Source organism: Variovorax sp. J2P1-31 (genome assembly GCF_030317215.1).
Lineage (GTDB): Bacteria > Pseudomonadota > Gammaproteobacteria > Burkholderiales > Burkholderiaceae_C > Variovorax.
In genome coordinates this window covers 1-56060 of record NZ_JASZYA010000002.1, presented here as the reverse complement: position 1 = coordinate 56060, position 56060 = coordinate 1, and the positions used below count along the sequence as shown (strand labels likewise).

General features: G+C 67.6%; 50 protein-coding genes and 2 tRNA genes (1 of these 52 running past the window's edge). 29 read left to right on the top strand and 23 right to left on the bottom strand.

What is annotated here, in order from left to right; translation table 11 throughout:
* The 3 genes in view from QTI20_RS11315 to QTI20_RS11305 are tightly spaced (at most 15 nt apart) and all read right to left on the bottom strand, a layout consistent with a single transcriptional unit that may run on beyond the window.
* On the bottom strand, positions 1-724 hold the 5' portion of the coding sequence (locus QTI20_RS11315; protein WP_286556290.1) for a hypothetical protein. It extends 2 nt beyond the left edge of the window; only the first 724 of its 726 coding nucleotides appear in the window; it begins with the start codon at positions 722-724; only part of the stop codon is in view: it crosses the left edge, with 1 base visible at position 1.
* Between the two features lie 15 nt (positions 725-739).
* The gene (locus QTI20_RS11310) at positions 740-1861 is read right to left on the bottom strand and encodes an AAA family ATPase (RefSeq protein ID WP_286556288.1); all 1122 of its coding nucleotides are present in this window, start codon (positions 1859-1861) and stop codon (positions 740-742) included.
* Positions 1858-2352 (bottom strand): hypothetical protein, encoded by a 495-nt coding sequence (locus QTI20_RS11305; protein WP_286556287.1) that lies wholly within the window; start codon positions 2350-2352, stop codon positions 1858-1860. The genes QTI20_RS11310 and QTI20_RS11305 overlap by 4 nt, the downstream gene beginning before the upstream one ends.
* Positions 2353-2448: 96 nt before the next feature.
* Here QTI20_RS11305 and QTI20_RS11300 point away from each other — a divergent pair, with 96 nt between their 5' ends.
* The 3 genes from QTI20_RS11300 (at position 2449) to QTI20_RS11290 (ending at position 8585) form a co-directional block, all read left to right on the top strand.
* Positions 2449-2688: a helix-turn-helix domain-containing protein gene (locus tag QTI20_RS11300; protein ID WP_353507304.1), complete on the top strand. Its 240-nt coding sequence runs from the start codon at positions 2449-2451 to the stop codon at positions 2686-2688.
* Positions 2689-3166: 478 nt separating this feature from the next.
* A complete protein-coding gene (locus tag QTI20_RS11295) occupies positions 3167-4936 on the top strand; it encodes a hypothetical protein (RefSeq protein ID WP_286556284.1) in 1770 nt (589 codons plus the stop codon).
* Positions 4920-8585 (top strand): AAA family ATPase, encoded by a 3666-nt coding sequence (locus QTI20_RS11290; RefSeq protein ID WP_286556282.1) that lies wholly within the window; start codon positions 4920-4922, stop codon positions 8583-8585. The genes QTI20_RS11295 and QTI20_RS11290 overlap by 17 nt, the downstream gene beginning before the upstream one ends.
* Before the next feature lie 314 nt (positions 8586-8899).
* On the opposite strand, the gene QTI20_RS11285 is transcribed toward QTI20_RS11290, so the two are convergent.
* From QTI20_RS11285 to hrcA, 5 genes are all read right to left on the bottom strand, one after another.
* On the bottom strand, positions 8900-11140 hold the full coding sequence (locus tag QTI20_RS11285) for a DEAD/DEAH box helicase (protein ID WP_286556281.1): 2241 nt from the start codon (positions 11138-11140) through the stop codon (positions 8900-8902).
* 11 nt (positions 11141-11151) lie between these two features.
* Positions 11152-12459, bottom strand: a complete 1308-nt coding sequence (locus QTI20_RS11280; protein ID WP_286556279.1) for an ATP-binding protein — start codon at positions 12457-12459, stop codon at positions 11152-11154.
* Positions 12456-15419 carry a tellurite resistance TerB family protein gene (locus tag QTI20_RS11275; RefSeq protein ID WP_286556278.1) on the bottom strand — a complete coding sequence of 988 codons (2964 nt, stop codon included), beginning with the start codon at positions 15417-15419 and terminating at the stop codon, positions 12456-12458. The genes QTI20_RS11280 and QTI20_RS11275 overlap by 4 nt, the downstream gene beginning before the upstream one ends.
* Before the next feature lie 631 nt (positions 15420-16050).
* Positions 16051-16127, bottom strand: a tRNA-Ile gene (locus tag QTI20_RS11270).
* A gap of 28 nt (positions 16128-16155) precedes the next feature.
* Positions 16156-17163 carry a heat-inducible transcriptional repressor HrcA gene (gene hrcA / locus QTI20_RS11265; RefSeq protein ID WP_183025467.1) on the bottom strand — a complete coding sequence of 336 codons (1008 nt, stop codon included), beginning with the start codon at positions 17161-17163 and terminating at the stop codon, positions 16156-16158.
* A 28-nt stretch (positions 17164-17191) separates the two neighbouring features.
* Between hrcA and QTI20_RS11260 the strand changes: the two genes are divergently transcribed.
* Genes QTI20_RS11260 through rapZ form a run of 3 tightly spaced genes read left to right on the top strand, consistent with a single transcriptional unit; the run spans position 17192 to position 20740 of the window.
* Positions 17192-18088 carry an NAD kinase gene (locus QTI20_RS11260; RefSeq protein WP_183025468.1) on the top strand — a complete coding sequence of 299 codons (897 nt, stop codon included), beginning with the start codon at positions 17192-17194 and terminating at the stop codon, positions 18086-18088.
* A 49-nt stretch (positions 18089-18137) separates the two neighbouring features.
* A complete protein-coding gene (recN, locus tag QTI20_RS11255; protein WP_286556276.1) occupies positions 18138-19817 on the top strand; it encodes a DNA repair protein RecN in 1680 nt (559 codons plus the stop codon).
* Positions 19818-19843: 26 nt separating this feature from the next.
* Entirely contained in the window at positions 19844-20740 is an 897-nt protein-coding gene (gene rapZ / locus QTI20_RS11250; RefSeq protein ID WP_286556273.1) for an RNase adapter RapZ, read from the top strand.
* Here rapZ and mutY read toward each other — a convergent pair.
* The 3 genes from mutY to mutM form a co-directional block, all read right to left on the bottom strand.
* The gene (gene mutY, locus QTI20_RS11245) at positions 20737-21804 is read right to left on the bottom strand and encodes an A/G-specific adenine glycosylase (RefSeq protein WP_286556270.1); all 1068 of its coding nucleotides are present in this window, start codon (positions 21802-21804) and stop codon (positions 20737-20739) included. The two genes, rapZ and mutY, sit on opposite strands and share 4 nt — an antisense overlap.
* Before the next feature lie 22 nt (positions 21805-21826).
* Positions 21827-23794 (bottom strand): dynamin family protein, encoded by a 1968-nt coding sequence (locus tag QTI20_RS11240; RefSeq protein ID WP_286556268.1) that lies wholly within the window; start codon positions 23792-23794, stop codon positions 21827-21829.
* 75 nt (positions 23795-23869) lie between these two features.
* A complete protein-coding gene (mutM, locus tag QTI20_RS11235; protein WP_286556266.1) occupies positions 23870-24685 on the bottom strand; it encodes a bifunctional DNA-formamidopyrimidine glycosylase/DNA-(apurinic or apyrimidinic site) lyase in 816 nt (271 codons plus the stop codon).
* An 89-nt stretch (positions 24686-24774) separates the two neighbouring features.
* On the opposite strand from mutM, the gene QTI20_RS11230 reads away from it, so the two are divergent.
* From QTI20_RS11230 to QTI20_RS11195, 8 genes are all read left to right on the top strand, one after another.
* On the top strand, positions 24775-26604 hold the full coding sequence (locus QTI20_RS11230; protein WP_286556264.1) for a tetratricopeptide repeat protein: 1830 nt from the start codon (positions 24775-24777) through the stop codon (positions 26602-26604).
* Positions 26601-27113, top strand: a complete 513-nt coding sequence (locus QTI20_RS11225) for a lipoprotein insertase outer membrane protein LolB (protein ID WP_286556262.1) — start codon at positions 26601-26603, stop codon at positions 27111-27113. The genes QTI20_RS11230 and QTI20_RS11225 overlap by 4 nt, the downstream gene beginning before the upstream one ends.
* Entirely contained in the window at positions 27110-27958 is an 849-nt protein-coding gene (gene ispE, locus QTI20_RS11220) for a 4-(cytidine 5'-diphospho)-2-C-methyl-D-erythritol kinase (protein WP_286556260.1), read from the top strand. The genes QTI20_RS11225 and ispE overlap by 4 nt, the downstream gene beginning before the upstream one ends.
* Positions 27959-28000: 42 nt before the next feature.
* A tRNA-Gln gene (locus QTI20_RS11215) sits at positions 28001-28077 on the top strand.
* 171 nt (positions 28078-28248) lie between these two features.
* Positions 28249-29223, top strand: a complete 975-nt coding sequence (locus tag QTI20_RS11210; protein ID WP_219212500.1) for a ribose-phosphate pyrophosphokinase — start codon at positions 28249-28251, stop codon at positions 29221-29223.
* A gap of 117 nt (positions 29224-29340) precedes the next feature.
* Positions 29341-30018: a 50S ribosomal protein L25/general stress protein Ctc gene (locus QTI20_RS11205; RefSeq protein ID WP_286556257.1), complete on the top strand. Its 678-nt coding sequence runs from the start codon at positions 29341-29343 to the stop codon at positions 30016-30018.
* 74 nt (positions 30019-30092) lie between these two features.
* Positions 30093-30743, top strand: coding sequence for an aminoacyl-tRNA hydrolase (gene pth, locus QTI20_RS11200; protein WP_183025478.1), 651 nt, complete (start codon positions 30093-30095; stop codon positions 30741-30743).
* 44 nt (positions 30744-30787) lie between these two features.
* Complete coding sequence (locus tag QTI20_RS11195; RefSeq protein WP_286556255.1) at positions 30788-31216, top strand: hypothetical protein; 429 nt, start codon at positions 30788-30790, stop codon at positions 31214-31216.
* 15 nt (positions 31217-31231) lie between these two features.
* On the opposite strand, the gene QTI20_RS11190 is transcribed toward QTI20_RS11195, so the two are convergent.
* A complete protein-coding gene (locus QTI20_RS11190) occupies positions 31232-31513 on the bottom strand; it encodes a YfhL family 4Fe-4S dicluster ferredoxin (RefSeq protein ID WP_286556253.1) in 282 nt (93 codons plus the stop codon).
* A gap of 62 nt (positions 31514-31575) precedes the next feature.
* Here QTI20_RS11190 and QTI20_RS11185 point away from each other — a divergent pair, with 62 nt between their 5' ends.
* From QTI20_RS11185 to QTI20_RS11130, 12 genes are all read left to right on the top strand, one after another.
* Entirely contained in the window at positions 31576-32526 is a 951-nt protein-coding gene (locus QTI20_RS11185; protein ID WP_286556252.1) for an ABC transporter permease, read from the top strand.
* A complete protein-coding gene (locus QTI20_RS11180; protein ID WP_183025482.1) occupies positions 32523-33398 on the top strand; it encodes an ABC transporter permease in 876 nt (291 codons plus the stop codon). The genes QTI20_RS11185 and QTI20_RS11180 overlap by 4 nt, the downstream gene beginning before the upstream one ends.
* 148 nt (positions 33399-33546) lie before the next feature.
* Positions 33547-34536: an ABC transporter ATP-binding protein gene (locus QTI20_RS11175; RefSeq protein WP_286556251.1), complete on the top strand. Its 990-nt coding sequence runs from the start codon at positions 33547-33549 to the stop codon at positions 34534-34536.
* Entirely contained in the window at positions 34533-35369 is an 837-nt protein-coding gene (locus QTI20_RS11170; protein ID WP_286556250.1) for an ATP-binding cassette domain-containing protein, read from the top strand. Before QTI20_RS11175 ends, QTI20_RS11170 begins: the two co-directional genes overlap by 4 nt.
* A 48-nt stretch (positions 35370-35417) precedes the next feature.
* Positions 35418-36905, top strand: a complete 1488-nt coding sequence (locus QTI20_RS11165; protein WP_286556248.1) for an ABC transporter substrate-binding protein — start codon at positions 35418-35420, stop codon at positions 36903-36905.
* Positions 36905-38311 carry an amidase gene (locus tag QTI20_RS11160; RefSeq protein ID WP_286556246.1) on the top strand — a complete coding sequence of 469 codons (1407 nt, stop codon included), beginning with the start codon at positions 36905-36907 and terminating at the stop codon, positions 38309-38311. Before QTI20_RS11165 ends, QTI20_RS11160 begins: the two co-directional genes overlap by 1 nt.
* A 16-nt stretch (positions 38312-38327) precedes the next feature.
* Positions 38328-39662, top strand: a complete 1335-nt coding sequence (locus QTI20_RS11155; protein ID WP_286574197.1) for a tetratricopeptide repeat protein — start codon at positions 38328-38330, stop codon at positions 39660-39662.
* Between the two features lie 74 nt (positions 39663-39736).
* Entirely contained in the window at positions 39737-40432 is a 696-nt protein-coding gene (locus QTI20_RS11150; protein WP_286556244.1) for a phosphoribosyltransferase, read from the top strand.
* A 137-nt stretch (positions 40433-40569) separates the two neighbouring features.
* A complete protein-coding gene (locus QTI20_RS11145; protein WP_286556242.1) occupies positions 40570-41685 on the top strand; it encodes an ABC transporter substrate-binding protein in 1116 nt (371 codons plus the stop codon).
* On the top strand, positions 41682-42449 hold the full coding sequence (locus QTI20_RS11140) for an ABC transporter permease (protein ID WP_286556241.1): 768 nt from the start codon (positions 41682-41684) through the stop codon (positions 42447-42449). The genes QTI20_RS11145 and QTI20_RS11140 overlap by 4 nt, the downstream gene beginning before the upstream one ends.
* Positions 42450-42454: 5 nt before the next feature.
* A complete protein-coding gene (locus QTI20_RS11135) occupies positions 42455-43291 on the top strand; it encodes an ABC transporter ATP-binding protein (protein WP_286556239.1) in 837 nt (278 codons plus the stop codon).
* Entirely contained in the window at positions 43263-43997 is a 735-nt protein-coding gene (locus QTI20_RS11130) for a GntR family transcriptional regulator (protein WP_286556237.1), read from the top strand. Before QTI20_RS11135 ends, QTI20_RS11130 begins: the two co-directional genes overlap by 29 nt.
* Positions 43998-44013: 16 nt before the next feature.
* On the opposite strand, the gene QTI20_RS11125 is transcribed toward QTI20_RS11130, so the two are convergent.
* Positions 44014-44709 carry a histidine phosphatase family protein gene (locus QTI20_RS11125; protein WP_286556235.1) on the bottom strand — a complete coding sequence of 232 codons (696 nt, stop codon included), beginning with the start codon at positions 44707-44709 and terminating at the stop codon, positions 44014-44016.
* A 61-nt stretch (positions 44710-44770) separates the two neighbouring features.
* Between QTI20_RS11125 and QTI20_RS11120 the strand changes: the two genes are divergently transcribed.
* Complete coding sequence (locus QTI20_RS11120; RefSeq protein WP_286556233.1) at positions 44771-45481, top strand: alpha/beta fold hydrolase; 711 nt, start codon at positions 44771-44773, stop codon at positions 45479-45481.
* A gap of 10 nt (positions 45482-45491) precedes the next feature.
* Here QTI20_RS11120 and QTI20_RS11115 read toward each other — a convergent pair whose 3' ends face one another.
* The 7 genes from QTI20_RS11115 to QTI20_RS11085 form a co-directional block, all read right to left on the bottom strand.
* Positions 45492-45722 carry a hypothetical protein gene (locus QTI20_RS11115; RefSeq protein ID WP_286556232.1) on the bottom strand — a complete coding sequence of 77 codons (231 nt, stop codon included), beginning with the start codon at positions 45720-45722 and terminating at the stop codon, positions 45492-45494.
* 113 nt (positions 45723-45835) lie between these two features.
* Positions 45836-46576, bottom strand: a complete 741-nt coding sequence (pxpA, locus tag QTI20_RS11110; protein ID WP_286556229.1) for a 5-oxoprolinase subunit PxpA — start codon at positions 46574-46576, stop codon at positions 45836-45838.
* A gap of 49 nt (positions 46577-46625) precedes the next feature.
* Positions 46626-47645, bottom strand: coding sequence for a 5-oxoprolinase subunit C family protein (locus tag QTI20_RS11105; RefSeq protein WP_286556227.1), 1020 nt, complete (start codon positions 47643-47645; stop codon positions 46626-46628).
* Positions 47642-48298, bottom strand: coding sequence for a 5-oxoprolinase subunit PxpB (gene pxpB / locus QTI20_RS11100; protein WP_286556225.1), 657 nt, complete (start codon positions 48296-48298; stop codon positions 47642-47644). Before pxpB ends, QTI20_RS11105 begins: the two co-directional genes overlap by 4 nt.
* Positions 48295-48795 (bottom strand): pantetheine-phosphate adenylyltransferase, encoded by a 501-nt coding sequence (coaD, locus tag QTI20_RS11095; protein WP_183025499.1) that lies wholly within the window; start codon positions 48793-48795, stop codon positions 48295-48297. The genes pxpB and coaD overlap by 4 nt, the downstream gene beginning before the upstream one ends.
* 43 nt (positions 48796-48838) lie before the next feature.
* Positions 48839-49489: an RsmD family RNA methyltransferase gene (locus tag QTI20_RS11090; RefSeq protein ID WP_183025500.1), complete on the bottom strand. Its 651-nt coding sequence runs from the start codon at positions 49487-49489 to the stop codon at positions 48839-48841.
* Between the two features lie 34 nt (positions 49490-49523).
* Positions 49524-50153, bottom strand: a complete 630-nt coding sequence (locus QTI20_RS11085; RefSeq protein ID WP_286556223.1) for a LysE/ArgO family amino acid transporter — start codon at positions 50151-50153, stop codon at positions 49524-49526.
* Between the two features lie 76 nt (positions 50154-50229).
* On the opposite strand from QTI20_RS11085, the gene QTI20_RS11080 reads away from it, so the two are divergent.
* On the top strand, positions 50230-51129 hold the full coding sequence (locus QTI20_RS11080) for a LysR family transcriptional regulator ArgP (RefSeq protein ID WP_286556221.1): 900 nt from the start codon (positions 50230-50232) through the stop codon (positions 51127-51129).
* A 4-nt stretch (positions 51130-51133) separates the two neighbouring features.
* Here the strand turns inward: QTI20_RS11080 and QTI20_RS11075 are convergent, their stop codons facing one another.
* Complete coding sequence (locus tag QTI20_RS11075; RefSeq protein ID WP_503011461.1) at positions 51134-52489, bottom strand: M16 family metallopeptidase; 1356 nt, start codon at positions 52487-52489, stop codon at positions 51134-51136.
* Between the two features lie 17 nt (positions 52490-52506).
* Positions 52507-53958, bottom strand: a complete 1452-nt coding sequence (locus tag QTI20_RS11070; protein ID WP_286574195.1) for a M16 family metallopeptidase — start codon at positions 53956-53958, stop codon at positions 52507-52509.
* A 29-nt stretch (positions 53959-53987) separates the two neighbouring features.
* Between QTI20_RS11070 and ftsY the strand changes: the two genes are divergently transcribed.
* Positions 53988-55184 (top strand): signal recognition particle-docking protein FtsY, encoded by a 1197-nt coding sequence (gene ftsY, locus QTI20_RS11065; RefSeq protein WP_286556218.1) that lies wholly within the window; start codon positions 53988-53990, stop codon positions 55182-55184.
* 7 nt (positions 55185-55191) lie between these two features.
* Here ftsY and QTI20_RS11060 read toward each other — a convergent pair whose 3' ends face one another.
* Entirely contained in the window at positions 55192-55581 is a 390-nt protein-coding gene (locus tag QTI20_RS11060; protein WP_286556217.1) for an FHA domain-containing protein, read from the bottom strand.
* Positions 55582-56060: the final 479 nt, after the last annotated feature.

Sequence of the window (56060 nt, the reverse complement as noted above, 5' to 3'; positions counted from 1 at the left end):
AATGGCGAACCTTCAACCCTTCGCCGATGAGCCGCCAGCCCTCAGCCCAACGCACGAACTGCGCAGGCAGCATCTGGGCCTTGCCCTCTGCATTCGCATTAGGACTTGCCACTGCCGTGTTGATGAAGCTGGCGCGTAGCAGTGGCGGGATCTGGCTTTTGACGATCGGCCTTCCCACTGCCTTCAGGAACCTCACGGACTGGCCCAGCTCCCAGATTTCGTGCTGCAGCAGCGCGGGAGCCACGCATTTCGTGCACTGGGTGACGCTTTCCTCCTCACCGATCAACCGCACCCGTGCCAGCCTGCCGCAGTCCTTGCAGATGGTGCGTGCTCTTCCCCGTGCCTTGCGCCAGATTCCAGCGAGAACGTCGTCGGCACAATGGCCATCCCTCGCCGAGAAGCACAACTCCGTGTTCGTGCTGAAGACGCGCATCGTGGCGATGCACCGCCGCCGTTCAGGGCTCCCACCAGCCACGGCAAGCATCTTGCCGATCGATCGAGCAGCAAGCTTGCGCCAGCCCGTCGAAATGCTGTCCAGGTGCATCACCATGAAGGTACCGGCTGGGTGGACAGCATCCATCCAGTCCAGGTCGACGTGTCGGTCATCGGCGCCCTCCTCGTCCGCGAAACTTTCGGCGATGCGATGTTCCGAATCGGGTTCAAAGAGCGATGCTGAAGCCTCGGTCCAGCTTGTTGAGGCCCAGGGGTGAAGTGAAGCGTGCATGGAAATCCTCGAGGGTTAGAAAAAGCCAGGGCCCCGCCGGGGCGGTTCAGCTGGCGTGAAATCGGTGACGCGCAATGTCGGGCGTTGCTCGAGGGCGGCCAGGCCGAGGGCGTTCTGCAGCACACGCGTCAGCTCTCTGGGCGTGCTGCTCGCCAGCAGGTCTGCGACGTCGTCGGGCAGCTCGGCCACGAAATGGCGGCCCCAGGCTTGCTCTCGAACCATGCCGGCGTAGACCTTGCGCGCGATTGCGCGCCCCTCGTTGGAGGTAGGCGCTGCGATGCTGAAGATCTGGCATCGGCTGGCGATCGCCGCAGGCAGCCGCCGCACGTCGTTCGTGGTGCAGATCCAGCGCACGTAGCTCAAGTTCAGCGGCAACTTGATGCCGTCGTCGATGAAGCGCTTCGCGGTCGAGGGCTCCAGCAGCGAATACAACGGGCCGATCGGATCGTGGTTTCGGTCGCTGGGCACCTTGTCGATTTCGTCAAGGAGCACGAGCGGATCCACGGCACGGCCGAGAGCCACTGTCCGAACAAGAAGCCCCGGCCCACCGCCCTGAAACTTGGGATCCATTCCACCGAGATCGAAGGGACCGGTCGCATGCCCAAGCTGGAGCGTGAGCAGTGGCACGTCGAGGGCGTGCGCCAATGCCGTGGCAAAAGCAGTCTTACCTACCCCGGGAGGCCCATCAAGGATTAGCGGCGGCAACAACAGAGGGCTGCATGGCTCCAACAAAGCCAATGCGGTGCGCCCCACCAGGAACGTGACCACCTCCCGGAAATTTGGGAACCCATCAGCCAAATGCGCCAGCGCTTCGAGGAGAGGTGGCTGCGAAAGGGCCCGCTCCACGGGTTCTTCTTGCAGGTCTGAAAGGAACGACTCCACCGCTGGGTTGTCGCTTCCCTTTCCTCTTGCTTGTGCGAGCGCGCGCTCGAGCTCTCGGCCATCGCAGATGCGCATGCTGAAGTGATCGGTCCATGGCAGGTTGAGTTGCGTCCGATCGGGCTGCAACGTCGCCAATAGTGCAGTGGCCGCTGCGCGCTCGTGCTCCTTGGAAGCCTCGCGCGCCAGCGCCAGCACGCACGCGGCGAGATCTCGCTTGTCCGGGCTGGCCCGGCCCAGTTTGCGTCGCGCACTCACTGGATCACCGCCGCGGGACCACGGGGCTTGAGAGCTCGCAGCCGCAGGTAGTAACCCTCCCGAAGCGCGATCTCTGCGTCCGAATGGCGGCGCCGGCCCTGACGTGCGAAGCTTGCCCGATGCGCGAACTCGATGCCCACCTCCGCTTCCCGGCGCTTGCGAACCAAGTACGGTTGAAGGGCTTCGAGCAGTTCTCTAGCTCGCGTGCAGCGGTATGTCAGTCCATAGACGGGGCTGCGCGCCGTCCCTGTACCGCCGAACACGTAGATGCTGCTCTTGATTCCGAGCACATTCTTGAAGTGCTCGAGGGTGACCAGGCAGTTCTGGGTGATTGTCACCTCGAGGCTGTAAACGGGATTGGCATCCCCGCCGGGGTCGCGCCTGGCGATGCGGATGCAGCCCTCACCGTCGACGAAACCCGCCGCCCATGCGAGCGCCGCTCCGTTGCACGGCACCGGCACATTCAACCCAAACACTAGCTTGCTGCCCATAATAGTCTCCTTACCGATCAACATGATCAGCTTGTTGATACTTTAGCAGATCAAAAGCATCAACTACATGACTATTTCGTTTAGCTTGTTGCATACATGCAACGCCGTCAAATGATTCGAATACACCTTTCGAGGCTCATGGGCGAAAACAAAGAGAAACTCGCCGACCTGATCCGTTCTACTGGCCTAGCTCGAAACACGGTAGCTGCCCTGTATCGCGAATCAACCACGCGCCTCGATCTCGACACTTTGAATGCGATTTGTCGCCATTACGGCTGCACTATTGCGGAGCTCTTGGAGTACATACCCGATACCCCGCCGAGCAAAGAAGTTTGATTCCACGACGACCAAGTCAGAAGTTAGGGCCGGCAAAAGTGCCGGGCGCGAGTCGTAACATACTGGCGTAGCGTTCTCCCAGGCGCTGAGCCAGACGTCAGCATTCAGCCGCGGATTCAACCGGTCGACACAACACATTCGCTGAACTTCTCAGCGGGCGTGCGGAAGCCGAGCGCCTTGCCCTTGCACATGTCCGCTTTGCAGCGGTTGCGGTCGTTTGCGGATCGCCGGCGAAGGATTGCTCTCGCTGCAGAGCGGCTCTAGCCACTCGTGGCCGCATTGTCCGGTATTGGCAGCGTCGGCAGCCGACATGTCGGGCTTGATCGCGCGTTGCGTTCTACAGAGGCGGACTCCGCGAAGATGCGTATAAGCCGACATACAGTTGGAGCTATGACCAATCAAAAAAGAAAGTCGAGGTCGGCCGGCCGCTTCGGCTGCGCCGTGCGGAGAGCCGCACGTTCGAGACGAGGGAGGCAAAGTGATCGCCGTCAATGAAATCGATCTTGAGCCGCTGGGCGTGACTTTCCCAGCGGGAGGTGTGGCGATGGTGCTCGCCCAGCCATTTCTTGATCTCCTGCCGACACCGCCGTTCGCGTGCCAAGCTGCATCGAGAGAGCGACTCTTGGCATGTGTTGACGCTACCCTGGCGATAGCGCGCCAACGTCCTCACGGCGAAGACAAGACACACTTCACGGTATTTCCCGAGTACACGATTCCGGGCCTAGAAGGCATCGCGAAGATTGACGGCGCGATGGCGGACGCGGCGTGGCCGTCTCGGACAGTTGTGCTTGGCGGCATCGAGGGGATGACGCCCGCGCAATTCCGTGAGCTAGTCGCACAAGGGGATGTTTGCTTCGACAGTCAAGCCAACCGACTAGAGCGTCTGCTGGATGAACATTGGGTGAACTGCTCGGTGACGTGGGTCAAGACCGATTCTGGCGTGAAGAAGTGGGTGCAGCCCAAGATCTCGCCTGCTTGGCCCGAACGGGCGGTTGAGTCCAATGGGATGTACGGCGGGAAGTCGATCTACCTCTTCAAGGGGAAGTTCGACAACGGTGCGACCTATCGATTTCATTCGCTGCTTTGCTTTGATTGGATTGGCGATACTGGGGGCAAACGGGTCTGGGAATGGGTGCACGCGAGCATGGATAGGGCAGCGCAGCTAGTTGGCGCCTCATTTGAACTGACATGGGTCTTCTTGATGCAGTGCAACGACGCGCCAAGCCACCCGTCGTTCATGGCCCAGGTTCAGAACTTCTTCGACCAAAACAGATACGCGTCCGCCAGCCGCGAGCGATCCTGCTTGGTGATGGCCAACGTCGCGGGCAAGGCTTCACCGGGCCGAGTGACGGACTACGGTACATCGGCCGTGATTCACGCACCGCAGCAGTTCGCTCGCTCGGGATGCGTTCCAACTTTTAGTGACGGCGGGCCCTCCTACCGCGCAGGGGACCCACTGGCGAACTTTGGCGATGCCGTCTTTCGTGAGAGTGGGGCATGCATCCACTCTTTCGTCAAAAGCGACGCTCGCCATGCGGCTCCGGGCGTCGCGGGGCGACAGGCCGCCCTTAGGCATGCGACCGTTCATCCCTTTACCGGAATAGACTGCCCCAGGACGGCAGGCATGGTGCCCGCGGTGATCAAGTGGCTTCATGACGAGCTTGACGACGACCACAGCCTGGCGACGAAGCATCCGAAGTTCGCACTGGCTGACGAATCAAAGCCGGCGAGTTCTGGGACGACTGATGCAGTGCGAAAGCTTCAGATCGCGGAGGCCGAACGATCAGTGCGTCTCGCGGCTGTGGAGAACGAGCGATCCGCGGATAAATGGAGCTCCACCGAGTCGGCCGCGGTAGACCACCTGCACCAGACCATGTCGATCGTCACTCTGGCCGGCTATGCCGGCGAGATTCACGGAAGGCTTGCTCACGCTACAGTGCGAGGCGAAGAGCCTTTCGACGTTGTGGCGGTCAGGGGACGCACCCATGAAGCAACAGACAGGCACATCGCGGATGGCAACATTCACTCGAAGGTACCGCTGCTTATCATTTCTCGCGACAGCGAGAACACCGAGTGGGATCGAGAAGAGCGAACAATCTTTGATGATCCGGAGCGCAGGCCGGAAGTGAACATCACTGACCCTGGTAGTGCAACGCGACGGGTCAGCTACCAGACTGTGCTCAAGGCGTATAGCCAGTCAAAGACTGTAGAAGACCTCCGGGAGAAACTCGATGCCGTATTCAACTGATAGCGAAACTCTCGCAAAGCTGTCCGGTAGTTTGCGAAGCGCTTTGGCGAACGCCAAGGTGTCGGAGGTTTCGGTCGACGATGACTTGGCGCCGCTGTTGATCGTCGAAGCAGGGCACTTGGTCGTGGCGTTCGCACTAGGAGAAGGTGAGGCCGAGTACGACATCCTCTACCCGGCGTTCAAGAAGCACTTCAAGACCAAGGTCATGGACTGGAACACGAAGGACGTCTCCTTCGTGTACTGCCTGCCGCCAACGCACGCACCCACTGACGAGTTCTGTTCGAAGGTGGAGGTCGACGTCTACTTCTGCCGAAAGTTCGTAGTTCAGCTTAGCGACGAGATCGGCGCCAGCCTGGTGAGGCTTCCCTTCCTTCCGCTCGCTCCTGTCACAGGCCAAACGCTTCGCCCCCCGTCTGCGCAGACGTTTCTCCAAGATCTCGGCGTCAAGGCCGATCTGGCCAAATTCGTGGTTGTTCCAGGCAGCAGAAGCGCCGCGGCCATCGTGACTGATGCGCTGGCGGGTAAGTATGGTGAGCCAACACTGAGCGCTGAGCCGAAGGCCCGGGCCGCGTCAGCAACTGGAACTCTCCCGACTGCAAGGAGGCAGTCAGTCCTAAAGTCGATCGCGATCGAGAACTTCAGAGCGTATCGAACCAAGCGTGAGTTTGAACTGGGCTCGGCCGTGACGGTGCTCTATGGCCCGAACGGGTTCGGGAAGACGTCGTTCTTTGACGCATTGGACTTTGCAGCAACTGGAGGCATCGGGCGACTGGCGCTCGGAGCAGGCGCCACTCCGTTGCTGAAGGCCGCGAGACACCTAGATAGCGTGGACGGCGACAAGACTTCCGTGACGCTGACGTTCCTAAAGGACGGGGAACCTCAGTCGATGACGCGTGACCTTAGCGATGCAGCCAAGGCGACACTGAATGGAAAGAAGGGTGTTGACCGCAAGGAGATTCTTGCCTTCTTGACGGGAGGCGAGACACCTCAAGCTGATCGCGTTGACAACATGGTCTCGCTCTTTCGTGCAACACACCTCTTCAGTCAGGAGAATCAGCAACTCACTCGAGGCTTTGCAGACAAATGCGAGGTCGATGGCGATCTCGTGTCCAAGATGCTGGCTTTTGAGGACTACGTTGCCGGCGCGAAAAAAGCATCTGATGTAGCGGAAGTCCTGCGCCAGAGCATAAATCAGGCGCGTGGCCAGATCATTGACTTGAACACAAGGACAGAAGCTGACTCTCGAGAACTGGAGCGCTTGAGTGGGTTGGCTTCGTCCGCGGCTGATGCCAGTGCGATCGAGTCGTCGCTCGCTGCGATCGTCTCAGGCGCCCGCAAAATTGGCGTCGTGGAGGCCATCGAAGGAAATCTTGAATCCCTCAAAGGCCTACGCCTTCAGCTAGAAGAGCGTTCGAAGTTGCTAGAGACGCGCCATGCGCGATTGCGATCGTCCTCCGGGCTAGCTTCGGCGCGCCGTAGCGCGACTGAGGAGCTAGTGCGAGCACAGGGGCAGGCAACCGAACTTGATCAAGCCGCTCTGGCAGCAGCTGAAGAGTATGCGAAGACAATTCCTGCCCTCGAAGAAGCTCACGCCAAAAGCCAACGCGTAGTCAGCGAGTCCGGGACGGCTGATGGGCGTCTGACTTCGATCGCTTGGGTCATTGAATCGAAGCCGAGGTTTGATCAGCTCACGGAGCAATCCCAAGTTGCACGCGGCGAACTTGAAGGCGTTCGTAAAGACAAGACGCTGTCAGACGAGGCCGCCGTCAGCGCCGTTGCTGGTGAGAAGGCTGCGATAGGGGCACTTCAGTCGGCTCGGCGCGCAGCGGAGGTGGCCACGGCAAGCATTGAGCCATTAATGCAGGCCCTGCGTCGGGCGAGCGAGGTCCGCGAACTCCGTCCCGCGCTCGCAAAGGTCCGAGAACGGATTGCTGCATGCAATGACGCCATCGCAAGACACATGCAGCAAGGACAGCAGTCGCGACAGGCCGCGAATGACTTAGAAATTCGGATTGGCCGAGCTGAACGAGCACTCTCTCAAATTCAAGGTCGAGAGTCGGCTGTAAAAGCACTAGTCGCGGAACTGCGGCGTCACGTTTCATCAGGTACATGTCTTCTTTGTGCTCATGACCACGGGTCTATGGAGGCGCTGCTGGCAGCGATCGACGCGAAAACTCCGCAGAGTGCTGGGTTGGCTGAGGTCACTGCGCAACTGGCCAACGAACGAGAAGCTCACCAGGTAGCTAAGGCGCGGGCGGCAGAGGAATCTTCGAAGTTGCAGGCGGCTCAGTCGGAGCTTTCGCAAGCAACCAAGGAGCGCGACCGCATCGTACAGATCGCAGCGACGTTTGCTCAGCACGCCTCTGGGCTAGGCGCGCCGTTTCTCGAGGATGGAAGTGATGCGAATGCTGACAACAGCGTAGAAGACCGGCTCAAGGTACTTGTGGCTGAAGCGACAGCACGGCGTGACCAGCTCGCGATAGAGGCGCGTCGCGTCGAGGAACAGCACAGAGCGGCTCAGGACGTACAGGTCGCCGCGGGCACTCGAAAGAACCAAGCTGACGCTGCCGTCGCACGTCTGGAAGGCTCGATTCAGCTATCGGAATCCACCCTCAAACAACTTGCCTCGGATCCGAGGACGGCTCAGGCAAGTCTTTCCAGTACCACGGAAGAGCTCAACGAGCTGCTGTCAAAAGAGCGAAGCAAGTCCGAAGAGTTGAAGCAGCAGATCACAGTCGCCTTGCAAGAGCTTGCCTTAGCTCAGGCCGCGGAGCGTCAGTCAGATGCGCGCGCTAAAGCTGCTCGAGAAGCTGCTAACAAGGCTGCCGCGCGCCGCGCCGAGCTCGATGCTAGGCTGAAAGAGTTCGGTCAGTCGCTGATTGCTTTGGGCCTGTCTGCGGACGCCAAGGACAGTGACATGATAGGGGCCACCACGCAGGCCTTTGAAGCGATGGGCTATGCCAAGAATCTGCGAGACAAGACTCAAGCACTGGAGGTGGCGTTGGATGCTGTGGCGACAGCTGCGGCTATGCAGAGCATCAAGGCCCGCGTGGATGACGGGAAGTCAAAGGTCGCACAGGCCAACGAGGCAATCGCAGTTCGCCAGCCATGGGAAGCCTATTTCAACCAGATGGCGAAGTTGTTGACCGAGCTGCAGAAAACTGCGACCCGGCATTTCACTAGCGATTATGGTCCTCGCACTGCGGTGATTCAACGACGCCTGCGGCCCGTCTACGGCTTCGGAGAGATTGAAGTGTCGAGCAGGGGCTCGAACATTGCAGTGCACGTCAAGAGAAACGGAGAGTCACATCGACCTAGCGACTTCTTCAGCCAATCGCAGGTTCAGACGCTTCTGCTTGGACTGTTCCTGACGGCCTGCAGCTCACAGACTTGGTCCGGGTTCTCGTCCATCATGATGGATGACCCGGTAACCCACTTCGACGATCTGAATACATACGCTCTATTGGATCTGCTTTCGGGGCTACTTCACTCGTCGGACGGGGACAGGCAGTTTGTCATTTCGACTTGCGATGAGAAGCTGTTGCAGCTCGCGCGGCAGAAGTTCCGACACCTTGGTTCAGAGGCAAAGTTCTATCGTTTCTCTGCCATCGGCTCGGACGGCCCGATGGTTTCGGAGATTCCAGCCTGAGGATCGTGACCCCAAGGTGCGCGCGAATTCGATTCTTCGCAGGAGAAGGCTGATCCGGTTCCAAACTGAAGCCAACACGCTCTGGTCCGCTTCGCAGCGTTAGCTGTCGTTCGCCGGGGTTGGATGAATGTCGTCAGTCGGCTGAACTGCGGAAATGGTAGTGGCTGCTTGAACCGACTGCAGCCGGTCACGGCCAGATGCTGGCGCCAAAACAGTGGAGCGGGGACACACCTCACCTGGCCACATGCCACAAGCATTGATTCGGTCATCGAGGTTCGCGGGGATTTCATGCAACGAATAACGCATGCTGTGGGTCATTGCCGCCGCAGCCCCGCCGCCCACTTCAGCGCCTCATCGATATCCAGATGCAAGCTCGCATACGTTTTCCGCAGCAAGCCTGCCGGCAGCGCCCAATCCCATTTTTCTCGAGCGAGGTTCTTCGCATCCGCAAGCAAGATATCGAGTGGTGGCGCCGGCTCAGAGCCGGCGTCTACTAGCGTATCGATGATGTCATGGATAACGGGTTCACCGTCGAAGACCGTAACGCCCAACTCGCCGCAGGAAACCTCGTAGCCGCGGCGAATCAAGAGGCAGGCAACAGCCTCATTGCCGGCGTCTCCAAGCCAGGTTGTGAGCAGTACGTGACGACCCGAGACGATGTAGCTCGCATCGCGGAGATTCATGTTCTCGTATCCCTTGCGCGCCTCGGCAAGAAAGCGTTTGGCAGTGGCGTCGAGGTAGGCCGGTAGGTCGGTACCTTCGAGCATCTCCCGCATACGTTGACGCACCTTGGTATTCACACGACCGCCGTTGCCTGAGAACAGTGGAGGCACCCCGCCTCCAGTGCGGGACACATAGATGGTCTTCCGCGGCTCGTCGACCTCCTCCACCCTCCACGTCTTGCCGGCAAAGAGGATGCGTTCTCCGACGCGCAGCGACTGCTCGACCGGAAGGGTCCCTAGCGCGTGACCGCCGGCTACTATTCGGAACTCCTCTTCGCTCGCGAAGGCGGCGTAGAACTGATAGTGGTTGACGAACTTCTCGCCGAGCGTGCCGGGCAGTAGGTCGCCAGACGAATCCTGGGTAAGCATCTCCTTGCTCCCTAGGTGCCGAACCAGCTCCATGAACTCGGCCTTAGTCACACCAAAGAAGGGTGCGCCGCTGGAACACAGCAGCTGATACAGCTCAGCAATCGTTGCTCCACCGCGCTGGGCGATGACGGAAAGCATCTGTTGCACCAAGGTAGACAGATGGGCACCGTGAACACGAGGTGGCTCGAACCAGCCCTCCACGAGCAACGAGACCATTGCTGCCATCTGGAGCGTATCAAGGCGCAGCTCTGTTCCGAGCTCCGCATTGGGACCAATCGCATCCTCCACACAGTAGCCCCGCAGGATGGCCGGCTCGCCCTTCCGTCGCCCGCTACGCCCGAGCCTTTGACGGAGACTGGCCACCGTTGGAGGTGAGCCAATCTGCGCCACGCTCTTCACCGCCCCGATGTCAATGCCGAGCTCCAAGGTGTTTGTGCAGACGGCCGTCGCCGGCTTCTCCTTCTGCTTGAGGGCTGCCTCCGTCTCCGAACGAATTTCCTTGCTTAAACTGCCGTGGTGCGGCCAGAACTCGTTAGGAACATGCCGCTGCTCGCACATCCTGTTGAGCAGGTGCGTATACAGCTCCACCTGGCGCCTCGAGTTGGGGAAGATGAGATTGTTCGAGCCACGCAGATGTTCGAAGAGGTGCGATGCGATGCTGCCAGCGGAGACTTCGACCTTCGCCTCGCCTTCGTCTGTCTCCGGCGCACCGTCGTAAGGATGCACGGCTGCAGGCTTCGGCGCTGCGATAACCAGCGGCTCTTCATACCCCTTGATTTGGACCATAAGGCTGCTGGACGACGAAGTCGACTGCACCAGCTCAACAGCAGCACTTCGATTTGGTCGCAAGAACTCCTTGGCCAGGTCCATGTCGCCAAGCGTGGCGGACAGTCCGATGCGCGGTACCGACCGCGCGAGCACGCTCTCGATGCGGTGCATAAGCGACTGAAGCTGCTTGCCGCGCTCTGAGCCGATGAAGGCATGGAGCTCGTCAATCACGAAGTATGAGATTTGTGCGAAGACGCCGGCGACCGAAGAGCCGCGATTGCAGAGCATCGCCTCAAGCGACTCCGGTGTAATCAAGAGCACGCCATGGCGTTTCTGCAGAAAACGCGTTTTCTGGGAACCCGAGATGTCGCCGTGCCAGGGCCAGACCGGCAGCTCCAGTTGTTCGCAGAGCCGCTCAAGCCTGCCGAACTGGTCATTGATGAGTGCCTTCAGTGGGCTGATGTAGACGATGAGCCCTACTGCCGGCTGCTGGACGACCTTCGTGAGCGCCGGAAAGAAAGCCGCTTCCGTCTTGCCCGCAGCCGTTGCGGCGGCAACGATGACGTCACGGTCACCCTTGAGAATGAAAGGAATAGCCGCTTCTTGAGCTTCCCGCAGCTCTTCCCAGCCCTCGGCCCAGATGAAGCGCTGGATGCGCTCGTCCAGCTGAAAAAAGGCCGAAGACTCAGCAGCCACGGACCGGAGCGTCAAAGCTTGAAGGTAGCGAATCCATCACCATCGCCGGCCTCAGCCTCAACAGCTCCATCTTCAGCCCCAGTGGTATCGACCTCGAGTGCGATTCCCCCAAGAAGTTCTTCCCACGCGGTCCCAGGGTTCTGCTCCAACACGGCCAGCAGGTTGACGAACGCGGTGATGGTCGTGCGCGGCGTTCGGAAGTACGTATCGCCCACTCGGCGAGAGCAGTGCTCCATGAAGCTGGCAATGCCTTGCTCTGGCAGCAGATGCTTGGAGGCGTCACCTAGTGCGTAGACCTCGACCACCTTGTGCAGCAGAAGGTACAAATCCTCCTGCGAGAGCGCCGCAAGACGGACCACGGGACCACTGAAATCAACGAGGCCTTCGGTCGCGAAGCTGTTCTGAGCCAGGCGAGTGGCGAGTGCCTGGTAGCTATACAGACCTCGACGAGGGTCGAGCACGAACTCGGGCGTTCCGCCCAGGATAAAGCCGAGCCCTTCCGTGTTGCCCTGCAGCGAGTCGTTGAGGATGCGAAGAATCTGCTCGTAGTTGCCGTCTCGAGCTTGCTTGCTTGCCATCTTGTAGAGGTTGACCATTTCGTCAAGATTCACGAGCAAGCCCGCGAAGCCCGCCAGCCGAACGAATCGCCCTAAGAGCTTGAGCTGGTCGTACACCGCACCGTCGTCGACGATGGAGCGAACACCGAGCGCCTGTCTGGCATCGGTCTTGGTCGCAAACTCGCCGCGCAACCAGCGCACCGCGTCGGACTTCAGCTGCTCGTTGTCCTTCTCGACACCGCGGCAGTAGGCGGCGATGACATCTGCGAAGTCGTAGCCGCCCACGAGCTCGGTGAGATTGTCCAGCTTGCGGCGGATGACGACCTCCGATTCGACGCCCTCTTTCGTCGCTTCGGCCTGCGCGGTTGAGATGAACTTCTCCACGATGCCAGAGAGCGCTCCGCCCTCTGGACGGGTCCGAGTCGCTACATTGCGCATCAGCTCGGCGTACAGAGAGCGAGCTTGCCCGCCGGTTGCATGCAGGCGCCGGTCAGGGTTTAAGTCGGCACTGGCGACGACGAGCTTCTTCTCCAGCGCGATGGCCCTCACGAGGTTGAGGAAGAAGGTCTTGCCGGCACCGTACTCGCCAATCACCAGCCGGAAGGTCGATCCACCATCGGCGATGCGTGAGATGTCCCCCACGAGGGTTTCGATTTCCCGCACGCGGCCGACCTGGATGAGATGCTGACCGGTGCGCGGAACGACGCCGGCACGCAGCGATTGGATGACCGCATCGCGGTCTCGAGGGCGAATGGTGCTCATGCTGCAATCATCTCCAGAACTTCAGGATTTACTTCCACGGGGTCATCGCCCTCCGTTAAGGGCATGTCATGGACATCAAACGAGGCCTCGTTGACCCGCTCTAACGCACCGTCGAGCATCAGCTTGAGGTCGGTTGCCAAGTCTTGCAATTCAGCCCTAGTCCACTGCGGCCTTGACAGCATCATCCGCGCGAACGCTGTGTGCTCTTCATCAAGGCCAAGGATGCGCGCCTGAACGCCGTCATTTGGTTCGTCAACGTCCGGTTCGGCAGCCGCAACTTCCTCGATGACAGGCTCCTCGGCAAAGATAGTCCCGAGAAGCGCGGAGACGCGTTCGGTGTCCTTTCGTAAAGCTTCAATCTTCGCCCTATCCAGCTTGAAAGCGGGCGGGGCGGCCACTGGCTTCTCAATAGGCTTTGGGGGAATGGGAGGAACTGCAACCTCGCGCATTCCCGAGGGAACCGGTTCACGCTTCGGCTCAGGCGCGGGGGCAATCGCCTCAATCTTCTCTGCCTCAGGCTCCTTCGGGGGTGCCGGTATACGAAACGCGGGCTCTTCCTTGCCCTCGACGAGTTGCGCCAATCCATCATCGGGGCTGCTCGAAGAGTCGCGGCGAGCAGGTTCCGAGGGTGGCAGCGGTGGCGCCTGGTCGGACGAAAGCGTCGCCGATGAGGCAGCCGCCGATTGAGCTGCGGGCTCTACAAAGCTTGACCCAAGTAGGGCCGAGACCCGCTCCGTGTCCTTTCTCAAGGGCTCAATCGGAGCCACATCCAGCTTGGCCACAGCCAGCTCGCGGGCCGGCGTTTCAGGCTGCACCGATGGCGCTCGAGCTGCAGGTTCTGACTGAGCGACCTCTGCATTAGCAGGAGAAATTCGGACTTTAACGGGTATGTGCGGAGCCGCTCCCGGACCAGCTGCCGCGGCAGATGAGCTTCCGACCTTTACAGGGTCCGAGGTGACGGCCGGCAGCTCGACCGGTGAGGCGCGCCGCGCTGCCAGCGCCTCCGCATGTACAACGACTGCGTGCACATCTGAGAAGACCCGCGTTACGTCGATGTTGAGCGCCTTGTAGACAGATTCCAGAAGCTTGACCTCCTTCGGGGTCACATCGCCATCGGACGCAGCCACTGTCGCCATGAACACCGCCAGAGTCTCCTTGGCGCTTGCATCGAGCGGCTCGAGCTTCCGTTTCAGGGAAGTCAGCGAAACCGGCGCGAGCATGAGCAGACGGAGGTGCGCAAGCAGACGGCGGCTACTGCGTTCAGAGAGATGCTCCCAAGACAAGACCTGCTTGCGAAGAAGCGCCATCTCGCCAGCGCTGAATTCGCCGTCCGCGGCCGCCACGGCCGCAGCAAGCTCCAGCGTAAGCGCCGCGGCTTGATACCCGGAATCTCTGGTGGTCCCCTGCCCCGGCGGGATTAGGAACAGCACCACAGGGTCTTCGGGCTTGGGGTTCCTGGCACCGGCCAGCACGTCCGGCTCCATGCCGATGTTGAACCCCTCGAGCGTCCTCGCCAACGACAACGTCTTGTCGCGCGTGAGGCTCGATTCGACACCAAGCACACCCTGGAGGTCCTTCGACAACATCGACATCATTCCAGCGCCGACCCGCTTTTGCACTTGTTCCAGCGAATTCTTGGCGTGCTCAGGCCACAGCGCTACGGGAAGTTGAAGAAACAGTTCAGACGCAGGCCCTGCGCCTGCACTCTTGCCGAGCGCACGGCTATATGAGTCGAGGGCCTCAGTGGTCTTGTCCACCAGCGATTGCAGTTGCTGCTGCGGCCGGGTCAACGCAGTGATGTCGGGCGTATCGCCAAAACTCAGCGTTATGGTCTTCCCGCGGAACCCGCCCGACGCCGGCTGATAGACCAGTCGAAGCTTTGACCTGTTGTGGGGCAGTTGGATGCCGCCGGCCTCTTCGTACTTGATGGCAAAGAGCTTGTCGAACTCAGGGGCGCACCTGACCGCAGGCGTCCTGAGAACAATGGATGGGTCGAGACGCGCCCAAGCGACAGCCAGATGGACGGGGACGGGAACCTGGTCGACTGCAGTCTCGCCCAGAGCCAGGCGCATATAGAACGGCAGCTCCATGGAGCGAGCGAAGGCCGGCACTGGCTTCTTATATAGGTCAGCGTGGTCCTGGGACAGGGTCACCCAGTCAAGCAGCGCGTCTGCGTAGCGCCGGAGCGAATTGGATTTGCCACCATAAACGTCAAGGAGCGCGGCCACCTCGGCCATGATTTGCTGGCGCTCCTCTGCAGAGACGAGGGTTGCATCGACGATGAGGCGCCGCTCGAGTCCATAGATAAAGAGGAAGACGTACCCGACATCCGCCTCTGCAGCACGACGACCTCCAACCAGCCAGTTCAGGTACGCACGGCGAGCAGCTGGCGAGATTTCCGAATAGCTGGGCCAGTACCCCATGTCTCGTTGCGCATAGCTTCCGTGCTTCTCTACGGGCTTTGCCGGGTCGATGAGGCAAGGGTCAACGCCTCCTACTGGCGCATCAAGTCTGGAACCGACGTAGATGAGGCCGCCGGCGAGTTGCGCCCCTGCGACCTCCACCTCTTCTCCGAAGGGAATCCAGCGCGCGGTGGATGCGGAGCCAGCATTCTTGGAGAGCGACGTGCTCTTCAAGGGTTGCACTTCTGCCGAAGGCGGCCGCACGCTTCGAAACGAGTCAAAGTCGATTCCTGGTTCGGCACGGGCGCCGCCAAACGCATTCGCGATGCCCGACCGTGCGAGCTTGCGGCCGCCGTCTGAGCGATGCTGCTCACGGTTCTCCTCGGCCAGTTGCTTGCTCTTCGCCTTGTTCCAAAAGACGATGAATCCGATTAGAAGGGCGACGGCGATTCCCCCAAGCAGCGCCCAGACCTGCTTCGGAACCTGCATCAAGACAATGACGGCGAACCCGAGTAGTACGAGCACGCCGCCGGCTGCATTGTTCTTTTTTCGAGCCATCCGAAGCGTCCTTCGTTTTGCGGCCATCCTCGTGGCGAATTTCGGCTTGCCAGACGGCCATGGCCTGGCGCGCATGGGCCCTGCTGACCACGCGGCCGTATACGTTACAACATGTCAACGAATCGTGCCTGCCGCCTTCGGCGCTTAAGCAGCAAATCTTTAGCGGAGGCGTGACATCTGTCGGCCGCGCAGAAACGGACAGGCGCTGCCCCGCCTTGGTACCTCCTGGTTCCAGATTGAGCGGGGGGCCGTCGGCGCCGATTGGCCAACGGGCTCAGTGGCAAGAACCCCGCAACTGTCCGGGATGTGCGGTATTACCCGAGTGAACCCTTTCGCCCGACCCGTTGACACTCTATGGCGCGAGCAACGCGCAACTGGCGCCCGGATACATGGAGCCGCGGTAGGATAGGAAAATCAAGGCGCTCTAACCTCGGCGCAGTGACCTGGAGCCCGGGGAGCTCCTCAGACCTCTTCAACGTGGCCTTCTTTCCACACGCCACGTCTTCACTGTGCATCCCAGCTGGTTGCCGCCATCCAGCGAAATTCTGGCAATGATCTGGCAACGACACAAGAAAAACTTTCATCTGCTACTTTTTTGATAGCAAACAAATAAGCAATAACTGGGTTGACGTGGTAGGCCGTGATGGGCTTGAACCATCGACCAACGGATTATGAGTCCGCTGCTCTAACCAACTGAGCTAACGGCCCACGCGGGCGAATTCTAGTGGAGCGGGGCTCAGGGTTTGCGGTGGCTCAGCGCATTGCTCACCAGCCGCGAGGTGATGTCGACGATCTGGATCATCCGGTCGTAGTGCATGCGGGTCGGGCCGATCACGCCCAGCGTGCCGACCACCTGCCCGTCGACCTCGTAATTGGCGCTCACCACCGACAGTTCCTCGAAGGGCACGACCTGGCTCTCGCCGCCGATGAAGATGCGCACCCCCTCGGCCTTGCTCGAGACGTCGAGCAGCCGCATCAGCTGCGCCTTCTGCTCGAACAGGTCGAAGGCGCGCCGCAGCTGGCCCATGTCGCTGGAGAAATCGGTCACGGCCAGCAGGTTGCGCTCGCCGGACACCACCACGTCGTCCTGCGACTCGGTCATGACCTCGGAACTGGCCTGCATCGCGGCCTGCATCAGCGAGGCGATCTCGCCGCGCAGCTTCTCGACCTCGGACTGCAGCCGGTCGCGCACCTGCTCGATCGTCAGGCCCGCATAGTGCGCGTTGATGTAGTTCGCGGCCTCGACCAGCTGCGACTGCGAGTACTCGGTGTCGGGGAAGATCACCCGGTTCTGCACGTCGCCGTCGGGCGAGACGATGATCACCAGCAGCCGCTTGTCGGACAGGCGCAGGAATTCGATCTGCTTGAACACCGAGGTCCGGCGCGGCGCCAGCACCACGCCGACGAACTGCGACAGGCTCGACAGCAGGTGGGCCGCGTTGGCGATCACCTTCTGCGGCTGGTCGGGTGCCAGGCTCTGGGCGGGCAGCTGCTCGCGCTGCGCGGTCAGCATGGTGTCGACGAACAGCCGGTAGCCGCGCGCCGTGGGAATACGACCGGCCGAGGTGTGGGGGCTTGTGATGAGCCCGAGCATCTCGAGGTCGGACATCACGTTGCGGATGGTCGCGGGCGACAGCTCCAGCCCCGAGGCGTGCGAGAGCGTGCGCGAGCCGACGGGTTGCCCGTCGGAGATATAGCGCTCGACAAGCGTCTTGAGAAGCAACTTGGCGCGGTCGTCCAGCATCGTCTGATTTTAGTGTTGTAATTTGTTGATGACCTCCCGCTTCCGGCATGTCGCCCTCATTGGCAAATACCAGGCACCCGGCCGCGGGACGCCGGCCGGCGCACCGGACGACGTCATGGAGGACATCGGCGCCTTCCTCGAATCGCAGGGTTGCCGGGTGTCGGTCGAGCGCTGCACGGCCGGCGAGATCACGCACGGCCGCTACAGCGCCCTGAGCGTCGAGGAGATCGGCGAGCAGTGCGACCTGGGCCTGGTGGTCGGCGGCGACGGGACCATGCTCGGCATCGCGCGGCAGCTGGCGCCCTACGGCGTGCCGCTGATCGGCATCAACCGCGGCCGGCTGGGCTTCATCACCGACATCCCGCTCGACAACTACCGCGACACGCTGGTGCCGATGCTGGCCGGCGAGTACGAGGAAGACCACCGCAGCCTGCTGCATGCCCAGGTGATCCGCGAAGGCGCCTGCGTGTTCGACGCGCTCGCGATGAACGACGTGGTGGTCAACCGCGGCGCCACCTCCGGCATGGTCGAGCTGCGCGTCTCGGTGGGCAACCATTTCGTGGCCAACCAGCGCGCCGACGGCCTGATCATCGCGTCGCCCACCGGCTCGACCGCCTACTCGCTCTCGGCCGGCGGCCCGCTGCTGCACCCCTCGATCCCGGGCTGGGTGCTGGTGCCGATCGCGCCGCACACGCTGTCGAACCGGCCGATCCTGCTGCCCGACGCCGACGAGATCTCGATCGAGCTCGTCTCGGGCCGCGACGCCAGCGCCAATTTCGACATGCAATCGCTGGCCTCGGTGGAGATCGGCGACCGGGTCGTGGTGCGCCGCTCCGACTACCACGTGCGCTTCCTGCACCCCCGGGGCTGGAGCTATTTCGACACGCTGCGCAAGAAACTGCACTGGAACGAAGGAGGTTCCTGATGACCCCCGCCACCCCGCGCGCCCGCGCCCCGCTTCACCTGGACCGCTGATGGCTCTGCGACGCATCGCGCTGCGCGACTTCGTGATCGTGCGCGCCCTCGAGATCGACCTGTGCTCGGGCTTCACCGTGCTGACCGGCGAGACCGGTGCCGGCAAATCCATCCTGATCGACGCGCTGCAGCTGGCGCTGGGCAACCGTGCCGATGCCGGCGCCGTGCGCGAAGGCGCCGAACGCCTCGACGTCAGCGCCGAATTCGATGCCGATCCGGCCCTCGCCGAGTGGCTCGACGAAGGCGGCTTCGAAGCCGGCGACGCGCTGCTGCTGCGCCGCACCGTCGACCTGCAGGGCCGCAGCCGCGGCTGGATCAATGGCAGCCCGGCCACCGCGACCCAGTTGCGCGAACTCGGCGACCACCTGCTCGACATCCACGGCCAGCACGCCTGGCAGAGCCTGACCCGGCCCGACGCGGTGCGCGGCCTGCTCGACGCCTACGCCGGCGTGCGCGCCGACACGCTCGACGCCGCCTGGCAAGCCTGGCGCCAGGCGCTGGGCACGCTGGCCACGGCCCGCTCGGCGCAGGATTCGCTGCAGCGCGAACGCGAGCGGCTGCAATGGCAGATCGCCGAGGTGCAGAAGCTGGCGCCCGGCGCCGACGAGTGGGACGAGCTGTCGGCCAACCACAGCCGCGCCTCGAACGCCCAGGCGCTCATCGATGCCGCCGGCGGTGCGCGCGCGGCCCTCGAGGACGAGGACCAGGGCGCGCTGGTGGCGCTGAACCGCGCGCTGACATTGCTGCAGGACTGCGAACACATCGAGCCCGAATTCAAGGCCCTGTCCGAGGTGCTGGCCTCGAGCGTGGCCCAGGCCGCGGACGCGGCCCATTCGCTGCACGGCTACCTGCGCCACACCGACACCGACCCGCGGCACCTGGCCGACCTCGACGAGCGCATGGGCCTGTGGATGTCGCTGGCGCGCCGCTACAAGCGCACGCCGGTCGAACTGCCCGGGCTGCTCGCGAGCTGGCAGACCGAGCTGAAGGCGCTGGACGCGCAAAGCGACCTCGAGGGCCTCGAGCGCGCCGAGCAGGCCGCGCAGCAGGTCTACATGAAGGAAGCCAAGGCCCTGGGCAAGGTGCGCAAGCAGGCCGCGCCGAAACTGGCGCAGGCCGTGACGCAGGCGATGCAGGGGCTGGGCATGCAGGGCGGCCGCTTCGACGTGGCGCTGCAGCCGCTCGCGCAGCCGGGCCGCGCCGGGCTCGAGGAGGTGGCCTTCCTGGTCGCCGGCCATCCGGGCAGCACGCCGCGGCCGATCGGCAAGGTGGCCTCGGGCGGCGAACTCTCGCGCGTGGCGCTGGCCATCGCGGTCACGACCAGCGAGCTCGGCACCGCGCAGACGCTGATCTTCGACGAGGTCGATGCCGGCGTCGGCGGCGCGGTGGCCGAGACGGTGGGCCGCCTGATGCAGCAGCTGGGACGCGACCGGCAGGTGCTGGCCGTGACCCACCTGCCGCAGGTCGCGGCCTGCGCCGACCACCACCTGCTGGTGGCCAAGCGCGCGGCCCCGGCCGACGGCGCGGGCGGCCCGCGCACCGAGAGCGGCGTCAGCACGCTGGCCGCGGAGGCGCGCACGCGCGAGATCGCACGCATGCTGGGCGGCGAACGCAGCTCGGCGACCTCGCTGGCGCATGCGCGCGAGATGCTCGAGCGACAGAGCGTGGGGGCGGCATGAACGACAGCACGGCAACACCCATTTCCATGACCGACGACAGCACCGACGCCGAATTCAACCTGGTGCTGATCACCGGCATGTCCGGCTCGGGCAAGTCGGTGGCGCTGCATGCGCTGGAAGACGCGGGCTACTACTGCGTCGACAACCTGCCGCCGGAACTGATGGCGCCCTTCATCGCGCTGCAGCGCCAGCAGCGCGCGACGCACGTCGCGATCGCGATGGACGTGCGCAGCGGTGTCTCGCTGCCGCAGGTGCCGCAGCAGCTCGAACGGCTGCGCCACGACGGCGTGGCCCTGCGTTCGCTGTTCCTCGACGCCACCACCGACGCGCTGGTGCGCCGCTATTCCGAGACGCGCCGGCGCCATCCGCTGTCGCGCCAGGAGGAACGCGGCGACGCGCCCGAGCAGCAGCGCGTGCTGGTGCAGGCCATCGACCTCGAGCGCGAGCTGCTGGCCGACCTGCGCGACGGCGCCGACGTGATCGACACCAGCATCATCCGGCCGGCCCAGCTGCAGAGCTACGTCAAGGCGCTGATCTCGGCGCCGCAGAGCACGCTGACGCTGGTCTTCGAATCCTTCGCCTTCAAGCGCGGCGTGCCGCTCGATGCCGACTACGTGTTCGACGTGCGCATGCTGCCCAATCCGCACTACGTGCCCGCGCTGCGCCCGCTGACCGGCCGCGACACCGCGGTGATCGACTGGCTGCGCGAGCACGACGACGTGAGCCGCATGTACGGCGACATCACGCAGTTCCTCGAGCGCTGGCTCGACGCGCTGGCGCAGGACCACCGCAGCTACGTCACGGTGGCCATCGGCTGCACCGGCGGGCAGCACCGCTCGGTGTTCCTGGTCGAGCAGCTGGCGCGCGGCTTCAGCGCGCGCTGGGCCGCGCTCAAGCGGCACCGCGAGCTGGACGGAAACTAGCTCGCGTCGAGCGCGGGCTGCTGCTGCGCCAGCAGCTTGCGCACCGGCGCCGGCAGGCCGAATGCGGTCCACGATGCGGCGGCGAACCACGCACCGGTGTCGCCCAGCGAGCGGCCGTCGCTCGCGATCCGCACCGGATGCAGGTGCAGGTCCTTGTGGGTGAGCACGTGCAGGAAGGCGGGCGCGTCGATGGCCGATGCACGCTCGGCCGGCGACAGCGCCGCCAGCAAGGCTTCGCGGCTCTCGAACACCGGCAGGCTGTAGAGGCCGGCCCAGATGCCGCGCGCCGGGCGCTTCTCGAGCCAGACCCGGTCGGCGCCGTCGTCGGCCTGCAGCATCCACAGCGACTGCGCGGTGCGCCGCAGCTTGCGCGTCTTGACCGGGTAGCGCTCGGGCTCGCCCTCGCGCCGCGCGACGCACAGCGCGCCCACCGGGCAGATCATGCAGCTCGGGCGGCGCGGCAGGCAGACCGTGGCGCCCAGGTCCATCACGCCCTGGGTGTAGCGCGCGATGTCGGCGGGCTGGTCGGCCGGCGGCAGCAACTGCGTGGCGATGTCCCACAGCGCGCGCTCCTGGGCGCCCGAGGACAGGTCGCCGTCGAAGCCCAGCAGCCGCGTGAGCACGCGCTTGACGTTGCCGTCGAGGATCGCCACGCGTTCACCGAAACAGAAGGCCGCGATCGCCGAGGCGGTGGAGCGGCCGATGCCCGGCAGCGTCGCGAGTTCGGCCGCGCTGCGCGGAAAGGCGCCGCCGAAGCGCGCCACCACCTCCTGCGCGCAACGGTGCATGTTGCGCGCACGGCTGTAGTAGCCCAGCCCGCTCCAGAGGCCGAAGACCTCGTCCTCGCTGCCCGCGGCCAGCGCGGCCACATCGGGAAAGCGTTCGAGGAAGCGCGCGAAGTAGCCCAGCACCGTGCTGACCTGGGTCTGCTGCAGCATCACTTCCGACAGCCAGACGCGGTAGGGGTCCCGGGTGTTCTGCCAGGGCAGCTCGCTGCGGCCGTGGGTCTTCTGCCAGGCGACCACCTGCGCGGCGAAGCCGAGCGTCGCGGGCTCCGCCTTCACCGGGCGGCCCTCCGGCCCGGGCTCACGCCGCACTGACGGTACCGTGCTGGCTGGCGGCCACGGGCGTCGAGGCCTCGTTGCTGATCAGCAGCGCGGTGAGTTCATCGAGGCGCCGCTGCAGGTCGGCCAGGCCGCCCTCCTGCGCCGCGATCTCGGCCAGCCGCTCTTCGAGGTTGCCGGCCGCGCCCTGGATGCGTTCGACCGACTCCAGCCGGCGCCCGAAGCTGCGGCGGCGCTCCTTGAGCTGGGCATCGAGCTGAGCGCCCGCGCCCTTGCTCCAGCGCTCGACCTCGGCCATCGCGGCCTCGTTGACCACGCGCAGGCGGCTCGCCAGCGCACGCACCAGCTTGTCGCAGAAGTCGGCCTGCGCCAGCTTGATCAGGTTGCTCACGCCCAGGTAGTGCAGGTGGCTGCGCTCGATCTGCGTGAGCTGCTGCTCGAAGCTCGTGAGGTCGGGCTCGGCCGGCGCCTGCAGCGTGAAACCGTGCTCGGCATTGAGCTGCCGGAAGGTGGCGTGCAGCATCGACTGGATCTCGCCCGTGGTGGCCTGCACCTCGCGCAGGTTGTTGCGCAGCGCGTCGAAGGTCTCGCCATACACCTTGCGCACGCTGAGCTTGATGCCCGGGCGCTTCAGCGCCGCGGCGAGGCGGCCCATGTCGGCCTTGAGCGCCGTGTTGCCGAGCACCGCATAGACCTCGCGCAGCAGCTTGCCCTGCACCGAGCGCACCGCCAGGATGCGCACGTTGCTGGATTCGAATTCGGATTGTTCCTGCTCGATGCGCCCGCGCATGTGGCGGATCACCGAGGCGTTCTTGCCGCGCAGGCCCTGCAGTTCCAGCGCCTGCTCGGAGAGGTCGCGCTGGCGCACATGCAGGAGACGCGAAGCCTCGGCGCGCAGCGAGACGATGCCGGCATCGACCGCCAGGCGCAGCATGGTCTCGCGCTTGCCCAGCAGGCCTTCGCCCAGCACGGCCTCCAGGCCCGGCAGCCGGCTGGCCTGGAGCAGCGGCGCATCGCGGCGGATCTTGGCCTGCAGGCCCTTCTGCGCCGACACCGGCAGCACCTGCGGCAGCGGCACCCCCAGCAGCTCGGCCGCGCCCTGGCGCTGGCGTTCGATCTGCGCATCGATCTGCGCCGGCGTGCTCAGCGTGTCCCACAGGGTGTCGATCTTGTTGAGCACCACGATCCGGGTCTCGCCCGCATCGCCCTCGGTGACCAGGTGCTCGCGCCAGATGGCCAGGTCGGAGCGGGTCACGCCGGTGTCGGCGCCGAGGATGAACACCACCGCATGGGCGCGCGGGATCAGGCTCACCGTGAGCTCGGGTTCGGCGCCGATCGCATTGAGGCCCGGGGTGTCGAGGATCACCAGCCCCTGCTCGAGCAAGGGATGCGGCATGTTGAGCACCGCATGGCGCCAGCGCGGGATCTCGACCCGCCCCTGGTCGTCGGGCAGCGGGTTGTCCTCGGGCGTGTCGTCGCTCCAGAAGCCGAGCGTGCGCGCCTCGGCCAGCGGCACCCAGCGCACCTCGGCCACCTTGGCCATCGCTTCGGACAGCCGCGCCGCGTCCTCGACATCGATGGGCACGTCGACCCAGTGCGAGGGCTCGTCGCGCCAGTGCATCAGCGAGTGCGGTTCGGCGCGCGTCTCGATCGGCAGCAGCCGCAGGCTCGGCGGCTGGGTCGCGTCGTAGCCCAGTTCGGTCGGGCACATCGTGGTGCGGCCCGCGCTCGCCGGCATGATGCGGCGGCCGTAGCCGGCGAAGAAGATCGCGTTGATCAGCTCCGACTTGCCGCGCGAGAACTCCGCCACGAAGGCCACCATGACCTTGCTGGTGCGCATCTGCGCCTCGAGCTCGCGCAGGCGCTCCGCCACGGCCTGGTCGAGCAACTCGTTCTCGGCGAGCCAGCCCGACAACCATTGCAGCCGCTTCGCGAAACTGCGGCGCCAGACGCCGTGCTGGTCGAATTGCTGGTTGAAGGAACGTGTCAAGGAGAAGGAAGTGAGAGTGGGCTCACAAAATATAGCATTCGACACTCTGGCGGGCCTCCGAGGCCCGCCGGCGGCTCAGTACTTTTGGCAGTTCGGGCAGAAATAGGTGGAGCGCTGGCCCTGGCGCATCTGCCGGACCGGCGTGGCGCAGACGCGGCAAGGCTCGCCGGCCCGGCCGTAGACCGTGGCCTCGATCTGGAAATGGCCGCTCTGGCCGTCGATGTTGGAGAAGTCGCGCAGCGTGGTGCCGCCCTGCTCCACCGCCCGCGCCAGCACCTGGCGCACCGCCGCGTGCAGGCGCAGCGCGCGCGGCCGGCTGATGCGCGAAGCCGCCACCGTGGGCCGGATGCCCGCGAGGAACAGCACCTCCGAGGCATAGATGTTGCCCACGCCCACCACCACGTCGCCGGCCAAGAGCACCAGCTTGATCGGGGCACGGCGCTTGCGCAGGCCGGCATGGAAGGCCTCGAAGTCGAAGCTGTCCTCCAGCGGCTCCATGCCCAGGCCGCCCAGCAGCTTGAGCGCCAGCGGCGAATCCTCGCCTTCCACATGGACCACCGCCCCGAAGCGGCGCGGGTCGTTCAGGCGCAGGATGCCGCGGCTGGTGACCAGGTCGAAATGGTCGTGCGCGCCCGGCGCGGGCAGCACCGCATCGAAGCGCAGGCTGCCGGACATGCCCAGGTGCAGCAGCAGCAGGCCGGTGTCGAGCTCGACCAGCAGGTACTTGCCGCGCCGGCGCACGGTGCGCACCTCGCGCCCCACCAGCGTCTGCGGGTCGATGCCCAGCGCCCAGCGCAGCGGCTTGCCCATGCGCACCGCCTCGATGCGGGCGCCGGCGATGCGGTCGACGAAACCGCGGCGTGTGACTTCGACTTCGGGGAGTTCGGGCATGGCGCGAGCGTGACACAGGAAGGAGCGCCAAGGGAACCGGATGACCCGCCGACGCTCTGATGGAAAAGCCTTGGATTATTATGAGTTCGATGACCCCATCGCCCCGCCGACTCCGCCTTGCGGCGGCCCTCTCCCTCGTCTCGATCGCCTTGGCCGCCCAGGCACAGCAGCCCCCCGCTGCCGTGCCGCCGGCCGCGGCGCCGACGAGCCCCGCGCCGATCATCGAGCGGACTCCGCCCGTGACCGATGCCGACGCCAAGCCCCCGGCCGACGGTGGGGCCAAGGCCTCGGCGCTGACGGCCGAGCTCTTCTACGAGGTGCTGGTGGGCGAGATCACCGCCCGCGGCGGCGATCCGGGGGCCGGCTACGCGCTGGTGCTCGACGCGGCCCGCCGCACGCGCGACGGCGCCCTGTTCCAGCGCGCGGTCGAGATCGCGCTGCAATCGCGCTCCGGCGACGCCGCGCTGGCCGCGGCCCAGGCCTGGAAGGAAACGCTGCCCAATTCCCGCGAGGCGCGCCGCTTCGAGCTGCAGATCCTGATCGCGCTCAACCGCATCGCCGAGACGGCCGAGCCGCTGCGCGCCGCGATCGCCGCCACGCCGCTGCCCGAGCACCCGCTTCTGATGGCCGTCATCGCGCGCAACTACGGCCGCGCCACCGACAAGAAGCTGGCCGCCTCGGTGGTGGAGCAGGCGCTGGTCGACGAGGTGAAGAACCCCGCCACGGCCGGCCTGGCCTGGACCACCATCGGCCGCCTGCGGCTGCTCGCCGGCGACAGCACCGGCGCGCTCGAGGCGGCGATCCAGGGCCAGACGGCCGATCCGGCCTCCGACGGCCCGCCGCTGCTGGCGCTCGACCTGATGGACCCCGACCGGCCGCTGGCCGAACCGCTGGTCAAGCGCTACCTCGCCAGCCCCAAGGCGCTGCCCGAGCTGCGCATCGCCTACGCCCGCGAGCTCATGGAAGCGCGCCGCTACGCCGATGCGAGCACCGAGCTCACGGCCCTGACCACCGAGAAGCCCGAACTGCCCGGTCCCTGGGTGCTGCTGGGCAGCCTGCAGGCGCAGGCCCGCCAGGATGCGGCGGCCGAGACCTCGCTCAAGCGCTACGTCGCGCTGGCCGGCGCGCTGCCGGCCGAGGACGAGGCCCGGCGCGGCCTCACGCAGGCCTACCTGCTGCTGTCGCAGCTGGCCGAGCGGCGCAAGGACTTCGCCGAGGCCGACCGCTGGCTCTCGCGCTCGGACAGCGCGGAAGACGCGCTCGGCTGGCAGCTGCGCCGCGCGGGCCTGCTCGCGCGCCAGGGCAAGGTGCAGCAGGCGCGGGAGCTGGTGCGCGGGCTGCCCGAGCGCAACGAAGACGAAGGCAAGCAGAAGCTGCAGGCCGAAGTCCAGTTGCTGCGCGATGCCAAGCAGTACCAGCCGGCCTACGACCTGCTGGCCAAGGCCAGCGCCGCCTCGCCCCAGGACGCCGACCTGATCTACGACCAGGCCATGATGGCCGAGAAGCTCAACCGGCTCGACGAGATGGAGCGCCTGCTGCGCCGGCTGATCGAGCTGCGTCCCGACAACCAGAACGCGTACAACGCGCTGGGCTACTCCTTCGCCGATCGCAAGATCCGCCTGGAAGAAGCGCGCACGCTGATCCGCAAGGCGGTGCAGCTCGCGCCGCAGGACCCGTTCATCGCCGACAGCCTGGGCTGGGTCGAGTTCCGGCTCGGCAACACCGCCGAGTCCCAGCGCATCCTGGAGGCGGCCTACACGCGCCGTGCCGACCCCGAGATCGGCGCCCACCTGGGCGAGGTGCTCTGGACCGCCGGCGACCGCGAGCGCGCGATGCGCATCTGGCGTGAAGCGGCGCAGGCCGACGCGGAGAACGAGACCCTGCAGGAGACGCTCAAGCGCCTGCGCATCAAGCTGTGAAGGCCCGCCGCCACCTGTTGAAGGCCACCGGCGCGGCGCTGGCCGCCCTGGTGCTCGCCGGCTGTGCGACGCCGGGCGGCCCCACCGCGACGGCGCCCGACGGCGATCGCCCCGAGAACTGGAGCGGCCGCATGTCCCTGCGCATCGACAGCGAGCCGGTCCAGACCTTCTCCGCGCTGTTCGACCTGCGCGGCGGCCCCGAGCGCGGCACGCTGACGCTCACCACGCCGATCGGCAGCACGCTGGCCCAGCTCCAGTGGTCGCCCGGCGAAGCGCTGCTGAAGAACGGCAACGAGACCCGGCGCTACCCCTCGGTGGATGCGCTGATCGAAGCGGCCACCGGCGCCTCGATCCCGGTCGGCGCGCTGTTCGGCTGGCTCGCCGGACGCGACGAGACCGTGCCCGGCTGGCGCCCCGACCTCTCGCAACGGGCCGCGGGCCGCCTGCAGGCCGTGCGCGACACGCCGCTGCCGCGGGCCGACCTGCGCATCGCCTTCGCCCGCGAATGAAAGCGCTCTACGACCTCCCGGCGCCGGCCAAGCTCAACACCTTCCTGCACATCACCGGCCGCCGCGACGACGGCTACCACCTGCTGCAGTCGGTGTTCATGCTGATCGACTGGTGCGACACGCTGCACGTCGAACTGCGCAGCGACGGCGGGCTGAGCCGCGAGGACCTGACCACACCGCTGCCGGCCGACGACCTGGTGCTGCGGGCTGCGCGCGCGCTGCAGGCACATGCGCGGCCGGGCCAGGGCGCGCACATCGGCGTGGCCAAGCACGTGCCGGCGCAGGCGGGCATGGGCGGCGGATCGTCGGATGCCGCCACCTGCCTGCTGGCGCTCAACCGCCTGTGGGACCTGCGGCTGCCGCTCGCCACGCTCGAAGGCATCGGCCTGCGGCTGGGCGCCGACGTGCCCTTCTTCCTGCGCGGCCACAACGCCTGGGTCGAGGGCGTGGGGGAAAAAATCACCCCCATCACCCTGCCCGCGGCACGCTTCGCGGTGCTCAAGCCGGACGCCGGTCTGGAAACTTCGTTAATTTTTGCAGCGCCGGATTTGAATCGCTCAAATCCTGTTGCTATAATCTCTGGCTTTGCTGCACACAGCGGATCAGAAGCCTACGGTTTCGGTCACAACGACTTGCAGCCGGTTGCGCAGCGGCTTTGTCCCGCGGTCACCGACGCCATCGAATGGCTCGGTCGCCAAGGTTTGAAGGCGCGCATGACGGGCTCCGGAAGCGCGGTGTTTGCAGTGATGTCGCATGAAGCGGATTTGCCACAAGAGCCTTCGGGTTGGCAGCTTCGACAATGCGACAATCTGGCCGCTCATCCCCTCCAGGGCTGGGCGGACTGAAAAGAGAGATATCGGTTGACGGCCTCGGTCGTCAACCCGTGTAGGGGCGTCGCCAAGCTGGTTAAGGCACTGGATTTTGATTCCAGCATGCGAAGGTTCGAATCCTTCCGCCCCTGCCAAAACACACCTCACGACCGATGGGTCGTGGGACATGAATCACGGCCTACAGGCCGTGATGAAAGAAATCCGCGGCGCCGCCGCGGCCAACGAGATTTGCAGCCGGTCGGCTGCAGAGACCACGAGAACACTGGCGGCTCCCTGAAGAGCCATTTGCATTGCTGGACGCGCTCATGCAGGCTCAACATCCTGACTTCATGGTTTTCACCGGCAATGCCAATCCGGGTCTTGCCGCGGAGATCGCTCAGCATCTCGGCACCGGTCTCGGCGCCGCCCGCGTGGGCCGCTTCTCCGACGGCGAAGTCACCGTCGAAATCAACCAGAACGTCCGGGCCCGCGATGTGTTCGTGGTGCAGTCGACCTGCGCGCCGACCAACGAGAACCTGATGGAACTGCTGATGATGGTCGATGCGCTCAAGCGCGCCTCGGCCGAGCGGATCAGCGCCGTCATCCCCTACTACGGCTACGCCCGCCAGGACCGCCGTCCGCGTTCGAGCCGCGTGCCGATCTCGGCCAAGGTGGTGGCCGACCTGCTGCAGACCGTGGGTGTGTCCCGCGTGCTCACGATGGACCTGCACGCCGACCAGATCCAGGGTTTCTTCGACATCCCGGTCGACAACATCTACGCTTCGCCGGTGCTGCTGGGCGACCTGCGCCAGAAGAACTACGAAGACCTGATCGTGGTCTCGCCCGACGTGGGCGGCGTGGTCCGTGCACGGGCACTGGCCAAGCAACTGAACACCGACCTGGCCATCATCGACAAGCGTCGCCCCAAGGCGAACGTGAGCGAAGTGATGAACGTGATCGGCGAGATCGACGGCCGCAACTGCGTGATCATGGACGACATGATCGACACGGCCGGCACGCTGGTCAAAGCCGCCGAGGTGCTCAAGGAGCGCGGCGCCAAGAAGGTCTACGCCTACTGCACGCACCCGATCTTCTCGGGTCCGGCCATCGAGCGCATCGCCCAGGGCTCGGCGCTCGACGAAGTCGTCGTGACCAACACCATTCCCCTTTCCGACACCGCGCTGGGCTGCAAGAAGATCCGTCAGCTCTCCGTGGCACCGCTGATCGCCGAGACGATCCTGCGCATCTCCAAGGGCGAGTCGGTGATGAGTTTGTTCTCGGACCAGGACAACCTGTTCTGATCTGAGCAAAAAGCAGGCCTCCCGCTCGGGAGGCCATTTTGAAACCGGCGCCGCACTGGTCGCGGTCGGCGCTCAAGAAGCGAGTGGCAATTGCGCCTTCGCTCCAAGGAGTTAACTATGAAATTCGTCGCTTTTGAGCGCGCCAAGCAGGGCACGGGTGCGAGCCGCCGTCTCCGCGTTTCGGGCAAGACCCCCGGCATCGTCTACGGTGGTGAAGCCACGCCCCAGCTGATCGAGATCGATCACAACGCGCTGTGGCATGCCCTGAAGAAGGAAGCCTTCCACGCCTCCATCCTCGAGATGGAACTGGGCGGCGCGGTGAGCAAGGTGCTGTTGCGCGACGTGCAATACCACCCCTTCCGTCCGCTGGTGCAGCACATCGACTTCCAGCGCGTCGATGCCAAGACCCGCATGACCATGAAGGTGCCGCTGCACTTCAAGGGTGAGGAAGAGTCCGAAGCCGTCAAGATCGAGCTGAACCTGGTCAACCACGTGACCACTGAACTCGAAGTCAACGGCCTGCCCGCCGAACTGCCCGAATTCATCGAGGTCGACCTGTCGGGCCTCAAGAAGAACGGCACCGTCACGCTCAAGGACATCAAGCTGCCGCGCGGCGTGAAGTGGGTCAGCCACGGCAAGCCGAACCTGGTGCTGGCCTCGGCCACCGCACCGGCGGCCGAAGAAGTCGACGCACCGGTGGCTGGCGCCGAAGCCGCTGCCGCCGCCGCACCGGCCGGCAAGGGTGGCAAGGCTGCGGCCAAGACCCCCGCTGCCAAGGCACCGGCGAAGAAGTAAGCCTTCTCTGCCCTGCAGGACAACGGCCCGCCTCGTGCGGGCCGTTTTCTTTGGGGGCCCACGATAATCACGCCATGATCAAGTTGTTCGTCGGCCTGGGCAACCCGGGCCCGGAGTACGAAGCCACGCGGCACAACGCGGGCTTCTGGTGGATCGACGCACTGGCGCGCGACCTCAAGGTCACGCTGGTGCCCGAGCGCGGCTATCACGGCTTCGTGGCGCGCGCGACGGTGAACGGGCGGCCGGTCTGGCTGCTCGAGCCGCAGACCTTCATGAACCTCTCGGGCAAGTCGGTGGCGGCGCTCGCGCGCTTCTTCAAGATCGAGCCCCAGGAGATCCTCGTAGTGCACGACGAACTCGACGTCGTGCCCGGCCAGGTCAAGCTCAAGTTCGGCGGCAGCCACGCGGGCCACAACGGCCTGCGCGACATCCATGCGCAGCTGGGCACCGGCGACTACTGGCGGCTGCGCATCGGCATCGGCCACCCGGGCGTGAAGTCCGAGGTGGTGAACTGGGTGCTCAAGAAACCGCTGAAGGAACAGCGCGAGGCCATCGACGACGCGCTCATCCGCACGCTGCATGCGGTGCCCGCGCTGCTGGCCGGCGAGATGGAGAAGGCCACGCTGCTGATCCACACCAGCAAGCCCCCACGCCCCAAACCGCCCCGGCGCGAGCCGGGCGAGGGGCCGGCAGGCGAAGGCGCGAGCGAGCCCGCCGCACCCTGAGCGCGGCGCCACCGAGCGACAGAGAAGGAAGGGAGAGACAAAAAATGAAAGTCCAGAGACTTCACCGCCCCATCGCCATCGCCTGCATCGCGATGGCGGCCACGACCCATGCAGCAGCCAGCACCTGGCGCTGCGGCAGCACCTACACCGACCAGCCCTGCCCAGGCGGCCAGGCCCTGCCCATGGATGCGGCACCGGGCACCGAGCGGGTGCGCGCCGCCGACGAGCAGGCGCGCCAGACGCAGGCCGCGGCCGCACGCATGGAGGCCGAACGCCTGCGCCGCGACAGGGAGCGCCCGGCGCTGGTCCATCTGCCCGCGCCCTCGGCCGCCAAGGCACCCGTCGAACCGCACCGGATCGCGGGCCGCAAGGGAAAGGGGCGCAAGGCCGACGATCTGTTCACCGCAGCCGGTCCCGGCACGGCCAAAGCCCCCAGGAAGAAAAAGGCCGCGAAGGCCCCAACCGCCGGCTGAAACCGGCGCGCGGGTTCAGGCCACGACCGGCGCGTCGCCCGCCGCGCCCTTGGCGGCCGTGAGCCGCTCGAACTTCATCCAGAGCGTGTCGCGCGCCTCGATATGCGCGGGATTGGTGGGAATGCACGCGACCGGGCACACCTGCACGCATTGCGGTTCGTCGAAGTGGCCCACGCATTCGGTGCACTTGTGCGGGTCGATCTCGTAGATCGACTCGCCCATGTAGATCGCGTCGTTGGGGCACTCCGGCTCGCACACATCGCAGTTGATGCATTCGTCGGTGATCATCAGAGCCATGGCTGAATTATCCGCTGCGGGCATGCTTGTTGCGGGAGTCGGGTTATGCTGCGCCCCGCCCCATGAGTCTGTTTCTATTCAAGCGCTTCGCGACACTGATCGGTACGCTGATCGGTGCCTCCATCATCGTCTTCCTGGTCCTGGAAATCCTGCCCGGCAATGCCGCGCAGCTGCTCCTGGGCCCTGATGCGCCGCCCGACGCCGTCGCCGCCCTCGCGACGCAGCTCGGGCTCGACCAGCCGGCCTGGACCCGCTACTGGCACTGGATCGGCGGCCTGCTGACCGGCGACCTCGGCAACAGCTACGCCTACAGCTCGCCGGTGCTCGACCTGATCCTCGAACGGCTCGCGCTGACCGTGCCGCTGGCGGTGATGGCGATGGCGCTGACCACCGTGCTCGCGCTGCTGGTCGGCGTGACCGCCGCCGCGCGCCACAACAAGCTGGGCGACGTGGGACTCATGAGCCTCACGCAGGTGGGCATCGCGATCCCGAACTTCTGGTTCGCGATCCTGCTGATCCTGGTGTTCTCGGTGCAGCTCAAGTGGTTCTCGGCCGGCGGCTTCGACGGCTGGGGCGAAGGCGTGTTTGCGGGCATCAAGTCGCTGCTGCTGCCTGCCCTGTCGCTGGCCGTGGTGCAGGCCGCGATCCTGGCGCGCATCACGCGCTCGGCCGTGCTCGAGGTGATGCGCGAGGACTTCGTGCGCACCGCGCGCGCCAAGGGCGTGTCGCAGCGCATGGTGCTCTGGACGCACGTGCTGCGCAACGCGATGATCCCGGTGATCACGGTGATGGGCATGCAGTTCTCCGAGCTGCTGGCCGGCACCATCGTGGTGGAGAACGTGTTCTACCTGCCCGGCCTGGGCCGCCTGATCTTCCAGGCCATCAGCAACCGCGACCTGGTCGTGGTGCGCAACTGCGTGATGCTGCTGGCCGCGCTGGTGGTGATCGTCAATTTCGTGGTCGACGTGCTCTACGCCGTGATCGACCCGCGCATCAAGGCTTCAGACATATGAGCGCGCTCCCCACCTTGGCGCCCACCGCCATGAAGGTGCCCGGCTTCTGGCGCCGCGCGCTGCACCACCGCAGCTTCGTCATCGGCGCGGTGCTCACCCTGCTGCTGCTGCTGGCCGCCGCCGTCTCGCTGGTCTGGACCCCCTGGTCGCCCTACGAGATGGACATGGCGAGCAAGCTGCAGGGGCCGAGCCTCTCGCACTGGCTGGGCACCGACCCCTTCGGCCGCGACGTGGCCTCGCTGCTGCTGGTGGGCGCGCGCGCCTCGATCCTGGTGGGCCTGATCGCGGTCGGCATCGGCCTGGTGGTGGGCACGGCGCTGGGCCTGCTCGCGGCCGCGCGGCGCGGCTGGGTCGAGGAAGCCATCATGCGTTTCAGCGACTTCTCGCTGGCCTTCCCCGCGATCCTGTCGGCCATCATGATGACGGCGGTGTTCGGCCCGGGCATCGTCAATGCGATCGTCGCCATCGGCATCTACAACATCCCGACCTTCGCGCGCATCACGCGCGCCTCGGCCAATGCGATCTGGTCGCGCGAGTACATCGCGGCGGCGCGCGCCTGCGGCAAGGGCGGCTTCTCGATCACGCTGCAGCATGTGCTGCCCAACATCTCGGCGGTGCTGATCGTGCAGATCACGATCCGCTTCGCGATCGCGATCCTGGCCGAGGCCGCGCTCTCCTACCTGGGCCTGGGCACGCAGCCGCCGCAGCCCTCGTGGGGCCGCATGCTCGCCGAAGCCCAGACCCTGATGTTCCAGGCACCGCTGCTGGCGGTGTTCCCCGGCCTGGCGATCGCGCTCGCGGTGCTCGGCCTCAATCTGCTGGGCGACGGATTGCGCGATCTGCTCGACCCGCGGCTGGCGAGGGCACGCTGAATGAACACGGACATCCGAACGCAGAGGACGCGAAGATTTCGCAAAGAACGCAGAAAAGACATCGAGATTCTTGCTGCGCCTCTTTTGCGACTTCCGCGACATCTCTGCGCCCTCTGCGCCCGGCTGCCCGATCCCGCTTTCTGACCCCATGCCCCTCCTCGAAGTCAAAGACCTCCACATCGGCCTGCAGACGCAGCGCGGCCCGGCCGAGGCCGTGCGCGGCATCGATTTCACGCTCGAGCGCGGCGAGACGCTGGGCATCGTGGGCGAATCGGGCTGCGGCAAGTCGATCACCGTGATGTCGCTCATGGGCCTGCTGCCCGCGAGCGCCAAGGTCACGGGCAGCATCAAGTTCGACGGCACCGAGCTCGTCGGCTTGGGCGAGAAGGCCATGTGCCGCATCCGCGGCAACCGCATCGGCATGATCTTCCAGGAGCCGATGACGGCGCTGAACCCGGTCCACACCATCGTGCGCCAGATCGGCGAGCCGCTGCGGCTGCACCGCGGGCTCACCGGCGCCGCGGCGCGCGCCGAGGTGCTGGCGCTGCTCGAACGCGTCGGCATCCCCGACCCGGCCTCGCGGCTCGACGCCTATCCGCACCAGTTCTCCGGCGGCCAGCGCCAGCGCATCGGCATCGCGATGGCGCTGGCCTGCGGGCCCGACCTGCTGATCGCCGACGAGCCCACCACCGCGCTGGACGTGACGATCCAGAAGCAGATCCTCGACCTGATCCAGGGCTTGGTGGCCGAGCGCGGCATGGCGCTGATCCTGATCTCGCACGACCTGGGCGTGATCGCGCAGAGCGTCTCGAAGATGGCCGTGATGTACGGCGGCAGCATCGTCGAGAGCGGCCCGACCGACACCCTGTTCGCGGCCCGCGCCCACCCCTACACCCAGGGCCTGTTCGCGGCCCGCCCCGCGCTGGGCGCCCCGCGCGGCACGCGGCTCGCGACCATCCGCGGCAGCGTGCCCGAACTTGTCGACCTGCCGCGCGGCTGCCCCTTCGCGGGCCGCTGCCGGCTCACGGTCGATGCCTGCCACACCACGCGCCCGCCCGCCACGCTGCTGCCGCACGGCCACCTGGCGCGCTGCCTGCGGCTCGACGAGGCGCTGGCCACCGAGGAGGCCGTGGCATGACGACCCCCACCGCAACCACGCCCCTGCTCGAAGTCACCGACCTGGTGCGCCACTACGCGCTGCCGCGCGAGAAGCTGTTCGCGCCGCCGCCGCTGGTGCAGGCGCTCAACGGCGTGAGCTTCCGTGTCGAGGCCGGACGCAGCCTGGGCATCGTCGGCGAATCGGGCTCGGGCAAATCGACCATCGCGCGCCTCGTGATGGCACTCGACCAGCCCACCTCCGGCAGCGTGAAGCTGCTGGGCCGCGACCTGCACCGGCTGCCGCGCGCCGAACTGCGCACCGCGCGGCGCGACCTGCAGATGGTGTTCCAGGACCCGTACGGTTCGCTCGACCCGCGCCAGACCGTGGGGCGCATCGTGGCCGAGCCGCTCGAAGCCCTGGCCGAGACCAGCCGCAGCGAGCAGCGCGAACGCGCGGCCGAATCGCTGGCCGCCGTGGGCCTGCGCAGCACCGACCTGGGCAAGTACCCGCACGAGTTCTCCGGCGGCCAGCGCCAGCGCATCGCGATCGCGCGCGCGCTGATCACGCGGCCCAAGCTGATCGTGGCCGACGAGCCGGTGAGCGCGCTCGACGTGTCGGTGCAGGCGCAGGTGCTCAACCTCATGCAGGACCTGCAGCAGCAGTTCGGCATCAGCTACCTGCTGATCAGCCACGACCTCGCGGTGGTCAACCACCTGTGCGACGAGGTCTGCGTGCTGCACCGCGGCGTGGTGGTCGAGCGCGGCGAACCGCTGCGGCTGTTCGCCCACGCCGAGCACCCCTACACGCAGGCGCTGCTGGCGGCCGTGCCGCGCGCCGAGCCCCCGGTGCGCGCGCGGGCACAGCCCGCTTGATATAAGGTCTGCACTTTCCTTCTTCCTGTCTTTGCCTGGAGCCTGCCCATGTTGAAACGCCGTACCGTCCTCACCGCTTCCGCCGCGACCGCGGTGGCCTCGGCCCTGCCGACCTTCGCGCTCGCACAGAACCGCAAGGACGCGATGGTGCTGGGCATGACGCTCGAACCCACGGGCCTGGATCCGACGACCAGCGCGGCCGTGTCGATCTCTGAAGTGGTGCTCTACAACATCTTCGAGACGCTGACCAAGATCAACCCCGACGGCAGCGTGACGCCGTTGCTGGCCGAGAGCTGGGACATCTCGCCCGACCTCAAGACCTACACCTTCCGCCTGCGCAAGGGCGTGAAGTTCCAGAACGGCGAGCCCTTCAACGCGCAGACGGTGAAGTTCGCCTTCGAGCGCGCGGGCAACGAGAAGAGCACCAACAAGGACAAGCGCACCTTCGCCAACATCGGCGTGCAGGTGATCGACGAGCACACGGTGGTGCTGCTCAACAAGGAAATCGATCCCGACTTCCCCTTCGTGCTGGGCCAGGCCACCTCCATCATCGTGGAGCCCAAGAGCGCCGACACCAACGCGGCCAAGCCCATCGGCACCGGCCCCTACAAGCTCGACACCTACAACAAGGGCGCCTCGCTGGTGCTCAGCAAGTGGGACGGCTTCCGCAACCCGGCGCAGGCCAAGCTCAACAGGATCACCTTCCGCTTCATCTCCGACCCGGCCGCGCAGGCCGCGTCGCTGCTGGCCGGCGACGTCGACGCGTTCCCGCGCGCGGCCACCCGCATCGTGGCGCAGTTCAAGAACAACCCGCAGTTCCAGACCATCCTGGCCGGTTCGCGCGCCAAGACCATCCTGGCGATCAACAACGCCAAGAAGCCGCTGGACGACGTGCGCGTGCGCCGCGCCATCCTGGCCGCGCTCGACCGCAAGGCGATCATCGAAGGCGCGGCCGACGGCTTCGGCACGCCCATCGGCAGCCATTACGTGCCCGGCGCGCCGGGCTATGTCGACACCACCGGCGTCAACCCCTTCGACATCGAGAAGGCCAAGAAGCTGTTGGCCGAAGCCGGCGTGAAGACCCCGCTCGAACTCACCATGACGCTGCCGCCGCCGCCCTACGCGCGCCAGGGCGGCGAGATGGTCGTGGCCCAGCTGGCCAAGATCGGCATCGTGGTCAAGGTGCAGAACGTCGAGTGGGCGCAGTGGCTCAGCGGCACCTACGGCAGCAAGAACTACGACCTGTCGATCGTCTCGCACGTCGAGCCCTTCGACCTGGGCAACTACGCCAAGTCGGACTACTACTGGGGCTACCAGTCCAAGCCCTTCGTCGCGCTGTTCGACAAGATCAAGACCACGGGCAACGTGACCGAGCGCAACAAGCTGCTGGGCGACGCGCAGAAGATGCTCGCGGCCGATGCGGCCAACGGCTTCCTGTTCCAGCCGCAGTTCCCGACCATCGCCAAGAAGAACGTCAAGGGCCTGTGGAAGGAACTGCCGATCTTCGCCAACGACCTGTCCGCCCTCTCCTGGTGATGACCCGGCCGCTGCACGACCTGAGTGCCGCCGAACTGGGCGCGGCCTACCGCGACGGCAGCCTGTCGCCGGTCGAGGTGACGCAGTCGGTGCTCGACCATGTGGCGCGCTGGGAGCCGCAGCTGGGCGCGACCTGGCTGCTGCGGCCCGACGCCGCGCTCGAGCAGGCGCGCGCCTCCGAGGCGCGCTGGCGCAGCGGCGAAGCGCGCGGTCCGCTCGACGGCGTGCCGACCACGATCAAGGAAAACATCGCCACCAAGGGCGACCCGCTGCCGGCCGGCACCGCGGCCGTCACGCTGCGCCCGGCCGCGGCCGATGCGCCGCCCGCGGCCCGGCTCAAGGAAGCCGGCGCGGTGATCGTGAGCAAGACCACCATGCCCGACTACGGCATGCTGTCCTCGGGGCTCTCGAGCTTCCACACGCTGGCGCGCAACCCCTGGGACCTGCGCAAGACCCCCGGCGGCTCCAGCGCCGGCGCGGGCGCGGCGGCGGCCGCGGGCTACGGCCCGCTGCACATCGGCACCGACATCGGCGGCTCGCTGCGCCTGCCCGCGGGCTGGTGCGGCATCTTCACGCTCAAGCCCAGCCTGGGCCGGATCCCGATCGACCCGCCCTACATGGGCCGCGCCGCTGGACCGATGACCCGCACCGTGGCCGATGCCGCGCTGATGATGCAGGTGCTGTCCCGGCCCGACGCGCGCGACAGCATGAGCCTGCCCGCGCAGAACATCGACTGGTCGGCCTTCGCGGTCGATCCGGGCCACCTGCGCGGCCTGCGCATCGGCCTGCTGCTCGAAGCCGGCTGCGGCCTGCCGGTCGACCCGGAGATCCTGGCCGCGGTGAACGAGGCCGCGCGCCTGTTCGAGCGCGCCGGCGCCACCGTCGAGCCGATGCAGCCCTTCATGTCGCAGGCCATGCTCGACGGCATGGACCACCTGTGGCGCATGCGCTCCTTCGTCGACCTCAACGCGCTGCCGGGCGCGCAGCGCGCCAAGGTGCTGCCCTACATCCGCGCCTGGGCCGAGAGCGCCTCCGACTTCAGCGGCGACCACGTGTTCCGCGCCTTCAGCCAGTTCCATGCGACCCGCGTGGCCACGGTGGAGGCCTGCGCGCGCTTCGACTACGTGATCTCGCCGGTCTCGCCCAACATGCCGGCACCGGCCGAGGACCCCTCGCCCACCAACGACCCGCTGCGGCCGCTGGAGCACATCGGCTTCACCGTGCCCTACAACATGTCGGAGCAGCCGGCCGCCTCGGTCAACTGCGGCTACTCGGCCGCGGGCCTGCCCATCGGCCTGCAGATCGCGGGCAAGCGCTTCGACGACCTCGGCGTGCTGCAGGTGTCGCGCGCCTTCGAGCAGATCCGCGGCGCGCAGAAACCCTGGCCGCAACCGCCGGCGGACTGAAGCGGCGGAAAAAGCCATGCACGGCATCGACCTGCTCGGCAACCCCCTCACGCTGGACGATCCCGCCAGCCTCGGGCCGCTGAACGATTTCGTCGGCGGCTTCATCGCCTGCGAGGCCCGCGCCGCCAACGTGCTGGCCGCGGCGCAGGACCCCAGCCCGCTGGTGCAGGCGTATTGCGCCGCGCTGCACATGTTCGCCGAGTCGCGCGAGGCGGTGCCCAACGCCCGCCCCTTCCTCGACCGTGCACAGGCCGGCGCCGCGCGCGCCAGCGCACGCGAGCAGCGCTTCATCGCGGCCGTGGCCGCCTGGGTCGACGGCGACGTCGCGCGTGCGATCGCGCTGCACGAGGAACAGGCACGCGAACACCCGCGCGACCTGGTGTCGCTCAAGCTGGGCCAGTACCACTGCTTCAACCTCGGCGACTGCCCGGGCATGCTGCGGCTCGCGCTGGCGGCGCTGCCGGCCGCCGCCGACGTGCCCTACCTGCACGGCATGCTGGCCTTCGGCCACGAGCAATGCCACCGGATGCGCGAGGCCGAGGCCAGCGCGCGCCGCGCCATCGCGATGTGCCGCAAGGAGCCCTGGGCCCACCATGCGCTGGGCCATGTGATGCTCACCGAAGGCCGGCTCGCCGAAGGCCTGGACTTCATGCGCGGCGTCAGCGACAGCTGGACCGGCCTCAACTCCTTCATGGTCACGCACAACTGGTGGCATGTGGCGCTGTTCCTGATCGACCTGGGTCGCGACGCCGAGGCGCTGGACGTCTACGACACGCAGGTCTGGGGCGTGGTCAAGGACTACACGCAGGACCAGATCGGCGCGGTCTCGCTGCTGGCGCGCTTCGAGCTGGCCGGCATCGACGTCGGTGGCCGCTGGCACGACGTGGCCGGGCATCTGGAGACGCGGCTCGACGACCATGTGCTGCCCTTCCTCGACCTGCAGTACCTCTACGGCCTGGCGCGCGCCGGCCGGCCCGAGGCCGACACGCTGCTGCGCGGCATCGAGGCCTTCGCACCCACCGCACCGCCCGCCACGCGCGCCGCCTGGGAGCGCGTCTGCGTGCCGGCCGCGCGCGGCCTGCTGGCGCACGCGCGCGGCGACATGGCCGGGGCCATCGAGGGCTTGGGCCTGGCGCTGCCGCGGCTGATCGAGATCGGCGGCAGCCACGCCCAGCGCGACCTGTTCGAGCAGGCCTGGCTCGCGGCCCTGATGCGCGAGAGCAGCGAGCGCTCGCTGACCATGGCACAGGGCTTGCTGCAGCCGCAGGTCAACGGCCAACCCGAATCGCTGCGCCTGCGCCGGCAGCTGGCGCAGGTGTATGCGGGGCTGCGGCTGCCGCTGCCCGCCTGACCGGTCCGGCAAAGCAGCTATAACGGGGCCCGCGCTCCGGCGCGCGCCACCCTCGGCCTTTCATTCTTCGCTCCATGACCCCGCATTTCACCGAAGCCACCACCGGCTACTGGCAACAGCTCCTCGACGCCGGCACGCTCGCCCGGCCCGAGGCCCCCTGGCAGCACGGCTACCCGGCGCGCCTGCCCGACGGCCGCGTGCTGATGCTGCCGATCCGCCAGCTGGCGGCCGACCCGACCCAGGCCGTGGCCTCGCTGATCTGCAACCAGGCCTCGCTCGAGGTCATCGAAACCCTGGGCCGGATGCTGGCCGAGAAGCTGGCGCCGCTGCAGCCCGACGTGGTGATCGGCATCCCGACGCTGGGCCTGACCTTCGCGCCCATCGTGGCGCGCCATCTGGGCCACGCGCGCTACGTGCCCATGGGCTACTCGCGCAAGTTCTGGTACGACGAGGCGCTGTCGAGCGAGGTGCAGTCGATCACCACGCCCACGGCCGGCAAGCGCGTCTACCTCGACCCCAACCTGCTGCCGCTGGTGCGCGGCAAGCGCGTGGTGCTGGTCGACGACGCGGTCAGCAGCGGCAGCACGCTGAAGGCGCCCTGGCGGCTGATCGAGTCGCTCGACGCCGAGGTGCTGGCCTGCGGCGTGGCCATGCTGCAGGGCCGGCGCTGGCAGCGGACGCTGGGGCCCGAACGCGCGGCCCGCCTGGTGGGCGTGTTCGACAGCCCGCTGCTGCAGGCCGTGCCCGACGGCTGGGTCGAGCGCAGCTAGCCTCCCCTCGTCCGACGCGCGCAGGTGGTACGCAACCTGCTTGCCCGAACACGCCCCCTGGGGCGTATCTCGTTTCGTATACATTTTTGGTGCGCCGCAGCAACATCGCGCGGTGGCCGAGCCCTTCTGGAGTCCCCATGTCCTCGATCCCCACGACCTTCGCCTCTTCTTCCCTGTCGCGCCGCCGCCTGCTCCAGGCCGCGGGCGCCGCTTCGGCCGCCAGCCTGCTGGCCGCGCCGGCCTTCGCCCAGACCCGGGCCATGAGCATCACCCTGCCCTGGGTGGTCAACGGCTCCAACTACTGGCCGCTGGTCGGCAAGGAGCTGGGCTACTTCAAGAAGCGCGGCATCGACCTGACGGTTTCGCGCGGCAACGGCTCGGTGGCGGCGGCCCAGGCCGTGGCCAACAAGCAGTTCGACTTCGGCGTGGTGTTCTTCGGCGGCACGCTGGTCAACATCGCGCGCGGCCTGCCGCTGCAGGCGCTGGCCACGGTCGGCTACGACGCGCTGATGGGCAACCTGGTGCTGGCCGATTCGCCGATCCGCGGCCCCAAGGACTTCGAAGGCAAGCGCGTGGGCACGGTCGCCACCTCGGCCGAATCGCCCTACTGGAGCGCCTACGCGGCCAAGACCGGCATCGACCTCGCCAAGGTCACGCGCCAGCAGCTCGACGCCCGCCTGATCGAGCGCGCGCTGATGGAAAAGCAGGTCGACGCGATCACCGCCATTGGCTCCTCGAGCATCCCGGTGCTGGACTCGCTGGGCGTCAAGACCCGCTTCATCCCCTGGGCCAAGGCCGGCGTGCAGCTCTATGCCTCGCAGATCATCGCGCGCCGCGAGACCATCGACGCCGACCCGGGCCTGTGCCGGGCCATGGTCGACGCGATCCTCGAGTCGGCGGTCTACACGCTGAAGAACCCGCAGGCCTCGCTGGACATCCTCTACAAGGCGCAGCCCGAGATTGCCATGGCCAAGGGCGGCAAGGAGAACGCCGCCATCGCGCAGGGCCTGGCGCAGGCCACCATGGTCGCGCCCGAGGCGATCCAGAACGGCATGGGCTACAGCAGCATCCCGACGCTGGCCGGCATGATCGCGCTCGCGGCCAAGGCCGGCGCGCTCACGGCCGACGCCAAGCCGCTGCGCCCCGAGGACCTGGCGACCAACCGCTTCGTCGGCAAGATCAGGCTCAGCACGTCCGAATGGGACGCGATCCGCAAGAACGTGGCGCCCTACAACGCCATGCTGGGCTCGTGAGTTCGAGCGCGCAAGACAGCGCCTTCCGCCGCATCGGCCTGCCGCTGCTGTTCGCCCTCGGCACCCTCGCGCTGTGGGAGGCCGCGGTGCGCTTCTTCGCCATCCGCGAGGTGCTGCTGCCCACGCCGAGCGCGATCGGCGCGCGGCTGGTCGAGACCTTCCCGCTGCTGATGCAGCACGCCTGGCCCACGGTGTGGGAAAGCGTGGCCGGCTTCGCCATCGCCTCGGTGCTGGGCGTGGCGCTGGCCGCGCTGCTGAGCGCCTCGGGCCTGATGCGCAGCATGCTGTACCCGAACGTGGTGCTGTTCCAGCTGATCCCCAAGATCGCGCTGGCGCCGCTGTTCATCGTCTGGCTGGGCATCGGCTTCCAGTCGCGCCTGACCTTCTCGGTCTTCATCAGCTTCTTCCCGGTGGTGATCGCCGCGCTGGCCGGCCTGGACAACGTCGACAAGTCGCTGCTGCGGCTGTGCCGCGCGCTCACCGCCTCGAGCTGGCAGGTGTTCTGCTCGGTGCGGCTGCCGCACGCGCTGCCCTATGTGTTCAGCGGCATGAAGATCGCGACCACCTTCGCCATCATCGGCGTGATCGTGGGCGAGTTCATCACCTCGCAGGCCGGCCTCGGCTACCTCATCCTTTTCGCTTCCTCGCAGGCCGACACGGCGCTGATCCTCGCGGCCATCGTGGTGCTGTGCGGCTTCGGCCTGCTGTTCTACGGCGCGGTGGCGCTGCTCGAGCGCTGGACCCAGAAGGTGTTCGGCGAATGACGACGATGACTTCCTCCCCCTCCTGGCTGCAGGCCACCTCCGTCGCCGCCGACCGCGACGCCAGCTACCTCTCGGTGCAGGGCGCGCGCAAGACCTACGACACGCGCAACGGCCAGGTGCATGCCGTCGAAAGCGCCGACTTCGACATCGACGAGGGCGACTTCGTGAGCCTGGTCGGCCCCAGCGGCTGCGGCAAGAGCACGCTGATGTCGATGATCGGCGGGCTCGAGACCCCGAGCGCCGGCCGCATCCGCGTGGGCGGCAGCCCCGTCACCGCGCCGCGCCGCGACTTCGGCTACGTGTTCCAGGATGCGACCCTGCTGCCCTGGAAGACGGTGTTCGACAACGTGCTGTTCCCGATCCGCACGCAGAAGCGCCCGGTGGCCGACTACCTCGCCGAGGCCGAGCGGCTGCTGCGCCTGACCGACCTCTGGGCCTTCCGCGACAAGCGGCCGGCCGAGCTCTCGGGCGGCATGCGCCAGCGGGTGGCGATCTGCCGCGGGCTGATCAACGACCCGCAGCTGCTGATGATGGACGAGCCCTTCTCGGCGCTCGACGCGATCACGCGCGACGACATGAACCTCGCGCTCGCGCAGCTCTGGGACCAGGTGCACAAGACTGCGGTCTTCATCACCCACAGCATCCGCGAGGCGGTGTTCCTGTCGGACCGCGTGCTGGTGATGAACGCGCGGCCTTCGCGCATCGTGGCCGACATCCGCGTGCCCTTCGCCCGGCCGCGCCGCGCCGAGATGCAGGAAGAACCGCTGTTCAACGAGATCTGCGGCTTCGTGCGCGACAAGATCCACGAAGGCCATGGCACTCGTCAGCCCGCGTCCGCCTGAGGCGATCCGCACCGCCGACACGCCGCTGCAGGCGCTGGTGCGCGCGCACCGCGAAGCCGGCGGCGGCCGGCTGTCGACCGACGCCATCGTGCGCCTGCTGCAGGAGGCGATCGTGCGCGGCCTCTTCGCGCCGGGCCAAGCGCTGCGCCAGGACGAGCTGGCCGCGCTGTGCCACGTCAGCAAGATCCCGGTGCGCGAGGCGCTGCGCACGCTCGAGGCCAACGGCTTCGTCGAGCTGCTGATGAACCGCGGCGCGGTGGTCAAGGCGCTCACGCTCGACCAGCTGCGCGACGCCTTCGAGCTGCGCATGATGGTCGAGCCGCACCTGATGCGCACCGCCGCACCGCTGCTGAGCGCGACCGACCTCGACGAGGCCGAGCAGCTGGTCGCGGCGATGGACGACGCGGGCCATGCCTGGGCCTTCAGCGAACTCAACGGCCGCTTCCACGACCTGCTCTACCGCGCGGCCGACAAGCCGCTGTCCAAGCAGATCCTCGCGATGCTGCAGGGCCACATCCAGCGCATGTCCTTCATGCAGCTCTCGCTCGCGGGCTTCAACCGCAGCTCGAACGAGGACCACCGGCTGATCCTCGCGGCCTGCCGCGGCGGCGACGCCGAGGCCGCGGCGCAGGCCGTGGCCGCGCATGTGGAAGGCGTGAAGGACATCGTGCTCGACCTCTACGCGCGGCACCACGCGCGCGGCTGAAAAGGCCGACCCGCGATCAGGTCGACTTGAGGTGCCGGCGCTGGTCGTAGTTGGGCTGCGCCGGCAGGTCGGCCAGGTGCTGGGTGTCGGCCCAGTCGAGGATCTCGATCTGCGCCGGGTTCGCCGGATCGGCGAGGCGGATGCGGTTGATGCCCGCGTTCGGGATGTCGCTCTGGCGCGGGCCGTTGAGGCCCAGGCCGCGCGCGGTGCGCCACACCATGTCGAGCACGCCGCCGTGCGTGACCACCAGCAGCCGCCGGCCCGCGTGCGCGGTCGCGAGCGCGCCCAGCGCGCCCAGGATGCGCGCATGGAACTGCAGCGGCGATTCGCCCTCGGGCATGGCGTGGTCCTCGCGGAACTCCAGCCATTGCTCCCAGGCGCGCGGATGCAGCTCGCGGATGTCCTCGGCGCGCAGCCCCTCGACCACGCCGAAGTGCTGCTCGCGCAGCGCGGCCTGCGTCACCACCGGCAGCGCCAGCTGCTGCGCGGCGGGCGCGGCGGTCTGCTGGGCGCGCAGCAGGTCGCTGCAGAAGAACAGGTCGACCGGCTCGCCCGCCAGCCGCAGGCCGAGCCGGCGCGCCTGCTCGTGGCCGGTGTCGTTGAGCGGGATGTCGATGTGGCCCTGGAAGCGCAGTTCGCGGTTCCAGTCGGTCTCGCCGTGGCGGATCAGGATGAAGTCGGTGGGGGTGGAAGGCGGTGTGGATGTGGTCATGGCTGCGGGCTATTGTCTCCGCATCGCATGCAGACCCCGCGGCTTCGCGGACAATGGCGCGATGCCCCGTCTAGTCCTCTTGCCCGGCCTCGCCTGCGACGAGCGCCTCTGGCAGGCCCAGCGCCCTGCCCTCCCGCCCCGCTTCGATGCCCGCGTGAGCGATGTGCACACCCGGCACGAACGCATCGAGCACATGGCCGCGGCCGTGCTGGCCGAGAACGAGGGGCCGCTGATCCTGTGCGGCGCCTCGCTGGGCGGCATGGTCGCGATGGCCGCCGCGCAGCAGGCGCCCGAGCGCGTCGTCGGCCTGGCCCTGCTGGGCACCAGCGCACGGCCCGAGACGCCCGAGATGTTCCAGCTGCGCGAATTGGCGATCGAGATGTTCGAGCGCGGCGAGGCGCGCGAACTGATCGAGCTCAACGCCAACTTCGCGCTGCATCCTGCCCAGGTGGCCGACAAGGCGCTGGTGCGCCGCTACGTGGAGATGGTGCTCGACGCCGGCGTGACGCAGCTGGTGCGCCAGAACCGCGCCGCCATGCAGCGGCCCGATGCGCGCCGCCACCTGCCGGCCGTGCGCTGCCCGGTGCTGGTGCTGTGCGGCGACGGCGACAAGCTCACGCCGCCCGAATGCAGCAGCGAGATCGCGGGGTTGGTGCCGCAGGCCGAGCTGCAGTGGATCACCCAGGCCGGCCACATGCTCACGATGGAGCAGCCGGCGCAGGTCAACGCGGCGCTGCTTCACTGGCTGCGCCGCTGGAGCGCGGACGCTTGAACGTCACCGTTCAACCGACGGCCGCGCCGACGCCGCGCGGGCCGTCGGGCCCGCCCAGTGCGCGCAAGGCCGCGAAGCCGGCCACCAGCGCATCGCCATAGCTGTCGTAGTCGCGTTCGGCACTGCGCAGCAGCGCGTAGTGGGCGAACACGCTTTTCTCGCCCGTGCCCTGGAGGATCACCCAGCCGTAGCGGTGCTCCGGCCTCTCGCGCACGCTCAGTGCGAGGTCTCGCAGTTCCATGTTGACAACTCCCTGTCGATTCTTGTGGCGCACTTTTTAGCCGCTGGGCGCGGCGCCATCAAGGTCATCCTTCACGCTTCGGGCCCGCAGGGCCGCGCGCGCAAGGAGCGGGATCAGGTGCAGGCCATGACCGCGATGCCTTCGCGCTCGAGCGCGTCGCGGATGCGCCGCGCGAAGGCCAGCGCGTGCGCGCCGTCGCCGTGCAGGCACACGCTCTGGGCGTTGAGCGCGACCAGGCTGCCGTCGATGGCCCGGACCTGGTGTTCGCGCACCAGCGACAGGGTCTGGGCCAGCGACTGCGCCTCGTCCTCGATCAGCGCGCCGGGCTGGCCGCGCGGCACCAGGCTGCCGTCGGGCATGTAGCCGCGGTCGGCGAAGACCTCTTCCACCGGCCGCAGGCCGGCCCGCTCGGCGGCCTGGATCATGCCGCTGCCGGCCAGGCCGAAGAAGCGCAAGGCCGGATCGAAATGGCGCACCGCGTCGCACAGCGCATCGGCGAGCGCGGGCTCCTTGACCGCCTGGTTGTAGAGCGCGCCATGGGCCTTGACGTGGGCCAGCGTGCCGCCTTCGGCCTTGACGATCGCGGCCAGCGCACCGATCTGGTAGAGCACGCCGGCGACGATCTCCTCGGGCGGCAGTTGCATGGCCGTGCGGCCGAAGTTGGCGCGGTCGGGGAAACTCGGGTGCGCGCCGATCGCCACCTTGTGGTCGATGGCCCAGCGCACGCACTGGCGCATGGTCATCGCATCGCCCGCGTGCCAGCCGCAGGCGATGTTGGCCGAGCTCACGAGCTTCAGAAGTTCTTCGTCGCTGCCGGCGCCTTCGCCGAGGTCGGCGTTCAGATCGATCTGCATGGGATGCTCCTTCGAAACGATTCTGCGCCGAGCCCGGCCGGCCCGCGCGTCAGCCGGGATGCGGTCGGCCTGCGGGCCATCCGCTGGCCGCCAGGCCCTGCGCCACCTGCGCCAGGTAGCGCTGCTGCGCGGCCCAGGCCTGGGTCGCCTCGGCCACGTCGGTCCTGAGCAGCCGCAGCGTGCCGCCCAGCGGCGCCTGGGCGAGCTTCCAGAGGTCGGCCCGGATCACCACGCCGATGCGCGGGTAGCCGCCCGTGGTCTGGGCATCGCCCATGAGCACGATGGGCTGGCCCGACGGCGGCACCTGCACCGTGCCGGGCACCACGCCCGAGGACAGCATGTCGCCCGCGCGGCGGCGGGCCAGCACCGGCCCTTCGAGCCGGCTGCCCATGCGGTTGCTCTGCGGCGTGAGGCGCCAGGGCTCGCGCCACAGCGCCGCGACCGAGGTGGCGGTGAACAGCTCGCACTCGGGGCCGGGCATCACGCGCAGCGCGATCGCGTCGCCGAGGTCGGCCTGGCCTTCGAGCGTCCAGGCGGGTGTGCGCACGCCGAAGGCGCGCCGCGCACGCTGGGCCGCGTCGAGCGGACTCGGGCCCAGCGGCAGCCGGTCGCCCTTCTTCAGGGGGCGGCCCTGGTGGCCGCCGAAGCCGGCCTTGAGGTCGGTGCTGCGCGAGCCCAGCACCGGCGCCACGTCGATGCCGCCGGCCACGGCCAGCCAGCTGCGCACGCCCTTCTTGCCGGCCGCGGAAGCGTTGGCGCCGCCCAGCACCACGCGCTGGCCTGCCGACACCGGCGTGCTCCAGCCCGGCCGCAGCGGCAGGCCGTCGAGGCGGGCGTCGAAATCGTCGCCGGCCAGCGCGATGCGCGTGTCGGTCTCGAAGCGGAATTCGCAGGCGCCCAGCGTGAGTTCCAGGCCCGCGGCGCCGTCGGCATTGCCGACCAGCCGGTTGGCCAAGGTGAGCCCCAGCGCATCGAGCGCGCCGCCCGGGCAGATGCCGCGCTCGCGATGGCCGTGGCGCCCCAGGTCCTGCACCGAGGCCAGCATGCCGGGCTTGAGGACGACGATCATGGGAGCTCCACGCTCTCGACCACGAAGCGCACGCGGTCGCCCGCGCGCAGCAGCGTCGGCTCCTCGGCCGTGGGATCGAACAGGGTCAGCGAGGTGCGGCCGATCAGCTGCCAGCCACCGGGCGATACCAGCGGGTAGATGCCGGTCTGCGCGCCGCCGATGCCCACCGAGCGCGCCGGCACCGCGGTGCGCGGCTCGGCGCGGCGCGGGGTCGCGAGCTCGGGCGCCAGCCCGCCCATGAAGGCGAAGCCGGGCAGGAAACCCAGCAGGTAGACCACGTACTCGCCGGCGCTGTGGCGGCGCACCACCTCGGCCGGCGTGAGGCCGGTGTGGGCCGCGACCTCGCCCAGGTCCGGGCCGTGCTCGCCGCCGTAGGCCACGGGGATCTCGACGGTGCGGCCGTCGACGGCCGCGGCATCGAGTTGCGGCCAGGCGGCCAGCACCTGGATCTCGAGCTCGGCCGCGTCGACCTGCAGCGGGTCGAACAGCAGTGTGAGGTTGTTCATGCCGGGCAGCACTTCGTGCACCGCGGGCCATTGCCGGGCCTCGCGCGCCAGCGCCCAGATCTTCTGCTGCTGTGCCAGCGTGGCCGGTGCCGGCAATTCGCACAGCAGCGCGGCATCGCCCAGGGGATGAAGCCGCGGCGGCGTCATTCCCCGCCGAGACTGCGCACCTTGGCGACCAGCTTGTCCTGCACGAAAGGCGAGACGAACTTGTCGACCTCGCCGCCCAGCATCGCGATCTCGCGCACGAAGGTGCTGGAGATGAACTGGTACTTGTCGCTCGGCGTCAGGAAGACGGTCTCGACGTCGGGCATCAGCGAACGGTTCATGCCGGCCAGCTGGAACTCGTAGTCGAAGTCGGTCACGGCGCGCAGGCCGCGCACCATGGCCTTGCCGCCGCGCGCCACGACGAAGTCGCGCAGCAGGCCGGCGAAGCTCTCGACCTTGACCTGGTCGCTGTAGGGCGCCACCGCCTCCTGCGCCATCTCGATGCGCTCCTGCAGGGAGAACAGCGTCTTCTTGTGATGACCCGCCGCCACCGCCACGATGACGTGCGAGAACAGCTGGGTGGCCCGCCGAACCACGTCTTCGTGGCCGAGCGTCATGGGGTCGAATGTGCCGGGGTAGACCGCGATCACGCTGGACATCGTGCGAACTCCTTGTGCAGCCATTGCCGCATGAATCGGCGGATTATGCAGTCGGCGCTTCGGCCGCCCGGAGCAGGTGCGCATGCACCGCCCCGGCCTTGAGATGGCGGAAGCCCGCCAGGCCCAGGGCCGCGAGCTCCTCGTCGGGCCACTGGCGCGGCGCCTCGAGGTAGACCGCGCCGCCGGGCTGCAGCGCCCGCGCGGCCGCGCGCAGCGCCGGTTCGTAGAGCGCGGGGTTCTCGAAGGGCGGATCGAGCAGCACCAGGGTCAGGCTGCCGGCCGGCACGCGCTCCAGCGCGGTCACGCCGTGGCCGCGCTCGATGCGCACCGCATCGGCCGAGAGCTTGGCCTTGGCCTTCTGCAGTTGGGTGACGAGTTCGGGATCCTGCTCGCACAGCAGCACCGAGGCCGCGCCGCGCGAGGCCGCCTCGAAGCCCAGCGCGCCCGTGCCCGCGAAGGCATCGAGGCAGTGCCAGCCGGGCAGCTCGCCGCCGCCCGCACCGGCCAGGCTCGCGAGCCAGTTGAACAGCGTTTCGCGCACCCGGTCGGGCGTGGGCCGCAGGCCGGGCTTGTCGGCCACGGCCAGGCGCGTGCGCTTCCACTGGCCGCCGATGATGCGGACTTCGTGCGGGCGCTTGTCGTGTTTGGGGACCTTGGGGGTCGCGGATGTCGCTGGGGAAACCTTCTTCTTCATGCGGCGAGCTTAACGGCAGCCGGGCACCCTGCGCTCAGCCGGCCGACAGACCGTGCCGCAGCAGCAGCCAGGCGAGCAGCAGCATGGTGCAGCCGATCGCCCCATCGACCCACTGCCAGGCCCGCGGCCGCTCGAACCAGGGCGCGAGCAGCCGCGCGCCGAAGCCCAGCGCGCTGAACCACAACGCGCTCGCGAGCGCCGCGCCGGCCACGAAGCCGGCGCGCGCCGGGCCCGCGTACTGCGCGCCGGTGCCGCCGACGAAGAGCACGGTGTCGAGGTAGACATGCGGGTTCAGCAGCGTGAAGGCAGCGGCCTGGGCCAGCACCGCGCGGCGCGAGGCGGCGCCGCGGCCCGCCTCGACCAGGCCGCCCTGCACCCGGCGCGCGCGCCACAGGCTGCGCAGGCCATAGGCCGCGAGGAAGGCCGCTCCCGCGAAGGCCATCGCCGCGGCCAGGCCGGGCCGCCCCTGCAGCAGCTGCGCCATGCCCAGCACACCGAGGGCGACCAGCAGCGCGTCGCCCAGCGCGCAGAAGACCACGACCGCCATCACATGCTCGCGGCGCAGGCCCTGGCGCAGCACGAAGGCGTTCTGGGCGCCGATCGCGACGATCAGCACCAGGCTCATGGCGAAGCCGTGCGGGAGGGCGGAGAGGGGATTGGACATGGGCTGCGAGTGTCCCGATGGCATCGCATGAAGGCAAACTAAGATTGCTTCACCTTGATTAGAGAAACTTAAGACCATGCTCGACTACGCCGCCCTGCATGCGCTCGCCGCGGTGGTACGCGAGGGCAGCTTCGAACGCGCGGCGCGCACGCTCCATGTCACGCCCTCGGCGGTCTCGCAGCGCCTGAAGGCGCTCGAGGAGCGGCTGGGCATCGCGCTGGTGCTGCGCGGCACGCCCTGCACCGCGACCGAGGCGGGCCGCCACCTCTGCCGCCATGCCGAGCGCGTGCAGCTGCTCGAGCACGAACTGGGCGCGCGGCTGCCCGCCCAGCCTTCGGTCGACGCGGAACGCATGACGCTGCGCATCGCGGTCAATGCCGACAGCCTCGCCACCTGGTTCGTGCCCGCGATGGCGGCCTTCGCGGGGCAGACGCCCGTGTTGCTCGACCTGGGCGTCGACGACCAGGACCACACGGCCGAACGGCTGCGCAGCGGCGACGTGCTGGCCGCCGTGACGGCCATGGCGAAGCCCGTGAGCGGCTGCAACAGCAGCGCGCTGGGATCGATGCGCTATGTGGCGGCGGCCAGCCCGGCCTTCGTGCAGGCGCACTTCGCGGACGGCGTGCATGCGCGTTCGCTGGCGCGCGCGCCCAGCCTGGTCTTCGACCGCAAGGACCGGCTGCAGTCGCGCTGGATGCGCCGCCTCTGCCCGCGCGGGGTCGAGGCGCCGCGCCATTGGCTGCCCTCGCCCCAGGCCTTCGCCGAGGCGGCCTGCGCGGGGATGGGCTGGGGCATGCACCCGCGCAGCCTGATCGCGCAGGCGCTGCGCGAGGGCACGCTGGTCGAGCTGGTGCCCGACACGCCGATGTCGGTGCCGCTCTACTGGCAGCAGGCGCGCGGCGCGCCGCCGCTGCTCAAGCGGCTGGCCGAGGCGGTGTTCCAGGCGGCGCGCAGCGGGCCGCACACGCTGGACTGATCCGTCAGGGCTTGGCGCCGACCACCACCGTCACCATGCGCTGCGGCTGCAGCTTGCGCGCGAAGGCGGCCTTGACGTCGGCCACGGTCACGGCGTTCATGCGCGCGGTCCAGGTGTCGAGGTAGTCCAGCGGCAGGTCGTTCCAGGCGATGTTGGCCACGTTGCCCAGCAGCTTGCGGTTGCTGTCGAGCAGCAGCGGGAAGCCGCCGATCAGGTTGTCCTTGGCCGCCTTGAGCTCGGCCTCGGTCGGGCCGTCGGCCACGAATTTCGCCATCACCTCGCGCGACACCTTCACGGCCTCGTCGGCCTGGTCGGGCCGGGTCTGGAAGCCGACGCGGAAGGCGCCCGCGTGCAGGCCGGGCGAGAAGCCGCTGTAGATGCCGTAGACCAGTCCGCGCTTCTCGCGCACCTCGTTCATCAGGCGCGAGACGAAGCCGCCGCCGCCCAGGATGTAGTTGCCGATGGTCAGCGCGAAGTGGTCGGGGTCGCGCCGCGGGTAGCCGGGCTGGCCGATCATCACGTGGGCCTGGGCCGAGGTGAAGGGAATGCGCTCTTCCGCGGGCGCGCTCAGCGCCGCGACCTCGGGCACCGGCGGCAGCGCGGCGCAGGCGCCGTCCTGCACCGACAGCCGCGACAGCAGCCGCGTGGCGATCGCATCGGCCTGCGCGCGCGTGACCGCGCCGACGATGCTGAGCTTGGCCCGGCAGGGCTGGATCAGCTGCGCCTGGCGCGTGCGCATCATGTCCACGTCGATGGTCGCGAGCGTGGCCTCGGTCGTGTCCTGGCCGTAGGGATGGGTGCCGTAGAGCGCCTGCGCGAAGGCGCGCGCGGTGACGGTGCCGGGCTTGGTGTTGGCCTCCTTGAGCGCGGCGACGATCTGCTCGCGCTCGCGCTGCCAGACGTCGGCCGGGAACGAGGGCTCGCCGATCTCGCGCGCGGCCAGCGCCACCGCCTTGTCGAGCAATGCCGGATCGGACAGCGTGCGCAGCGAGAAGCTGGTGCGCTCGGGGCCGGCGCCGGCGTCGAAGTTCGCGCCCAGGTCGGCCCAGGCTTCGCCCAGCATGTTCTCGTCGAGCGCCGGGCCGGCATCGCTGGCGCGCACGCCCTTCTGCACCATGCCCGCGCTCGCGGCGGCCAGGCCGGCCTGCGCGGCCGGGTCGCGGCGGCTGCCGGCATCGAAGTCGACCTGCACGTCGACGATGGGCAGCGCATCGGTCGCGGCCAGGTAGACCTTGGCGCCGTTGGGCAGCGTCCAGTGCTGGATGGGAATGGCGGCCTGGGCGTTGAGCGCGGCCAGCAGGCCGACGCTCGCGAGCACGGCGGCGCCGGCGATCTTCTTCATCATCATCAGGTTGGGCATGGGGCGGCGTCTTTCGTTCAGCGCAGAGCGCCCTCGGGCACGGCGGGATTGCGCGGCCGGCTGTTCTTCTCGGGCGGCAGCGGCCGCAGCGTGGCGACGGTGAGCTGGTCGTCGCCGAAGTACTTGCCGGCCACGGCCTTGACCTGCTCGGCGGTGACGGCCTGCAGCCGCGCGACGATGCGCGCGCTGGCGTCCAGCGGCAGGCCCTGCACCCAGTTGCTGCCCAGCTCACGCGCCTGCGCCATCACCGAGTCGAGCTTGTAGGTCTGGCTCGCGACCCATTGCGTCTTGACGCGGGCCAGCTCGGCCGCTTCGACGCCGTCGCGCGCCACGCGGGCCACTTCGGCACGCAGCGCGGCCTCGACCGCCTCGGGCGTCTTGCCGGCGGCCGGCACGCCGTCGAGTTCGAACAGCTGCGGGCCGCGACCGACGATGCCCGCATAGGAGCCGGCGCTGTCGGCCACGCGGTCGGGGCGCTGCGTCAGCGCGCGGTCCAGGCGTGCGCCGGGGTAGCCGTCGAGCAGCGCCGACAGCACCACCAGGGGCCAGACGTCGCTGTCGCCGTCCAGGCTCTCGAGGCGCGGTGCGCGGAAGGCGAGCGAGACGTAGGCCTGCTCGGCCGGCGCCTTGAAGTCCACGCGCCGGATGCCGCGCTGGGCGGGCTCGGTGCGCGGCTTGCGCACGGGCACGGCGCGCGCGGGGATGCGGCCGTAGTACTTCTCGGCCAGCGCACGCACGCGTGCGACGTCGACGTCGCCGGCCACCACCACCACGGCATTCGACGGCACATACCATTCGCGGTGGAAGGCGCGCACGTCCTCGGGCGTCATCGCATCGAGGTCGCTCATCCAGCCGACCACCGGGCGCCGGTACGGCGAGGCGATGAAGACCGCGGCATTCTGCTGCTCGCCCAGCAGCGCGCGCGGCTGGTCTTCGGTGCGCATGCGGCGCTCTTCCTTGACCACCTCGATCTCGCGTTGGAACTCGATGTCGGGCCACTGGTTGTTGGCGAAGCGATCGGCCTCGAGCTTCATCACCTGCTCCAGCTTGTCGGTCGGGATCTGCTGGTAGTAGCCGGTGGCGTCGCGCATGGTGAAGGCGTTCTCCTGCCCGCCCAGCGCCGCCACCTGGCGCGAGAACTCGCCCGGCTTGAGCAGCTTGCTGCCCTTGAACATCATGTGTTCGAGCGCATGTGCGACACCGGAGGTGCCGTCCACCTCGTCCATCGACCCGACCCGGACCCACAGCATGTGGACCGCGGTGGGCGCGCGGCGATCGGGCTGCACGATCAGCGTCAAGCCATTGGCGAGGGTGAAGGTCTGGGCCTTGTTCGCGAGGGCGGCGGGCGTCGCGGTGGCGGAAGACGGCGGGGCGGAGGGCTGGGCCAGAACGGGCAGGGTGCCCAGCGCAGCGAGCGCCAGGGCCAGCACCGCACCAGACGCTGTGCGACGTGGCGAGAGGTGTTTCATAGAATGGGTCGGATTGTAAAAACCATCTGATGTTCAGTTTCTTCAAGAAAAAACCGGCCGAGGCCGTTCCGCCCCCCGCGCCAGCGGTCGACGTGCCGCCCGCGCCTGCGCCCGCCACTATCGCACCGGTGCCGCCGCCGGCGGCCAAATCGGTGTTCTCGCCATCGACCTGGTTCAAGAGCGATGCGCCGGTGCCACCGCCACCCCCGGTCAGTGTCCCTGCGCCCGTGGCGGTGCCCGCACCGGCCGCCGCGCCTGTCGCGGTACCCGCCGCAGCGCCTGCGCCGATTCAGGCCCCCGCGCCCGTGGCCGCGCCACCCGCGCCCTCGCGCACAGGCTGGCTCGACAAGCTCAAGACAGGCCTGCGCAAGACCGGCACCGGCATCCAGGCGGTGTTCGTCAACGCGCAGATCGACGAGGCGCTCTACGAGGAGCTCGAAGCCGCGCTGCTGATGGCGGACACCGGCGTCAAGGCCACCGAATTCCTGCTCGAGGACCTGCGCGGCCGCGTCAAGCGCCAGATGGCGACCGACGCGCAGCAGGTGCGCCGCCTGCTCGGCGAGGCCATCGCCGACCTGCTGCGCCCGCTCGAGAAGCCGCTGGTCATCGGCCGCCACACGCCCACCGTGATCATGGTCGCGGGCGTGAACGGCGCCGGCAAGACCACCTCCATCGGCAAGCTCACCAAGCACCTGGCGACCGAAGGCGCCTCGGTGCTGCTGGCCGCGGCCGACACCTTCCGCGCCGCGGCGCGCGAGCAGCTGCTGGTCTGGGCCGACCGCAACACGGTCGAGATCGTCAGCAACGAGGGCGGCGATCCGTCGGCCGTGAGCTTCGATGCGGTGAATGCCGGCAAGGCCCGTGGCAAGGACGTGGTGCTGGTCGACACGGCCGGCCGCCTGCCCACGCAGCTGCACCTGATGGACGAGCTCAAGAAGATCAAGCGCGTGGTCACCAAGGCGGACGCCACCGCCCCGCACGAGGTGCTGCTGGTGATCGACGGCAACACCGGCCAGAACGCGCTGGCGCAGGTGCGCGCCTTCGACGAGACGCTGGGCCTGACCGGGCTGATCGTGACCAAGCTCGACGGCACCGCCAAGGGCGGCGTGCTGTGCGCGATCGCGCGCGAGCGGCCGATCCCGGTATATTTCATCGGTGTGGGCGAAAAGCTGGAAGACCTCGAGACCTTCGACGCCCGCGAGTTCGCACAGGCCCTGCTGGGCTGAGCCCGCTTCAACGGCCTGGCGTCAGGATCCGGGCGAAGGTGGCGCGTTCGAGGCTGCCTGCGCGGCTGTCCACCGCCAGGCTCAGCGTGGCGACATCGGTTCGGCCGCTGCCATCGGCCAGGAATCGAAGCTGAACATCACCCAGCGCGATCAGGTCGCCGTTCTGGAGCATCTGCCGCCGGACCATGCGGCCGTTCACCCGCGTGCCATTGCTGCTGCCCAGATCGATGAGCACCGCGGCGTTGCCGGTGGCCTCGATGTCGGCGTGGCGCCGGCTGACCTTCGCACTGTCGAGCACCACCGCGTTGCGCGTGTCGCGCCCGATGCGTGTGTGCCCCGCCTGCAGGTCGACCTGCCGGGGCGCTCCCCCCTTCGTCATCACGATCAGCCTGTGCATGCGGGCCCTTTCTTCAGGATCGAAGGGCGCGCAAGTCCGGGCCCGGTGCGCACTGTGCCCTGGGGCTCAGGAACGACCAAGCAACAATTCCTCAGCTTGGCTCGAATTCGGCCCTGGCCTGTTCAGCGTGGGCCGTGACCCGGGGGCTTCGTGACGGATTTCATTGGCCCGTCCTTGCGGCGATGGAGGGGGTACGGTGGAGGCGACCGGGTCCGCCACCGAGGTGGTTTGCCATTGCGCGAGCGCCTTCAAGCGTGCACATGCATCCGCAGAGCTGCATCCGATGAATTTCGAATGGCAATACGAGGGTTGGGTGCAGTGTCACTGCGCTAGAAGAAGGGCCGTTATGAAAAATGCGCAGAGCGCATTTCCATTTCCCCAAAAAGAAAAGCCCCAACCGATTGGTTGGGGCTTGTCTAGGGCTGTAAGAGCCTGACGATGACCTACTTTCACACGGGAACCCGCACTATCATCGGCGC

Bases quoted from the DNA above. Each gene is read 5' to 3' on its own strand.
- QTI20_RS11085 (WP_286556223.1), bottom strand. From the start codon at position 50,153: ATGTCCAATCCCCTCTCCGCCCTCCCGCACGGCTTCGCCATGAGCCTG.
- recN (WP_286556276.1), top strand. From the start codon at position 18,138: ATGGCTCTGCGACGCATCGCGCTGCGCGACTTCGTGATCGTGCGCGCC.
- QTI20_RS11165 (WP_286556248.1), top strand. From the start codon at position 35,418: ATGTTGAAACGCCGTACCGTCCTCACCGCTTCCGCCGCGACCGCGGTG.
- QTI20_RS11190 (WP_286556253.1), bottom strand. From the start codon at position 31,513: ATGGCTCTGATGATCACCGACGAATGCATCAACTGCGATGTGTGCGAG.
- QTI20_RS11125 (WP_286556235.1), bottom strand. From the start codon at position 44,709: ATGACCACATCCACACCGCCTTCCACCCCCACCGACTTCATCCTGATC.
- rapZ (WP_286556273.1), top strand. From the start codon at position 19,844: ATGACCGACGACAGCACCGACGCCGAATTCAACCTGGTGCTGATCACC.
- hrcA (WP_183025467.1), bottom strand. From the start codon at position 17,163: ATGCTGGACGACCGCGCCAAGTTGCTTCTCAAGACGCTTGTCGAGCGC.
- ispE (WP_286556260.1), top strand. From the start codon at position 27,110: ATGAAAGCGCTCTACGACCTCCCGGCGCCGGCCAAGCTCAACACCTTC.
- QTI20_RS11260 (WP_183025468.1), top strand. From the start codon at position 17,192: ATGACCTCCCGCTTCCGGCATGTCGCCCTCATTGGCAAATACCAGGCA.
- pxpB (WP_286556225.1), bottom strand. From the start codon at position 48,298: ATGACGCCGCCGCGGCTTCATCCCCTGGGCGATGCCGCGCTGCTGTGC.
- QTI20_RS11210 (WP_219212500.1), top strand. From the start codon at position 28,249: ATGCAGGCTCAACATCCTGACTTCATGGTTTTCACCGGCAATGCCAAT.
- QTI20_RS11275 (WP_286556278.1), bottom strand. From the start codon at position 15,419: ATGGCTCGAAAAAAGAACAATGCAGCCGGCGGCGTGCTCGTACTACTC.
- QTI20_RS11170 (WP_286556250.1), top strand. From the start codon at position 34,533: ATGACGACCCCCACCGCAACCACGCCCCTGCTCGAAGTCACCGACCTG.
- QTI20_RS11105 (WP_286556227.1), bottom strand. From the start codon at position 47,645: ATGATCGTCGTCCTCAAGCCCGGCATGCTGGCCTCGGTGCAGGACCTG.
- QTI20_RS11115 (WP_286556232.1), bottom strand. From the start codon at position 45,722: ATGGAACTGCGAGACCTCGCACTGAGCGTGCGCGAGAGGCCGGAGCAC.
- QTI20_RS11300 (WP_353507304.1), top strand. From the start codon at position 2,449: ATGCAACGCCGTCAAATGATTCGAATACACCTTTCGAGGCTCATGGGC.
- QTI20_RS11090 (WP_183025500.1), bottom strand. From the start codon at position 49,489: ATGAAGAAGAAGGTTTCCCCAGCGACATCCGCGACCCCCAAGGTCCCC.
- QTI20_RS11080 (WP_286556221.1), top strand. From the start codon at position 50,230: ATGCTCGACTACGCCGCCCTGCATGCGCTCGCCGCGGTGGTACGCGAG.
- QTI20_RS11130 (WP_286556237.1), top strand. From the start codon at position 43,263: ATGGCACTCGTCAGCCCGCGTCCGCCTGAGGCGATCCGCACCGCCGAC.
- QTI20_RS11230 (WP_286556264.1), top strand. From the start codon at position 24,775: ATGACCCCATCGCCCCGCCGACTCCGCCTTGCGGCGGCCCTCTCCCTC.
- QTI20_RS11060 (WP_286556217.1), bottom strand. From the start codon at position 55,581: ATGCACAGGCTGATCGTGATGACGAAGGGGGGAGCGCCCCGGCAGGTC.
- pxpA (WP_286556229.1), bottom strand. From the start codon at position 46,576: ATGCAGATCGATCTGAACGCCGACCTCGGCGAAGGCGCCGGCAGCGAC.
- QTI20_RS11135 (WP_286556239.1), top strand. From the start codon at position 42,455: ATGACTTCCTCCCCCTCCTGGCTGCAGGCCACCTCCGTCGCCGCCGAC.
- QTI20_RS11185 (WP_286556252.1), top strand. From the start codon at position 31,576: ATGAGTCTGTTTCTATTCAAGCGCTTCGCGACACTGATCGGTACGCTG.
- coaD (WP_183025499.1), bottom strand. From the start codon at position 48,795: ATGTCCAGCGTGATCGCGGTCTACCCCGGCACATTCGACCCCATGACG.
- ftsY (WP_286556218.1), top strand. From the start codon at position 53,988: ATGTTCAGTTTCTTCAAGAAAAAACCGGCCGAGGCCGTTCCGCCCCCC.
- QTI20_RS11305 (WP_286556287.1), bottom strand. From the start codon at position 2,352: ATGGGCAGCAAGCTAGTGTTTGGGTTGAATGTGCCGGTGCCGTGCAAC.
- QTI20_RS11160 (WP_286556246.1), top strand. From the start codon at position 36,905: ATGACCCGGCCGCTGCACGACCTGAGTGCCGCCGAACTGGGCGCGGCC.
- QTI20_RS11280 (WP_286556279.1), bottom strand. From the start codon at position 12,459: ATGAGCACCATTCGCCCTCGAGACCGCGATGCGGTCATCCAATCGCTG.
- QTI20_RS11195 (WP_286556255.1), top strand. From the start codon at position 30,788: ATGAAAGTCCAGAGACTTCACCGCCCCATCGCCATCGCCTGCATCGCG.
- QTI20_RS11205 (WP_286556257.1), top strand. From the start codon at position 29,341: ATGAAATTCGTCGCTTTTGAGCGCGCCAAGCAGGGCACGGGTGCGAGC.
- QTI20_RS11175 (WP_286556251.1), top strand. From the start codon at position 33,547: ATGCCCCTCCTCGAAGTCAAAGACCTCCACATCGGCCTGCAGACGCAG.
- QTI20_RS11155 (WP_286574197.1), top strand. From the start codon at position 38,328: ATGCACGGCATCGACCTGCTCGGCAACCCCCTCACGCTGGACGATCCC.
- QTI20_RS11075 (WP_503011461.1), bottom strand. From the start codon at position 52,489: ATGCCCAACCTGATGATGATGAAGAAGATCGCCGGCGCCGCCGTGCTC.
- mutM (WP_286556266.1), bottom strand. From the start codon at position 24,685: ATGCCCGAACTCCCCGAAGTCGAAGTCACACGCCGCGGTTTCGTCGAC.
- QTI20_RS11070 (WP_286574195.1), bottom strand. From the start codon at position 53,958: ATGAAACACCTCTCGCCACGTCGCACAGCGTCTGGTGCGGTGCTGGCC.
- QTI20_RS11180 (WP_183025482.1), top strand. From the start codon at position 32,523: ATGAGCGCGCTCCCCACCTTGGCGCCCACCGCCATGAAGGTGCCCGGC.
- QTI20_RS11145 (WP_286556242.1), top strand. From the start codon at position 40,570: ATGTCCTCGATCCCCACGACCTTCGCCTCTTCTTCCCTGTCGCGCCGC.
- QTI20_RS11150 (WP_286556244.1), top strand. From the start codon at position 39,737: ATGACCCCGCATTTCACCGAAGCCACCACCGGCTACTGGCAACAGCTC.
- QTI20_RS11120 (WP_286556233.1), top strand. From the start codon at position 44,771: ATGCCCCGTCTAGTCCTCTTGCCCGGCCTCGCCTGCGACGAGCGCCTC.
- pth (WP_183025478.1), top strand. From the start codon at position 30,093: ATGATCAAGTTGTTCGTCGGCCTGGGCAACCCGGGCCCGGAGTACGAA.
- QTI20_RS11290 (WP_286556282.1), top strand. From the start codon at position 4,920: ATGCCGTATTCAACTGATAGCGAAACTCTCGCAAAGCTGTCCGGTAGT.